Below are 44438 nucleotides of genomic sequence, written 5' to 3' on the forward strand. Positions count from 1 at the left end.
CCCGGGATGACCCCCACGCTGACCTCGGGAAGCCCCACGAGCGCACCTTCGCCCGCGATGACCACGTCACACGAGAGCGCGAGCTCGAACCCTCCACCCAGGGCGAAGCCGTCGACCGCCGCGACCGCAGGCACGGGCAGGTCGAGAACGCCGGTGTATGCCGCCCGGGCGAGCGGGCGCTGCGCCAGCAGCTCCGCGTCGGTGAAGGAGTTGCGCTCCTTGAGGTCGGCCCCGACGCAGAAGGCCCGGTCGTGGCTCGACGACAGCACGACGCACCGCACGGTCGGGTCCTGCGCAACTCTGGTGGTGGCCGACTCGATCGCGCGGGCCATATCGGTGGAGACGGCGTTCATCGCCTCGGGGCGGTCGAGGACGATCTCGGCAACGTGCTCGAGCGCGGCGTCCGCGAAGCGCTCGACGCGCACCAGCGCCCGCGGATGACCCGGCCCGTTCGGATCTGAGGTGATGGGCGGCATACGTCGTCTCCTTTGGCGTGCGGGTGGTGCGCCGGCCGCTCAGGCGGCCGGGTCGGTACTGGGTTCAGTGCCCGGTTCAGTGCCCGGTTCAGTGCCCGGTTCAGTGCCCGGTTCACTGCCTGGCTCAGTGCCTGGCTCAGTGCCAGGATCGGCGGGCCAGATGGGCTCGAGTGGCTCCGGGGGCTGGACGGGCTGGCGCGGCGCCGGGGGCTCACCGGCCGGGCGCCGGCCGGATGCCGTGGCGCGCCGCAGCATCGACGGAGTCACCGGGCCCACACCCCGCAAGATGCGTCGCCGCTGGCCCGTCAGCTCGAAGCCGGAGAGGCTCGCGAGCTCGCGCGCCATCGTGCCGTCGACGAGGACACTGCCCGCCTGAGCTACGGCGGTCAGCCGCGAGGCGCGGTTCACGGTCGTCCCGAAGACGTCGCCGAGGCGGGAGATGATCGGCCCGCGGGCCATCCCGCAGCGCACGTCGGGCAGCACGTCGTCCTGGGTCATCGTCTCGATGAGGTCGAGCGCGATAGCGGCCGCCGGAGCCACCCCGACGGTCGTGAAGAGCACCTCGTCGCCGACGGTCTTGATGAGGCGGCCGCCGTGGGCGGTGATGACGTCGGCCGACAGCGCCTCGAACCGCGACACCAGCCGAGCCAGGTCGCGCTCGGACATCCTGCGCACGAGCGCGGTGAAGTTGACGAGGTCGGCGAAGCCGACCGAGCGCATCTTCGTCATGCCGTACGCCTCGGGGTCGGCGTCGGCGAGCATGCGCGACACGGTCGCCGACAGGTGCCGGCGCCAGGCGTAGACGAGCAGCGGTTCGAGCCGGTCGGTCAGGGTGGCCAGACGCCGCGCGGTCTCCGCAGCGGTCTCGATGTCCGGCACCGAGCGGGTGGCGTCGTCGTCGGTCTCCCGGTCCTCGGCCAGGGCGGCGGTCATGTGCTCCTCGACCGCCTCGGCGATGAGCTGGGACTGCCATCCGGCGAGACGGTCCGTCGAGCGGGCGAACGCCCGCGTCATCGCGAGCGCCGTCGGCTCGTCGAGCAGGCCGTCGCGCACGATGCCGGCCACGGCGGCAAGAGCGCGCTGGTCGGCCTCGGTGAACAGCTCGTCGTCGGTGTCTACGACCGGGAACCCGAGGGCGTGCCAGAACTTGCGCGCGGACAGCAGGGACACCTCGGCGCCGCGGCTCACGTCGCGACGACGCAGCTCGAGGGGGCGTCCGAGCAGCTGTTCGGTGTAGTCCTCGCTCGCCCGCCTCTGCGGCTCGGCGCCGGGCTCGGTCATGGGCCGATCATGCCAGTCAGCCCGTCGGCCGCCGGACTCGCCCGACCTACCGAAGCCGTTCGGGCCGGCGAGGGCCGCCGGGGCGGCGACCGGTCACGACCGCCGCACGTGCACGACGTCGCCCGCGGCGAAGCTGTGCCTGCCCTCGGGGGTGGCGACGACCAGAGCACCGTCGTCGTCGACGGTCAGTGCCTCGCCCTCGACCGCAGCGCCCGTCGGCAGGTGGACGCGCACGCGCTGGCCGATCGTCCAGCACTCCTGCCGGTATGCCGTCGCAGCCTCCTCGGGCCGCACGCTCCGGACCAGCGCGGCCAGCTCGCGCAGATACGTCACGACGAGGGTCTCCCGGCCGACGCGCACGCCCGCGAGGGCGAGCGACGTCGCGGTCTCGACCGGGAGCTCCTCACGCGTCTGGTCGACGTTGACACCCGTCCCCACGACGACGGCATACGAGAGTCGGCCGTCACCCGCCGGTGCGCTCGGCAGCGTGACGAGCTCGCAGAGGATCCCGCTCACCTTGCGGTCGTCGTCGTCGGCGAGCAGGACGTCGTTCGGCCACTTGAGCCGTGGGGTCAGCTCGTAACCGGCGTCCCTGGAAACCTCGCGCAGGGCGCGGGCCAGTGCCAGGCCGGCCACGAGGGGCAGCCACCCCGCCCGCTCGGGACCGCTCACCGGAACCGCCGCCGAAACTGCGACCGACGCCCGGTCCGGCACCTCCCACACGCGGCCGAGACGGCCTCGCCCGCCGGTCTGGTGGTCGGTCAGCACCACCCACCACAGGGATGCGGGCCCGTCGCCCGACGCGGGGACGGACCGCTCGTCGTCGGGAGCGCCGCCGGTCAGCAGCTCTCGCAGGCGAGTGTTCGTCGATCCGATGGCGGGGTGGAACTCGACGCCGCGCCAGGGCTGGTCAGACGTGACCAACCCCGCACTGATGATCTCCGGGACGAGCGGGCTACGCACGGTTCCAAGGCTAGAGTGCGGCCATGGCTACCGATCACGCCCTGGCCGAGCCGCCGGCGCCCGCGCCGTCCGACCCTGCGCCATCCGGGTCCGAACTCGACCTCACCACCACGGCTGGCAAGCTGGCAGACCTCAAACGACGTGTCGCCGAGGTCGCCCACGCCGGGTCCGAGCGGGCGGTCGAGAAGCAGCACGCACGCGGCAAGAAGACGGCGCGCGAGCGGATCGAGATGCTCCTGGACGAGGGCACGTTCATCGAGATGGACAAGTACGCCCGGCACCGGTCCACCCAGTTCGGCCAGGAGCAGAACCGGCCTTACGGCGACGGCGTCGTCACGGGCTACGGCACCATCGACGGGCGCCAGGTGGCGATCTTCGCCCAGGACTTCACCGTCTTCGGCGGGTCGCTCGGCGAGGTCTTCGGCGAGAAGATCGTCAAGGTCATGGACTTCGCGATGAAGATCGGGTGTCCGGTCATCGGCCTGAACGACTCCGGTGGCGCCCGGATCCAGGAGGGCGTGGTCTCCCTGGGGCTCTACGGCGAGATCTTCTACCGCAACGTCCGCGCCTCCGGGGTCATCCCGCAGATCAGCCTCATCATGGGCCCGTGCGCAGGCGGCGCGGTCTACTCCCCCGCGATCACCGACTTCACCGTGATGGTCGACCAGACCTCGCACATGTTCATCACGGGCCCGGATGTCATCAAGACCGTGACCGGCGAGGACGTCGGCTTCGAGGAGCTCGGCGGCGCACTCACGCACAACTCCAAGTCGGGTGTCGCGCACTACATGGGCACCGACGAGCAGGATGCCATCGACTACGTCAAGGCCCTGCTGTCCTACCTGCCGAGCAACAACCTCGAGACCCCGCCGTCGTACGCCGAGGGTGAGGCCGACCTCGCGGTCACCGACGAGGACCGGTGGCTCGACACGTGCATCCCGGACTCGCCGAACGTGCCGTACGACATGAAGCAGGTCATCGAGCACGTCGTCGACGACGGAGAGTTCCTCGAGGTGCAGCCGCTCTTCGCGCCCAACATCATCACCGGGTTCGCCCGCGTCGACGGCATGTCGGTCGGGATCGTGGCCAACCAGCCCATGCAGTTCGCCGGCTGCCTCGACATCCACGCCTCCGAGAAGGCGGCCCGGTTCGTGCGCACGTGCGACTGCTTCAACGTGCCCGTGCTGACGTTCGTCGACGTGCCCGGCTTCCTGCCCGGCACGTCTCAGGAGTGGGAAGGCATCATCCGCCGGGGTGCCAAGCTCATCTACGCGTATGCCGAGGCCACCGTCCCCAAGATCACCGTTATCACCCGCAAGGCCTACGGCGGTGCGTACGATGTCATGGGGTCCAAGCACCTCGGCGCCGACATCAACCTGTCCTGGCCGACCGGGCAGATCGCGGTCATGGGCGCCCAGGGCGCGGTCAACATCCTCTACCGCAAGGAGCTCGCCGCCGCCCAGGCCGCCGGCAGCGACGTCGAGGGCCGCCGCGCGGAGCTCGTCAGCCACTACGAGGAGACCCTGGCCAACCCCTACATCGCGGCCGAGCGGGGCTACATCGACACGGTCATCAGCCCCTCCAACACCCGCATGAACGTCACCCGGGCGTTGCGGGCCCTGAAGAACAAGCGCGAGACCCTGCCGCCCAAGAAGCACGGGAACATCCCGCTGTGAGCACTCCTGGCACTGAGAGCACCGCCCGGCCCGCCCCCGGCGCGTCGGGCGAGACGTCCGCGCCCGGCGCGGAGCTACCGGTCATCCGCGTCGAGTCGGGCAGCCCGACGCCCGAGGAGATCGCGGTGCTCGTCGCGGTTCTCGCGAGCGCAGGCGGAGACGACGAGCCGACGGCGTCGCGTCGGCGCTCGGCCTGGTCCGACCCGTCCTGGCGTCTCATCGGCCCGGAAGCCCGTGCCGGCGGCTGGCGGGCCAGCGGCCTGCCGCACTGACATCGCTCGAGGACTGGGCATCACGCTGATGTCTCGGAGGTCATCGGCGCGGTCAGTGCTTTGATGGGACTCATGAGCGATCGCCATGAGAGTGGCGCGCCACGCGTCGCGCGCGCCAGCCGCGAGATCGCGGCCGATTCCACTCGGATCTTCGATCTCATCGCTGATCCGGCCGAACAGCCGCGATGGGATGGCAACGACAACCTGTCCCATGCCGCGACCGGTCAGAGAGTCCACGCGGTCGGCGACGTCTTCACGATGACCACCACGAAGGGCAACCTCAGAGAGAACCACGTGGTCGAGTTCGTCGAAGGCCGGCGAATCGCCTGGACCCCCGCCGAGCCGGGTCAGGAGCCGCCCGGCCACCTGTGGCGCTGGGAGCTGGAACCGATCAGCCCGTCGCTCACGCGGGTAACCCACACCTACGACTGGACCCGCTTGGCCGATGACGACCGAAGGATCCCGCGCGCCAGGGCGACCACTCCCGACCGGCTGCAGGCATCCATCGACCGGCTCGCGGCTCTCGTCGAGCGCCCTGACCGCTGAACGCTCCCGCGCTGTGCCCTGTTCGTCGCGCGATCCTCTACGGGACCCAGCCCGGGCGGGACTTTCGTAGGCGAATTCGCTGAATGGCCTACAGGATCCACCCGCGACCCGATCCTGTAGGCGGCGACGGCTTCGCAGGTGCCACTCAGCCCAGGAAGTCGCGGGCTCCGAGGATCTCGCGGTGGGCGGCCAGGTACCAGTTGCGCAGCTCGACATCGATCCGAGCCGACTCGGCCGGGTCGACCGACACCGTGCCCGGAACCGAAGGGAGCCCCTCGAGCAGTGCCGCTCGAGAACCGTCGGGAGGATGCGTGACCCACAGGTCGACCATTCGCCGGGATGCCTGGCGCCGCACCTCCAGTTCGTCCTGCAGCTGAGCATGGCGGCGGTCGGCGAGCGTCCCCCAGTCCTCCGAGCGCTTGGTCACGACGTCGTGCACGAGTCCGTCGACCAGGTCGCCCAGCACCGTGAGCCGGTCGACCGTGGCGATCGCGGCCCGCGAGCCGACGGCTTCCCGTGACGCGAGGTCGGCGGCATACTCCGCCCTGCGATGGTCGGACATCGCGATCGCGTCGATCGCCAGCTGGATCGTCGCGAAGACCGTGTTCAGCATGGCGAGGAGCAGCCGGAACAGCATCGTCACGAACGAGTCGTCCTCGGCTCGGTCGAGGCGATCGCCCATCCGGCGCCAGGGGTTGTGGCCGCCGGTCCACTCGACGGCACTCGCGAAGATCGCCGTTGCGGGACGAGTGAGTGTGCCGCGCAGAGGATCCCGGTTGCTCAGGTGCCCGAGCTCGTGTGCGAGCACCGCGACCCGCATCTCGGGAGTGAGCAGAAGCCACATCGGGATGCCGATGAACAGCACCGACCGACCGCGCACGCCTACTCGAGTCACAGCCATGTTGACCTCGTCTGCTAGCAGCACGAGGACGTCGGGTTCCTTTGCGCCCACCGCCCCAGCCACCTGTCGGATGAGGCCTCTAAGGGCTGGTGCCTGGTCGGCGGGGATCTTGGTCAGGCTCCGCGGGAGGCGACCGAACCGCGGTCTCGTCCAGACACCCAGAAGAACGAGACCAACCGATGCGAAGAACTTCGCCGGCGGCAACCAGTCGCTCTGGAACCACACGACGACGGCGCCGACGAAACAGGTGAGGGATACGAGCGTGATGATCGCGGACACGGTCAGCAGCGCGACCTCGCCCCGGCTCCGGATGGCAGCCGCAGCCGGGTCGGCGATGATCTGGGCGCGCAGGTCGTCGTCGAGGGCGAAGGCCCGGTGAAAGCCCCACCGACTCAGCCATCGGGTGCCGCGCCACGGCGCCGCCGACGGGTCGTAAGGCTCGGCCTGGTGCGGCGACTCAAATCGTTATGTCCTGTTCGCAGCCGTGTCAGGGCGTGCGCCCTCCACAAGCGACCAACTGGCCATGCGTTGTGGTCGCGACGGCGGTTGGGCGACGACAAGTGTCCAGCTGGTCGAATGTGGTGGTCAGCGGTCGCGCTCGACCATGTAGGGGACGAGGTCCCGCAGGAACGTCCGCGCGGACGACGGCGGGACGTCGGCGAACGCGTCGTCGAACGCGACGAGCGCCGACCGTGCGATGCCGCGCGCGAACTCCTCGGCGAAGGCCACGCTCCCGTGTCTCTCCATCAGGTCGAGGATCTCCTCCCTGACCCCGTTCGACCGCTGAGCCGGATCGAGGGCCAGGTACTGCTCCACGAGCACCCGACGTGGTCCCGTCGCCGCCGCAAGCAGATGGATGAGCATCAGGGTGCGTTTTCCCTCTCGCAGGTCGCCCAGTCGCTCCTTCCCGTAGCGGCTCTCCGATCCCGTGAGGTTGAGGATGTCGTCGCGGATCTGGAACGCGGCGCCGAGGAAGAAGCCGAAACGCAGCATGAGCCGGAGGTCCACGTCCTTTCTGGACCCGATCAGCGCGCCGACCCGGAGCGGCAGCAGGGTCGTGTACCAGCACGTCTTCTTCATGATCAGGTCGAGGTAGTCGTCAGGCGTGAGGTCGACGCGGCCGTCGCGCAGCCACCCCAGCTCCCGCGCCTGGCCGTCGACGGTCTGTCGGGCCATGAAGTCGAACTCGGACCAGATCCGGGCGGCGAGGGCCCGCCCCAGGCGGCGCTCGTTCTGGCGAAGGGAGCCCAGTGCGAGGACTGCGAGGCCGTCCCCCGCGTTGATGGCGAGCGCCGAGCCGTAGGTGACGTGCAGCGTCGGCTTGCCCCGGCGGAGCTCGCTGTCGTCCTCGACGTCGTCGTGGACCAGGAATGCCGTGTGGAGCAGCTCGAGGGCCGCGGCCGAGGGCAGCGCGTCCTCCACGTTGCCACCGAAGGCGCTGCACGTGGCCAGGCAGAGGGCTGGGCGCAGCCCCTTTCCGCCGCGCTCGAGGTACTCGCTCGCGGGGCCGCCGAGGTAGGGCGACAGCCCGTCCGCGAGGAGGTGGGACTGGGCCGCCCGCCTCGCCATCACGGCATACGCGTCGAGCTGGTCGAGGAGCTCAGGCGCCGTGCTGCTCATCGGGGATCGGCCCCGTGGACGCGCACCGACAGGGTCAGGCCGATCGGGCGTGAGCCGTCGACCGAGCTGAGCACGAGGGCCTGGTACTCACCGGCGGGCTGGTCCGCGGGCACCGTCACGCGGAGGCGCGACTCCCCGACGGTCGCGGGGTCCACGACGGCCAGCACCTCGGGCGAGAAGGCCACCGCCTCGGCTGGCATGACGCCCGTCGAGGCCACCAGGCTCGTGGCTCGCAGCCGGACGTGCGCGACCGGCGACGTGGTCGGGTTGTGCACCCAGACGGACACCTCCGAGCAGGAGCCCGGCGCAGCCGGCGGCAGGACCAGGTGGTCAGGACCCGGAGTGCGGCCGGGCGTCACCGTTCTGGCCAGGACCGAGGTGAGCTCCTCGAGGAGGGCCAGTCCTGCATCGGCGGCGCGACCCGCGCCGTCGAGCAGGGCCGCGGCGGGGTCCCCGGATGACGATCCGGAGATGTCCGGCTCGTGGTGGATCGCCCGGTCAACGACCGCGATGTACCGGTCGACGACTGCCGCCGCGGAGAACAGCCCGAACCGCTGGACGTCGCCGGCGAGATCGGCCGCCGTCGGCCGCGACCTGCCGCTCGTCACGACGCAGCCTTGTCGGTGGCCTGCGGGGACAGGGCCCCCGACAGGATGGCCCGCGCCGCCTGGACCCCGGAGCGGGTCGCCGCCTCGACACATCCAGCGTCGAGCCCACAGGCCGTCCAGTCACCGGCGATCGCGAGGTTGGCGAACCCGGACCCGTCGGGCGGGAGCCGGTGCCTGCCGGAGCCCGGTAGGGACTGGACGTACCGGTCGGACGGGTCGAGGTTGGCGCGGTAGTACTGCCCGTCGAGCCGGTCCCTGCCGGTGCGGCCGGAGCCGTCCCACAGCAGGTCCCAGCGAAAGCCCGCCGCCGTCGCCGCGCCGGGCCACAGGTCCCCCGCCTCGTCGTCCAGGAAGCGGACCAGCTGATGCCGGACCAGCGAACGTCCGGCGGCCGGGGGCACGTCAGGCATCGCACCGCACAGGTAGGCGAGGCTCGTCGGGCCGGCGGCCGGCCACCCTTCGCGCGGAAGCAGGTGCGACATCGACGCCCAGGTGTCGAACGTGTCGCCGAAGCCGGTGAGGGTCACTCCTGCCGGGCCCTGCCAGCCGAGGTCGCGCTCGCTCGCGCCGAACCACAGCTGGGCGGCGTGGGTGGCAACGGTGGCGACGCCGTCGACCATCGCACGCCAGCGTGAGTCGGCCGCGACGAGGTCGGCAGCGACGTGGGGCACCATCCCCAGGGAGACGGCCAGCACGGCCACGTCGAAGTCGGCCCCTACGGTCAGGGTCTCGGTGCCCGTCCCTTCTGCGGGGCCCCAGTGCGACTCCAGCCCGTGACCGGGCTCGTCGCACGCATCACCCGGCACGCCGTCAAGCTGGTCGAGCAGCGGCCCGGCCGGCCAGCACTGCAGGCCACCGATACGGACGAGCGGCTCGTACCGCTCCAGCCCCGGCCTCAGGTCCGCCTGACGGGTCAGCGTGACCGAGCCGACCGTGTGGTCCGGGCCGAGGGTCAGCCGGTCCAGCCGCCGGAAGAAGCGGAACTCCACGCCCCGGCGGCGCAGGGCTTCGTACATCGGCGCGAAGACGACCTCCCCCATACCCGCCTGCATGTGCCAGAAGATCGACCCCTTGTAGTCGAAGAGCATCCGGCCGGCGAGCTGGAGACCGAGACCGGCCGCGAACCTCGGCCGCTTCCGGTCGCCGCCCTCGTAGGCGAAGGTCAGGTCGTACATGCCGCGAACGATGGCCGAGTCGAGCGTCTCTGGCGCGGCGCCGTGCCGGGCCAGCCACTCGCGGTAGTCGAGGTGGTCGATGGCGTCGTACCCGGTACCGGACAGCAGTCCGTCGGCGACCATGCCCTGCAGGTTGGTCACGACCAGGTCCACGAGCTGCCAGGTTCGCCGCAGGGCCGGGTCGGCGAGCACGGTCCTGCGTATGCCGTCCCTCCAGTCGTGCAGCAGCCTGGTCAGCCGCTCGACGGCCACCGACCCCAGCCCGACTCCCTGGGTGACCCTCGAGGCCCGTTCGAGGCCGGTGAGGATCGCGGCGACGGCCGTCAGCGCGGCGCCGCGGACGAGAGCCTCGGCGTCGGTGCTGGACGGTGGTGGCACCGGGCTGGCGCTGAGGAAGACCTCCGGGCGGGCCGGAGGCCCCGCGACACCGCGGTGGAAGTCCGCCAGCAGCTGCAGCGCTCGGGAGGCCAGGTCGAAGGGACGAAGCGGCCGGTCCTCCGCCCCGGGCTCCCCCGGGAGCGCGGAGTTCTGGGAGAACGAGGTGACGTAGTGGCTCCACCCCAGGCCGTCGTGGTCCGCGAGTCCGACGTCGCCCGTCGGAGCGACCGCTTCGCGCCACGTGCGGATCGGGCTCGCCGGGTCCGTGGCCGGCCGGTCCAGCTCTGCGTAGACCTCGCGCAGCACCCGGAACGTCGCGTCGTAGTACCCGAGCAGCACGTGGAGCCCGTGCTCCTCGATCCGGTCGTTCGGTCCGCGGCTGCTGGCTCCTTTGCCGCCGAGCCGCCACCCGCGCTGGTACACCGTGATCGACTCGACGCGGGTGCGCCAGTCGCCGCTGCTCAGCTCCCAGGCAGCGGACAGACCGGCCATGCCGCCGCCGAGGATCACGACCCGCGGCCCGCCCACGTCAGCCTTCGAGCAGCGCGTCGGCGGCTGCGGTCGCCCCGTTCACCAGACCGGCAGGCAGGCACCCCCGGGCCTCAACCAGCACTCGCCGCCAGGACGCGGGTCGAGCGCCGTCCTGGAGCCCCGCCAGGTCGACCGCAGCCCGGAGCCTGGCGACGTGGGCGCCCTGCTCGGACGCACAGCGCACCGCTTCGGTGAGGTCGGCCGCGGCGTCAGCGGTGTCGCCGCCCGTCGCGATCGTGTATGCCGCCCGCTGCCGCAGGAGCTCTGGCAGGTGGACGTACTCCCCGGACTTCTGTACGACGAGGAGCGCATCACCCACGAGCTCCTGGGCGCGGTCGAGCTCGCCCGCCGCGGCGTGGAGCTCGGCCAGATGGCCCAGCGCGAAGGGCTTGAACGCCTCCTGCCCCATGAGGTGCAGCGTGTCGAAGGTCTGCTGCAACGCCTGCCGGTGTGCGGCGCTGCCGGGAGCCTCGGCGGTCGCGTAGGCCATCCCCATCACCGACCAGAACGCATACCCGTGCTCCTGCCCGATGGCCACGATCTCGGCGCCCAGCCTCTGCGCGTCCTCGTGGTCGCCGTTGAACCGACGGATCCAGGCGGCATACAGCTTGACGAAGGCGAGAGTGAACGGGCCGCGGGGGAACCCGATCTCCTCGGCGCGGCGGATCGCCCGGTTCTCCCACTCCAGCGCGCCGGGCTCCCCCCGCAACGTCATGAGGCACGCAGTGCCGATGAGGCAGACGGAGAACGGGTCGGTGGGCAGGGGCCAGAACGGAGTGATGAGCGCCTCCGCCGGACGGGCCGAGAACCCGGCGAAGGACCGCTCCTGGTGGGCCATGGCGAGGTCCAGATGCCCCTCGAAGAACTCCTGGAAGCCGACGCACTGCTCCACCTCGGGCGCGAACGACGCGAAATCCACATCGCTGACCATCGCGCTGAGCCGGTCGATGACGCGGCGCGACGTCGGCGTGTCGCCGGCGGCGAGCCAGTAGGACCAGATCGCGACCAGCGAGGGCACCACCTGGACCGCGTTGCCCAGCCGCGTGGCCAGCACCTCGGCCCTGCGGTGGTCCGCCTGGACGGCCGGGGCGGCATACCCCTGCATGGAGCTCACACTGAGGGCACGGAGCAGCCGGGCAGTCAGCTCGCTCACGTCGCGCTCTGCCGACTCGGGCAGCGTCTCGACGAGCTCGAGGACGCGCGTCAGCAGCTTGGTCGCCACGGTGTGCGCGCCGCGCGCCTGCTCGCCCTGCACGGCCGCGAGGTATAGGCCGATCGCCTGCGCCGCCTCGCCGGCGAGATCCAGGTGCTGGGCGACGAGCGCCGGCTCCGCGCCGCGGGCGCCGAGCACCTCGGCCACCTTGGCGTGCGTGTGTCGCCGGACGTCGAGGACCTGTGTCTCGTATGCCGCGTCCCGCATGAGGGCGTGGCGGAACCGGTAGCTGCCTGCGGCCGCGTCGCCGCGCTCGATGATGCCCGCTCGCGTCAGGGCGACCATCTGGTCGCTCACCCGCTGGTCGTCCTCGAGGACACCTGCCACCGTCGCAGCATCGAAGGCCGGGCCGACCGTCGCCGCCACCTGGACGACCCGCAGGTCGACACCGGGAGCCTTGAAGCGCCAGGTGAACAGCTCCTGCAGCCGCAGCGGGACCGGCTCGACACGCGTCCCACCCAGGTAGGAGCGCGTGAGCTCCTCGATGAAAAGGGGCACCCCGTCGGTCTGCTCCACGATCGAGGCTCGGGCGGCCTCCGTCAGACCCTCACCGCCCAGGTTCTCCACGAGCTGCGCCGCAGCCGCCGCGTCGAGGCGCTCGAGCTGGAGGACTCGAACATCGCCGACCCAGCTCAGCGACGGCGCCTGCCGGGTCGTGGCCACGGTGAGCACGCGAGACCCGTCAGTGCCCGGGTGCGGAGCGGCGGGATGCCCGACCAGGCGTCCGAGCAGGGTGTTGGTAGACGGGTCCGCCCAGTGGAGGTCCTCGACCACGAACAGGAGGGGCGCCTGCTGCGCCAGCGCCCGGAGCCAGTCGAGGAGGCAGTTGATCGTCTCGTCCAGGAAGGCAGCCGGGTCCAGCTCAGGCGCCGGGTAACGAGCCGGGTCGGCGACCCCGACGAGGGAGCCGAGGAACGGCACCGACCGCGAGAGTTCGAGCCCGAGGCCGGACAGGTGGCGCTCGAGCGACCCCAGCCGGTCCGCGGCGTCAAGGTCGAGGACCCGCTCGAGCATCCGGGCGACCGGCCACAAGGACACGCTGGCGTAGTAGGGCAGGCAGCCGATCCCGACGACCTTGCCCCCCGTCGCCTCGACCCGGTCCAGGAGCGCGGCGACCAGCCGCGACTTGCCGATGCCGGCCTCGCCGACGAGCAGGAAGGACCGCTCCCCCGGGGGCTCACGGTGCTCGCGGACCGACTGCCAGGCCTCGAGCAGCTCGCTGCTCGGCCCGGCTCGGCCGACGAGTCCCGCGCGGTGGTATCGCTCCGCCTCGAAGCGCGCTGCGGCATAACGCGGGCGCTGCACGGCGAAGATCTCCACCGCGCGGCTGATCCCCTTGAGCTGCTGCTCGCCCAGCGACTCGAGGTAGAAGTCGGTGTCGACGAGCTGGCGGGTGACGTCGCTGATGACGACGGAGTCGGGTTCGGCTGCGTTCTGCACGCGCGAGGCCAGGTTCGGGGTGACGCCGACGATCGAGTCACGCTCGGCGACCGACTCGGCGCTCAGGTCCGTCACCACCACCAGGCCGGTGTGGATGCCGACGCGCACCTCGGCGGTCAGTCCAAGACGGTGTTCGAGGTCGCTCCGGGCGTCGCGCATCGCCACGACGAGGTCGAGGCCCGCGAGCACGGCGCGGCGGGCGTCGTCCTCGTGCGGCTCCGGGTAGCCGAATCCCGCGAGGATGCCATCGCCGGAGAACTGGATCAGCGAGCCGCCGTAGCGGCCGACCGCATCGCGGGCGGCGTTGCGGTAGAAGGAGAACAGGTCACGCAGCTGCTCAGGCTCGACGCGCTCGGACAGCATCGTCGAGCCGACGAGGTCCGAGAACAGCAGTGTCATCAGAGCACGTTCGCCGGACGGGCCGAGCTGCCGGGCTTCGAGCCGCTGGACGAGGCGGTCGGCGCGCGGGTTGTCCGGGTCGACGGCCCGCACCTCCTCGGCCATGGCCCTGGCCGACTCGGCGTCACCCGTGGCGAGCGCGTTCTCGGCTGCGGTCAGGAGTCGTTCGATGAGTCGGGCGAGCGGTGACTCGACCCGTGGGACGGGGCCGGCCATTCGCTCACGCCGGCCCGGATGCGCGCGCGATGTACAGCTGCACCGGAGCGACGGCCGAGCCGTCGGGCCTGGTGAGCTGTCCGAGGTACAGGCCCGGGGCGACGACGGCATCGGTGGCCACCACCTCCGCGCCGTAGGTCCCGTCGTCGAGGGCCGTCACCGTGACCTGGACCGCGTCCGCCGGGACGACCGCCCCGCCTGCCTCGATCGAGGTCAGGGCCGAGATGACCAGCGCGTCGTTCGGTCGCAGACCCTGCACCGGCACGATCGTCGACTCCGGCGCGGTCGTGGTGGGCCGGGCATCGATCGGGCCGCCCGGGCCGGTCCCGGATGGACCGCCTCCAGGTGGCGTCGTGTCGGGAGGCGCTGCTGCGCGAGCTCCCGGCCCAGCGGGTGCAGCGGCGCCGAAGACCGTGCCCGCCCCTCCCGGCATGACCATCCCGAACGTCCGCGCGGCTCCATCGGCCATCGCGGCGGAACCCGACGCCAGAGCCCGAAGCGACCCGCGCGCCTGCTCCCGTGGCGTGCCGGGCGGCGTGAGACCGGCATCGAGCCCGTGGCCCGAGATCTCGCCCATCGTGTCCATCCCGTAGTTCCACGCCGCCGTCCAGTCGGCGGCGAGCTGGGCCCAGACCTTGGTCCCGTCCGCCATACCGTCCTGGAGGTTGTAGCTGCCGGTCGCCACGCGCGACGTCACGTCGTCGAAGAGGCCGGCATAGGTGCGCGCCGACTCGCCGAAGTACTTCACCCACTGGTCGTAGAGCTGCCCGTTCGGCACCTTCGACCCCGCATCACCGGACGGCACCTTGGTCGGCGACTTCGGTGAGGAGTGGCTTCCGCTGCGCACCGCTGAGCGCATCCAGTCGGTCCAGAAAGGCCGCACGAACATGGCGAAGTCGTCCCACCCGGGCTGGGTGAACCCGACGATCTTCAGCGCCCTCACCCGGCGCACGGAGCCGAAGTCGCTCACGATGAGGAAGCCGCGGTCGACGCCGATCTGCCGGTCGAGGCTGACATCGAGCTCGTAGGTCATCCCAGAGGCCTGCTTGCGGTCCGTCCAGAAGTCACAGTGCAGCAGCGTGTTGAGCGGCCAGACGATCTGGACCTCCTCGTGGAAGACGGCGTGCCAGTGGTCGTCGCCCGGGTCGCTCAGTGGCACCGGTCCCTCCGAGGCCACGACGTCCATCCGCTTGAAGAAGGTCTGACCCCAGTCCGTCCAGTTGCGCGGGTCGAGCCACTTGGTGATCCCCTCGAGCGGCGCGTCGGTCTCGAACTCGGAGAAGATCCACGTCGCCTTGAGGCCGCCGACCTCGACCGCCCTCGTGTTGCAGATGTCCTGGCCCAGGAAGGCAGTGACGTGGTGCGGCAGACCCTGGCCGCTCGGTGTCGACTCGAACGGCACGCCGTCGGTGGCCGCGGCCTTGAGGTCGGTGAGCAGCTGGTCGCCGCGGCCCGCGCCCACCACCGACTCGGCCAGCCGGCGGTACGCATCGCCTGCGTCGTCGTAGGCCGGAAGCCGGGCCGCGGTCAGCTGGTAGAGGACGTCCAGCCGCGCCGAGGCAGAGATCTGCTCCTCGGGGGCGTCGGCGACGAGCTGCAGTGCCGTGGCGGGAGGGGCCGACTGGAACCCGGACACGTCGCCGAGGTCGATGCCGCCCAGCTGGTTCGCGAGGGAGTACAGCCCGAGCAGGGCGTGGTAACGCTTCTGGCGGTCCGCGGCCTCCTGGTCCGCGTCACCCTTCCACGTCGGGGGCCGATCGAACATGACGCACCTGCCTGAAATCTCGCCGAGGGGGACGGTGTCGAGGCTTGAAACGTAAACAGCACGCTGGTACGGAGTCTAAGGACCAGATCACGCACCTGTCTGTCGTTCACACAGAGCCGGCATGCACAAAGCGCCGACGCCATTCGCCGCTGGGGCCTTCGGTCGCCTACTCTCTTACCTCGTGTCCGTCGACCGTTTCGCTGCCACTCGCCTCGCCGAGCGTTACTCCCTGATCGAGCGCATCGCCGCAGGCGGGATGGGCGAGGGGCACCTTGCCCTCGACGAGCGTCTGCAGCGACAGGTCGCCGTCAAGGTGCTCGCTCGCGCCTTCTCCGACTCTCCCGACTTCATCGAGCGGTTCCGCCGGGAGGCACTCACCGCCGCGGGGCTCGTCCACCCCAACATCGCGCAGGTGTACGACTACGGCATCGACGGCGACTCTCACTTCATCGTCATGGAGTACGTCCCGGGCACCGATCTGGCGCGCCTGCTGCGCGACCACGGCCGGATCGCCCCGGCGGCGGCCGTGGACATCGCCGAGCAGGTGTGCGCCGCACTCGCGGCCGCCCACCAGGCGGGCGTCGTGCACCGTGACATCAAGCCGAGCAACGTCATCGTGTCTGACGACGGCCGCGTCAAGGTGACCGACTTCGGCATCGCCCGCTCGCGCGGCGAGGTGACGCTGACCGAGGCGGGCACCGTGATGGGCACGGCGGCATACATCCCGCCGGAGCAGGCCCAGGGCCGCTCCGCGACGCCGGCATCCGACATCTACTCGCTCGGCATCCTGCTCTTCCAGATGCTGACCGGCGAGCTGCCGTTCTCCGGGGACACCCCGATCGCGATCGCGCTGCGCCATCTCGACGAGCCGGTGCCGCCGCCGAGCTCGAAGGTGAGGGGTCTGCCCGCCGCGCTCGACGAGGTCGTGTTCCGCGCCACCGCCAAGGCGCCCGAGGACCGCTACCGCGACGCCGATGCCATGGCCCGCGCGCTGGGCCGCCGGGAGGCGGCCGCGGTGGACGCGACCCGCGCGCTGGCTGTGGGCGCCCAGGCGACGTCGGTGCTCGACGTGCGCGGGCAGCAGCACACGACCGCCCTGCCGGCGACGCCGGAGACGTCGTATGCCGCAGCTCCGCATGCCCAGGAGGCACCTCCAGTCCGGCGGCAGCCGACGCGTCGGCGGGTCAACCCGCTGCCATGGGTGCTTCTGGCGTGCGGCATCGTCCTCGTCCTCGCGCTCGTCGCGATGCTGACCCCCGGCAACGACACGCCGACGGCCAACGCCAACCGACCGTCTGCGACCAAGGCCTCGCAGTCCACTCCCACGACGTCGGACGCGACGACCACGGCGCGCCCTGACGGTCGCACGGTGCCCGACGGCATCGTCGGCATGCAGCGCGACGCCGCGGTCGACCAGCTCATCGGCCTCGGGGTCAACGTGCGCTGGGTCCTCGTGAGGTCCTCCCAGCCCGAGGGCGCGGTCCTGGGCACGGTGCCGGCGCAGGGCGAGCCGATGAAGCGCGGCCAGACCGTCGCGCTCGTCGTGAGCCGCGGCAAGGCGCCCGACCACGTCAACTCGACCTGGGTCGTGCCGGGCGACCTGATCGGCATGAGCGGCAAGGACGCCGAGGACCGCCTCGGCCACGAGGACGTGCGGGTCACCCGCGTGACCATCCCCACTGGCGGCGACGGCGGCCAGGTGGTGGCGACGTGGCCCGCAGCCGGACAGCCGACGACCGAGGGCGTCGTGGTGCTCGTGGTCTCCGGTGACACCGGGGGCAAGAGCGACAACAAGGGCACCGGCAGCAGCGGGAGCGGCACCGGCGGCGACGGCAACAGCAGCGACTGACGGGGCGCAAATCCGGGCGCCCGACGTCACAGGCGTGGGATACGTTCGGCGGGTGACTGACACGACCGCGCAGACCGCGCGACCCCAGACCGATGTCGACCGCATCGCCGAGAGATACTTCGACGCCGCTGTCGACCTGAGCCCGATCAACGCCACCTACCTCGGCGTCCCTGGTCGTGACGAGGACCTCGACGACCTGTCCCCCGCGGGCAACGCCGCGCACGCCACGCTGCGCGAGGCCACGCTCGCCGAGCTCGCCACCGCGACGCCCGCCGACGACGTCGACCGAGTCACCGTCGCGGCGATGACCGAGCGCCTCCAGCTGGCCCAGCAGCGGTATGCCGCGGGCCTCGACGAGATGTCGCTCAACGTGATCGCCTCCCCCCTCCAGGGCGTCCGAGACGTCTTCGACCTGATGCCGCAGGACTCGGAGGAGCACTGGCGCACCTTCGCCGTCCGGATGGCCAAGATCCCGGAGGCGCTCGAGGGCTACAAGGAGTCGCTGCTGCTTGCACGGGAGCGCGGCCAGGTCACGCCCCGGCGTCAGGTCACGGCGTGCGCCGACCAGTCACGCGACCTCGTGGCCGACGACGGCTACTTCGCCAAGGTGGTCGAGGACGCCAAGGCCGGCGACGACCCGCTCGATGGTGAGGTCAAGGGCCAGCTCGCCGAGGCCGCCCGAGCGGCCGCGGCGGCATACTCCGACATCGCTGACTGGCTCGAGCGGGAGCTGCTCCCCCATGCGCCGGAGGCCGACGCGTGCGGTGTCGAGCGCTACGCCTTGGAGTCCCGCTACTTCCTCGGCGCCGCGGTCGACCTCGAGGAGACCTACCGCTGGGGCCAGCAGCAGGTGGCCGACCTGCACGCGCAGATGACGCGGATCGCCGAGGGGCTCGAGGAGGGCGCCTCGGTCGAGCGGGGCGTGGAGATCCTCGACGCCGACGAGCAGTACCAGCTGGACGGCACCGACGCGCTCAAGGCGTGGATGCAGGAGCGTGCCGACGAGGTCATCACGAACCTCAAGGACGTCCACTTCGACATCCCGGGCCCCGTCCAGAAGATCGAGTGCATGATCGCCCCGACCCAGACCGGCGGGATCTACTACACCGGCCCTTCTGACGACTTCAGCCGGCCCGGCCGCATGTGGTGGTCGGTGCCCAAGGGCAACACCGAGTTCAAGACGTGGAACGAGCTGACGACCGTCTACCACGAGGGTGTCCCGGGCCACCACCTGCAGGTCGCCCAGACCGTCTACCGGTCCAAGCTGCTCAACAAGTGGCGCCGCCTCGAGGCCTGGACCTCCGGCCACGGCGAGGGCTGGGCACTGTACGCCGAGCGCCTCATGGCCGAGCTCGGCTACATGGACGACCCGGGCAACCGGATGGGCTGGCTCGCCGGTCAGTCACTTCGGGCTGCGCGCGTGGTGATCGACATCGGCGTGCACTGTGGTTTCGAGGCACCCGACGAGGTCGGCGGCGGGGCGTGGGACTACGACAAGGCGTGGACGTACATCACGCGCTATGGCTTCATGGACGAGAAGGTCCTTCGCTTCGAGCTCAACCGGTACCTCGGCTGGCCCGGGCAGGCCCCGTCCTACAAGATCGGCGAGCGGCTGTGGCTCCAGCTGCGCGACGAGGTCAAGCAGCGCGAGGGCGACGCGTTCGACCTCAAGGCGTTCCACCGCCGCGCCCTCGACATCGGCGGCGTCGGGCTCGACACGCTGCGCTCCGCGGTGCTCGGGGAGATCTGAGGCCTTCTCCCGTCGAGTGGCCTCGTCGTCACACCAGTCCCACGGCAAGCGCGACCTTCGCCGGAAGAAGTGTGACGACGGGGCCACTCGACGAGCCTTATCATTCCGGAATGCCGTCCACCCCTCCCACTGGCGCGCCGGCCGTCACCCTCGTGCTCGCATCCGCCTCTCCCGCCCGGCAGAAGACGCTCCTCGCGGCGGGCATCGAGCCCGTCGTCGTCGTCAGCGAGGTCGACGAGGACCTCGCCGTCGCGGAGGCAACCGAGCGCTATGGGCCGCTCGAGCCGGCGGACATCGCCCTGCTCCTCGCACGGGCCAAGGCAGAGGACGTCGCCAGCCGCAACGAGCTCGAGGCGGTGGTGATCGGCTGCGACTCGGTCCTCGAGCTCGATGGCGAGATGCACGGCAAGCCGGCCGACGCCCGCGAGGCGACGGCCCGCTGGAGGCGGATGCGGGGCCGCTCGGGGGTCCTGCACACGGGCCACTGGCTGGTGGACGAGCGAGGCACCGCCGGCGCGACCCTTGGTGCGACCGCCTCGACGACGGTGCACTTCGCGCGACTCAGCGACGCCGAGATCGACGCGTACGTCGCCACGGGTGAGCCGCTCACCGTCGCGGGCGCGTTCACGATCGACGGGCTGGGCGGTGCGTTCGTGACGGCCGTCGAGGGCGACCACCACAACGTCGTGGGTCTGTCCCTGCCGCTGCTGCGCGACCTGCTCGGCGACGCCGGCATCGAGTGGTTCGATGTGGTCGGCCGCGCGACCGCGGAGGCGGGGCAGGCCGCGGAGGCGGGGCCGGTCACGGCGGAGGCGACGCCTCAGGGATAGAGGTCGTCGGTGAGGTTCTCGATGATGAGGTAGTGCTCGGTCCACCACCACATCTGCAGGGCACCCGCAAGGACCACGACCCCGAGCAGCCAGTAGCGGTAGCGCCGCCACCAGCGCAGCTTGAGGAACCAGGCGATGATCAGCGCCATCGGGAACGCCAGCAGGCCGTAGCGGATCCGGCTGGGCGTCGTGCTGGTCACCAGGACGATGTATGCCGGGTAGGCGCCCGCCCAGCCCCAGATCTCCGGGCCCCAGCGCCAGGAGTTCTTCGACAGCATGAACCACGTGAAGCCGGCGATCGCGAGCACGCCGAGCACCTGTCCGAGCACGCCCCAGTAGTCGTAGAGCAGGTTCCACCACATGTAGAGCTTGACCTTGGTCTGGATGTTCCAGGCCAGCATCGTGTCGTTGTAGGCGTTGGGGGTGTCCGTCGCGATGGTGACGATGGTCGGCCAGAGCCAGGTCAGGACGGCGGCGTATGCCGCGAGCGCCCCCATGGCGACCCGGAACCGCACCGGGTGCGGGCCTTCGTCGTTGTGCCACCACCGCACGACGGCGTGCGCCACGATCACGGGGACCATCGCGATGACGACGTTCCGGGTCAGGGCGAGCACGAGCAGCGCGAGCACGACCCACCAGTACTTGCGCTTGCGGAGCAGCCACAGGACGGTGACGACGAGCAGCAGCCCGGTCGACTCGGTGTAGGAGGCCGAGAAGGCCGGCGAGGCGATGTAGAAGGAGGTGGCGACGACCGCGACGATGGCCTCCCACCGGCCGACGGCCTGGTCGACGAGCTTGAAGAGCAGGTACATCGCGACGAAGCCGATGAGCGTCGACAACAGCGGCGCGACGACCTCGAAGGGCAGCCCGGTGACTCGCATGATGCCGCCGACGGTCATCGGGAACACCGGGAAGAAGGCCCAGGGGTTCATGTCGACCCCGCCCCAGGGGGCGCGCGGGAGCACGGCTGGGTACCCGTGCTCGGCGATGACGCGGTACCACTGGCCGTCCCAGTTCGTCATGGCGGTGAGGTACCCGGGGGCGGCCGGGGACGGGTAGAAGATGCGGATGTTCTGCGTCCCGATGGGCAGCGCGATCTGGTACTTGGCCAGGTAGCTGGCTGAGATCAGCACGAAGATCCGAGAGACCCCGAACACCGCGAGGGGGAACCAGACGGCGAACCTGCGGTAGAACGGCGTGCGGGCCTCGACCTCGCGGTCGGGGTGCTCGAGGCGGTGACCGAGACGCGACTCAGACCGGCGGGACGGAGCGTCGGCGGTCGCTGAAGTGACGGTCACGCCGGGAAGCATAGGCCAGACGCCTGACGAGGTCAGATCGCAGCTCATCGGCCTCGACGACGGAGTCGAGGACGAGGTCTGCGGCGAGGCGCTCGATGTCGACGTCCTCCTCGTACTCCCGGCGGCGGTCGGCGACGAACTGGGCCTGTTCCACGGGGTCCTCGATCTCGGCGATCTTGTTGGCGTAGACCGCGTTGACCGCGGCTTCGGGACCCATCACGGCGATCCGGGCCGTCGGCAGCGCAATCGTGGCGTCGGGGCCGAAGCCCGGCCCGCCCATGGCGTAGAGCCCGGCGCCGTAGGCCTTGCGCACGACGACGCAGACCTGGGGCACCGTTGCTGACGCGACGGCGCTCACCATCTTGGCGCCGTGCCGGATGATGCCGCCGCGCTCGACCTCCGAGCCGATCATGAAGCCGGGGACGTCGGCGAGATAGACCAGCGGGATGTTGAACGCGTCGCAGAGCCAGATGAAGCGGGCCGCCTTGTCGGCGCTGTCGGTGAACAGCACGCCGCCCTTGACGATCGAGTTGTTGGCGACGATCCCGATGCTCTCGCCGTTGAGCCGGCCGAAGCCGATCACGAGCTCTCCGGCCCAGAGCGGCTTCAGCTCGAAGAACGAGTCGTCGTCGACGAGGCCGTCGATGACGGCGTGGATGTCGAAGGGGACCGACTCGCGCTCGGGCACGCTCGCGCGGGTGAGCGGCTCGGCGGGCTCCTCGGCGGCATACGTCGGGGGGTGGTCCCGCCAGCTGCCGGGGACGTAGGAGAAGTAGAGCTTGGCGAGCTCGATCGCCTCGGTGTCGTCGTGGGCCAGCAGGTCCCCGACGCCTGAGACGGTGCAGTGCATCCGGGCGCCGCCCATCTCCTCGAGCGACACCTTCTCGCCGACGACCATCTCCGCCATCCGCGGGCTGCCGAGGTACATCGAGGCGTTGCCTTCGACCATGATGATGAGGTCGCAGAAGCTGGGGATGTACGCGCCGCCGGCAGCGCTCGGGCCGAAGAGGCAGCAGATCTGGGGGACCTTGCCGGACAGCGCGACCTGGTTGTGGAAGATCCGCCCCGCGCCACGCCGTCCGGGGAACATCTCGACCTGGTCGGTGATGCGGGCGCCCGCCGAGTCGACGAACCAGAAGACGGGCAGCTCCTCGCGCAGCGCCATCTCGGTCGCCCGGACGATCTTCTCGACGGTGCGCGCGCCCCAGCTGCCGGCTTTGACGGTCGGGTCGTTGGCGATGACGATGGCGGGCCGACCATCGACCGTGCCGCGCCCGGTGACGACACCGTCGGCGGGCAGCCCGGGCGCGAGGGCGTTGGCGTAGCGGCCGTCCTCGACGAAGGAGCCCTCGTCGAAGAGCAGGGCGATGCGGTCGCGGACGTAGATCTTGCCCTGGGCGTCCAGCTTCGCCTGCGCCTTGTCGGGCGCACTGTCCGAGGCGAGGTATGCCGCCCGGAGTCGTTCGCGGACGTCGGCGACGCGCGGGTCGCCGGCCGGGTCGACGTCGGTCATGACGGGAGGCCGAGCCCTCGGGCGATGAGCATCCGCTGCACCTCGGAGGTGCCCTCGCCGATCTCGAGGATCTTCGCGTCGCGGTAGAAGCGGGCCACCGGGAACTCCTCCATGAAGCCGTTGCCGCCGAAGACCTGGGTGGCGATGCGGGTCGAGGTGACGGCCGCCTCGGTGGCGTAGAGCTTGGCGATGGCCGCGGCGTGCTTGACCTCCTTGACCGACCTGCGGCCCTCGTGCAGCTCGTCCTTGAGCCAAGCGGCCTTGTATGTCAGCAGGCGAGCGCCCTCGACCATCACGGCGAGGTCGGCGAGCTGGAACGAGATCCCCTGGTTGGCGCCGATCGGCCTGCCGAAGGCTGTGCGGGTCTTGGCGTAGTCCGTGGCCAGCTCGAGGCAGGCCTGGGCGCACCCGACGGCGAGCGCGGAGATCGCGATGCGGCCGTCGTCGAGGGTCTTGAGGAACTGCTTGAAGCCCTCCCCCTGCTGGCCGACGAGGTTCTCGACCGGCACGCGACAGTCGGCGAAGGTGAGGCCGTGGGTGTCCGAGGCGTGCCAGCCGAGCTTGTGGTACGCGGGCTCGACGACGAATCCGGGGGTGCCGGCGGGGACGAGGATCGCCGAGATCTGGGCCGAGCCGTCGTCGTTCGTGCCGGTGCGGGCGGTGACGGTGACCACGGAGGTGATGTCGGTGCCCGAGTTGGTGATGAAGGCCTTGGCGCCGTTGATGACCCACTCGTCACCGTCGCGCGTGGCCCTGGTCCGGGTCGCTGCGGCGTCGGAGCCCGCCTCGGGCTCGGTCAGGCCGAAGCCGGCGAGCGCCCGCCCGGAGACGAGGTCCGGCAGGAACCGCTGCTTCTGCTCGTCGTTGCCGTAGGTGAGGATCGGGTTGATGCCGAGGCCGACGCCCGCGGACAGCGTGATACCGATCGACTGGTCGACGCGGCCGAGCTCCTCGATCGCGACGCAGAGGCTGGTGAAGTCGCCGCCCTCGCCCGCACTGCCGCCGTACTCCGTGGGCACGACGAGGCCGAACAGGCCGAGGTCGCCCATCTTGGGGATGAGGTCCACCGGGAAGTGGGAGGCGGCGTCCCACTTGGCGATGTTGGGCGCGACCTCCTTCTCGGCGAAGTCGCGGACCACCTTGCGGAAGTCCTCGTGGTCTTGGCTGAGCTCGAACATCGATGTCCCCTTGCACACGGGCCGTCCTCACGACCGGCTCGTGAGACGTACTTGACGTTGACGTAAACGTAAAGCACTATCGTCGACATGACAAGTGCGGCCACGACAGAGCAGACGTGGACCATCGCCCAGGTCGCCGAGGAGTTCGGCGTGACCCATCGCACGGTGCGCCACTACGAGGACCTCGGGCTCATCTCCCCCGAGCGGCGCGGCACCCAGCGGGTCTATCACCGGCGCGACCGCACCCGCCTCAACCTCATCCTGCGCGGCAAGCGTCTCGGCTTCCCGCTCGACGAGATCCGCACGATCATCGACCTGTTCGACGCGCCGAGGGGACGGCGGACCCAGCTCGAGTACGTGCTGGGCCAGATCGACGAGCGTCGCGCGGACCTCGAGCAGCGCCTGCGCGACGTCGAGGACGCGATCGCCGAGCTCGGCGACTTCGAGCACCGGTGCCGGCAGGACCTGGCCCGTCTCGACGGACCGGCCTGAGCAGCTGGCTCGAGCTGGGCCAAACAGAGCGTTATGGACTCCCCTAGCGATGCTGACCTCTGAGCGTGAAACGATGGGGTCATGACCGCTGACGACACCAAGATCGCCGAGTACACCCACCCCGAGCGGCTGGTGACCACCGAGTGGCTGGCCGAGCAGATCGCCGCCGGCCGGCTCGGCGGCCCTGACGGCATCGTCCTGCTCGAGTCCGACGAGGACGTCCTGCTCTACGACACCGGGCACATCCCGGGCGCGATCAAGGTCGACTGGCATCTCGACCTCAACGACCCGCTGACGCGCGACTACGTGGACGGCGCCGGCTTCGCCAAGGTCATGGGCTCGCGCGGCATCGGCCGCGACACGACCGTCGTGATCTACGGCGACAAGAGCAACTGGTGGGCGGCCTATGCCCTGTGGGTGTTCAGCCTGTTCGGTCACGCGGACGTCCGGCTGCTTGACGGCGGCCGGGCCAAGTGGATCGCCGAAGGCCGGGAGCTGACGCGCGAGGTGCCGACTCCGATGTCCGTGGACTACCCGGTGGCCGAGCGCGACGACGCCCCGATCCGGGCATTCCGCGACGAGGTGCTGGCCCATATCGGCAAGCCGATGGTCGACGTCCGCTCGCCCGGCGAGTTCTCGGGCGAGCTGCTGCACATGCCCGACTACCCGCAGGAGGGCGCGATGCGCGGCGGCCACATCCCCGGCGCGAAGTCCGTGCCGTGGGCCCGGGCCGCAAACGAGGACGGCTCGTTCAAGTCGCGCGACGACCTCGAGGCGATCTACCTCACCGAGCAGGGGCTCGCCCCGACCGACGACGTCGTGGCGTACTGCCGCATCGGCGAGCGGTCGTCGCACACCTGGTTCGTGCTGACCCACCTGCTCGGCTTCAACAGCGTGCGCAACTACGACGGCTCCTGGACCGAGTGGGGCAACGCCGTGCGCATGCCGATCGAGAAGTGACCCGGGAGGCCGGATGACGGACGTGACATTGCCGCCCTCGCTCGCCGAGATCGCCGAGGACTTCCAGTCGGCGACGAACGAGCTCAAGCTTCAGCTGCTGCTGGAGTTCAGCGACGAGCTGCCCGCGCTACCGGAGCGGTACGTCGGTCACCTCGACCAGCTCGAGCGGGTTGACGAGTGCCAGTCGCCGCTGTTCCTCGTGGTCGAGGTGAGCCCGGGTGACTCGCTGGACGACCGGATGGTGAACATCTACTTCGACGCACCGCCCGAGGCACCCACGACGCGGGGGTTCGCGGGCATCCTGCACGAGGGTCTCGATGGGCTGAGCGCGTCGGACGTGCTTGCGGTGCCCGACGACGCCCCGATGCGGTTCGGCCTGTCCGAAGCGGTCTCCCCGTTGCGGATGCGCGGCATGGTCGCGATGCTCGGCCGGATCAAGCGCCAGGTCCGCGAGAAGACCGCCGCCTGACGAAGACCCCGCCTGGCGGAGAACGCTCCTCACGCGGACCCCGAGGGCTCGCCCCTAGTGCTGGACGAGGACGGCTCGGGCTTCTCGGACGGTGATGGTGGTGGTGGGTCCGGGGACGGTGACGGTCTGTGGGATGGGGTTCCAGGTGGTGCCGTCGAGGCTGTAGTCGGCGCCGAAGGTGGTGGTGACCCGGGTCTGGTAGGTGCCCTTGGCGCGGTAGGCATGGCGGATGTCGCCGTCGGGGTAGGTGCCGCCGGTGGAGGTGGTGGGCCCGTGGGTGGTGCCGTCGCCGAAGTCGTAGCGCAAGGCGACCAGGGTGGGGCGGATCCGGACCGGGATGCCGCGCAGCAGGGCCTGGTCGGTCTCGCCGGGCTGGTAGCCGGTGGTGCTCCAGTGGACCTGGTAGTAGGTGGGCAGGTTGACCAGGGTGAGGTTTCCGGCGGGTTGGGTCTCGACGTGGGGTTGGGCCCAGGGGGTGCGCATGAGCTGGGCGGTGATGTCGGCCATGGTCAGGGTGGGGCGGGCTCCTGGCGCGACGTCTGCGGCGCAGGTGATGCCGCGAGGGCGCCACTGCTCGAGGAGGCGACCGGCCTGCGTCGTGCGTCGCCAGATCCGCAGCAGCGGGCCAGCCTCTCCCGCTGGACAGTCACGCAGCGCGTGGGCGCACGAGACCTGCTCGGTGACCGTGTCGGGCCGCGCTTCGGGACAGTCGTTGAGCGACAGGTACTCGTAGACCGGTGCGTTCCCAGCCCGGTCCATCACGGCAGCCCCCTTGTCCCCCGGGAACTTCTCCAGAGCCAGCACCTCGTCGCCCGACATGACGTTCACATAGGCGGCGTCCTGAGTCGTACCGCAGTAGTCAAGCTGTCTGCAGCCGCCTTCAGCGCTCGCAAGGGAGCCATTGGCCAGAACAAGGGAGGCCAGAACCATGGCCGATACAGCCGAGCGCGGCTTCACGAAGAAGCCCGCTGCAGCCTCGCAACGACCCAGTGCTCGCGAAACTCAAGCGTCATCACGAGCAGAAGGCGCGCCGCTCGGGTCGTCTCGATATGTCGCCCCGAGGCACCGAGCACCTCCACGCGCTTCTGGTCTGCCCAGACAGTGACTCGGCGGTTGTTGTCGGTGAACTCAGACGCAGAGGCGTACCGAACTTTGACGAGATCGTCTGCGTAGTGTTGGCGCGAAGCGCGAACCTCGTCGATACCGTTCGCGAGCGCCGTGCACATCTGGCAGGTGGCAGACGACAGCTCACGGAAATGCCGGGACTCACCGGACCGGAAACCTTCGTTCAGCCGGGCGAAGTAGAACTTCGCGAAGGCCGTGGCACCGTCCATGGTCTCGGCGCGGGCTGCCGGTGGGATGCGAGCCAGGACCGGATCGGCAGGTGGTGCCGGCCGGTGAGTCGTCGGCGTCTGGGCGGCTGTCGTGGCTGCCAGCAATCCCGTGGTTGTGGCGACTGGAGGCGTCGTCACACCCGCGGCGCCCGGACGCGCCGCACGGTCTGCCCCGGCACTGGCGCAGGCCGTAACCAGCCACAGCGCGACAAGTGCCACGAGCCAGGCGGCATACGAGATCGGCGGTCGGCGAGGCTGTCGCGCGTGTGGCTGCATCGATGTCCCCTGACTGGTTCACGAACGGGAAACCGCACTCACCCACGGATGGCGCGGTTTGCCTACGACTGATGCCGTCTCACTATCGTGGCCTATCCACGCTTCAGAGTGCGCGCGTTGTCCACAGCCCTCACGTCTCCGGAGGCGACGCCGTGCGATCAGGCTCGGTGATCCCGAAGCACGGCCTGCCACAAGGGCACGTCGAGCGCGACCAGCTCGTCCAGCTCGAGCGTGCCGGCCGCGACAGAGTGCAGCGTCCCGCGCCCCAGCGCGAACGGCGGGCCGGTCACGGCGTCTGAGTCGCTCTCGCTGCGCAGGGCGACCACGAATAGCGTCCCGCCCGGCGCTACCAGGCTCCTGACGGCCGGAACCGCACTCGCCCGTGGCGGGTCCGGCAACGCCTGCAGCGTGAAGATCTCGACGACGAGGTCGAAAGCGCCGACCAGCTCTTCAGGCAGGTCGAGCAGGTCCGCCTGCCGGTAGTCGACTCTAGAGCCCGGGTTGCGTTGTGCCGCAAGGCGCACCGCCGTCGGCGACACGTCGAACGCCGTGACCGCGAAGCCCAGCGAGGCGAGGTACTCGGCGTCGGCGCCGAGGCCGCACCCGACCACCACCGCACGCCGGCCGTCTCCGGAGAGGTCCTGGGACCGAGCCCACTGCTCCAGAACCGGGTTCGGAGTCCGGCGGTCCCAGGGCATAGACACCTCGCCGCGCTCGCCTTCGCCATACAGCCGGTCGAACCACGAGGTCGGCTCGCCGGACTCGATCGCGACCGAGGCGAGCTCGTCCGCCCGCTCGTCCCAGGCGCGCGCCATGGTCAGCTGCCGATCCGGGTGCGGACCTCGTAGAGCTCCGGAAAGAAGGTCAGGTCGAGCGCGCGTCGCAGGAAGTCGACGCCGGTCGAGCCGCCTGTGCCGGTCTTCTGCCCGATGGTGCGCTGCACGACCTGCAGGTGACGGAAACGCCACTGCTGGAAGTTGTCCTCGACGTCGACGAGCTCCTCGCACGTCTCGTAGACGCCCCAGTGGTCGTGGGGCGCGGCATACACCTTGGCGAAGACGTCGACGAGCCCCTCGTGGTGCCGGTATGGCTGCGACCAGTCACGGTCGAGCAGCTCCTGCGGGACGGCATACCCACGCCGGGACAGAAAGGCGAGGAACTCGTCGTAGAGGCTCGGCTCGCGCAACAGCGCGTCGAGCTCGGCTCGCGCCTTCTCGTCGTGGGAGAACACCGCGACCATGTCGGCGTTCTTGTTGCCGAGCAGGAACTCGACCTCGCGGTACTGCGCGGACTGGAAGCCCGAGCTGGTGGCCAGGAACGGCCGGATCTCGGCGTACTCGCTCGGTGTGAGCGTCGCCAGCACCGACCACTGGTCGGTGAGCGTGTGCTGGATGTGCTTGACCCGAGCCATGCGCTTGAGGGCCGGGGCAAGGTCGTCCTCGCGCAGCAGCCTTCTGGCAGAATGAAGCTCGTGGATGAGCAGCTTGAGCCACAGCTCAGAGGTCTGATGCTGGATGATGAAGAGCAGCTCGTCATGCTGCGGTGGCTCGCTCAGTGGCCGCTGGGCACTGAGCAGGACGTCTAGGCAGAGGTAGTCGCCGTACGACATCTTGCGCGTGAAGTCGCGCTCGATCCCGTGCTCCAGCTCCCGCTTGCTCCGCGACTCGGTCCCTCCGCCAACGACACTGTCCATGCTGGCGATCCTAGGCTTCCCGTCAGCGCGGCCGCGGGCGCATGCCGACCAGGTGCGCGACGACGCCCGGAATCCACCCCGTCTCACCGCGCATCCATCGGGCCCCGACGAGGTTGTGCGGGACGATCACCGTCTCGGCGCGCGCAGCCACGAGCCCGAGGTCGGTCCCGAAGACGTCCGTCACGACGGCCCACTCCCGGGCACTGTGCCGGGCCAGGTGCTCCCCGATCGCCATCGCGAACGTGTCCACGAGAACATCCGGACCCGCCGAGCCGGACTCCTTCGCGACGAAGGCGCGGTAGGCCTCGTCGTAGTGCGCGCCGATCGACTCGAGGTCGTCGATGTCGACGCCTGCGGCTGCCGCCCGGTCCAGGGCTGCCGTGATCCGCCGCCGGTCATCCTCGCTGACTGGGCTCGACACGGGTCGGCCGGTGAAGTCGCTGGCGAGCACGTCGCCGGGGTCTGGCAGGTCGCCCGACGTGTCAGTCTCCTCGACGGGCGATTCCTTGCTCTTGCGGGAGAACAGGCCCATGTCTCGCAAATCTAGTCAGTGATGCGCCTCAGCGGGACAGCCTCAGCCGAGCCGGTCCGGGTCCGGGCCCGTGCGGTGCCCCCGGTCGAGCCCGGCGACGGTCGCCAGGTCGTCGTCGTCGAGCGAGAAGCCGAACAGGTCGAAGTTCTCCTCGATCCGCGCCGGCGTGACCGACCGCGTCAGCACGACGTTGCCGATCTGCACCTGCCAGCGCAGGGCGACTTGTGCCGTCGAGACGGAGTGCTTCGAGGCGAGGGACACCATCGCCGGGTCGTCGAGCAGGCCGGCGCGCGCAGCGAGCGGGCTCCACGCCTCGGTGACGATGCCGTGCTCGGCGTGGAACGCGCGCAGCTCGCCCTGTTGCAGGTATGGGCTCAGCTCGACCTGGTTCACCGAGGGCAGCACGCCGGTCTCGTCGAGGAGCCGCTGAAGGTGCGGCACCTGGAAGTTGCAGACACCGACGGACCGCACGCGACCGTCGCGCTGGAGCTCGAGCATCGCCTGCCACGCCTCGACGTAGGCGTTCTGCCTCGGCGCCGGCCAGTGGATGAGGTACAGGTCGAGCACGTCGATGCCGAGGCGGCGCATCGACGCGTCGAAGGCCGCCGGCACCCGCCGGTGGTCGTCGTTCCACACCTTCGAGGTCACGAAGATGTCGTCGCGCGGGATGTCCGTGGCGGCCAGGACCCGGCCGACGCCCTCTTCGTTGCCGTAGAGGCGCGCCGTGTCGATGTGGCGGTACCCGATGTCCAGCGCGTGCCCGAAGGCGGTGTCGACCTCGCTGTCGGGCACCTCCCACACGCCGAAGCCGACCTGCGGGATGGCTTGGCCCGGGACGGAGGCGTGGCCGAGGGACAGGGTGGCAGCTCGCTCGTGACTGGACATGGTCCCCACGCTATGCCCGGGCCCATCGCGGATGTGCCGGACCTCACTCCGGGAGGGCCCCGAACAAACCTCACAGCCCCGAGTTGACGCCACGTCAGCCCGATAGAGTCCGATCCATGGCATCCATCAGCAAGGTCCTGATCGCAAACCGTGGTGAGATCGCAGTACGCATCGCGCGCGCGTGCAAGGACAGCGGCATCGGCTCGGTCGCGGTGTACGCAGAGCCGGACCGGGATGCCTTGCACGTCAAGGTCGCCGACGAGGCGTATGCCCTCGGTGGCTCGACCCCCGGCGACAGCTACCTGCTCCAGGACAAGCTGCTGGAGGTGGCCAAGCAGGCCGGCGCCGACGCGGTCCACCCTGGCTACGGCTTCCTCGCCGAGAACGCCGGCTTCGCCCAGGCCGTCATCGACGCCGGCCTCACCTGGATCGGCCCCGGCCCTGAGGCCATCGACTCCCTCGGCGACAAGGTCAAGGCACGCCACATCGCCACCAAGGCCGGTGCGCCGCTGGTGCCGGGCACGAAGGACCCGGTCGCCGGCGCCGACGAGGTGGTCGCCTTCGCGAAGGAGCACGGCCTCCCGGTGGCGATCAAGGCGGCATACGGCGGCGGCGGTCGTGGCCTCAAGGTGGCGCGCACGATCGAGGAGATCCCTCACCTCTACGAGTCCGCGGTGCGAGAGGCCGTCACGGCCTTCGGACGCGGCGAGTGCTTCGTCGAGCGGTTCCTGGACCGCCCACGCCATGTCGAGACCCAGTGCCTGGCCGACCAGCACGGCAACGTCGTGGTCGTCTCGACGCGTGACTGCTCCCTCCAGCGCCGCAACCAGAAGCTCGTCGAGGAGGCACCCGCGCCGTTCCTCACCGACGAGCAGCACGCGGAGCTGCTGCGCGCGAGCAAGGCGATCCTCAAGGAGGCCGGCTACGTCGGCGCGGGCACGTGCGAGTTCCTCGTCGGTCCCGACGGCGACATCAGCTTCCTCGAGGTGAACACCCGCCTGCAGGTCGAGCACCCCGTCACCGAGGAGGTGACCGGCATCGACCTCGTGCGCGAGCAGTTCCGCATCGCCAACGGCGAGACGCTCGACTACCCCGACCCGGAGCCGCACGCCCACTCGATCGAGTTCCGGATCAACGGCGAGGACGCCGGCCGCAACTTCCTGCCCGCACCCGGCACCGTCGCCGTCTACCGCACCCCGTCCGGTCCGGGCGTCCGCGTCGACTCCGGCGTCGTCGAGGGCGACGTCATCGGTGGCGCCTTCGACTCCATGCTCGCCAAGCTCATCATCACCGGGCGCACGCGCCAGCAGGCCCTCGAGCGCTCCCGCCGGGCGCTAGCCGAGTTCGAGGTCGACGGGATGCCGACCGTCCTGCCCTTCCACCGTGCGGTCGTCGCCGACGCGGCGTTCGCCCCGGAGGGCGATGCGCCGTTCCGCATCCACACCCGCTGGATCGAGACGGAATGGGACAACACGATCCCGCCGTATGCCGGTGGGCCGGCTGCCGACGGCGCCGAGCCCGACGAGCGCCAGACGGTCGTCGTCGAGGTCGGCGGCAAGCGCATCGAGGTGTCCCTGCCGGGTGGGCTCGCCCTGGGTGGCGGATCCGCGGCCACGACGCGCAAGAAGGCGCCGAAGCGGTCCGGCGGGGGCAAGGCCGGTGCGGCGACGTCGGGCGACTCGCTCACTGCGCCCATGCAGGGCACGATCGTCAAGCTCGCCGTCGCCGACGGCGCCACGGTAGCGGCCGGTGACCTCGTCATCGTGCTCGAGGCGATGAAGATGGAGCAGCCGATCAACGCCCACAAGGCTGGCGTCGTCACGGGACTGTCCGCGAAGGTCGGCGAGACCGTGACCTCGGGTGCGGTCCTGGCCGAGATCAAGGACGCCTGAGCCTCTGGCACACTGCATGGGTGTTTGCGAACCTGGCCACAGCGACCGGCACCACGACGACGTTCACGTGGGCCAACATCATCATCCTGCTGGCGGCTGTAGCGATCCTGTACCCGCTGCAGAAGTGGCTGCGTGGGACCGTCTCCACGCGTCGCAAGGCTCGGTGGGCCGAGGAGGATCGGCAGGCGCAGGAGCGGATGCGCCTCCAGGAAGAGCAGCAGGCTCAGCAAGGGCGGCGACGTGACCAGCCGGGGTGGCAGCCCACCGGGCAGCCCACCGGGCAGCCCACCGGGCAGCAGGACACCGGGCAGCCTGCCGAACAGCAGGACACGGGCTCGTCCATTGACCCGGGCAGCGGACAGACGACCCAGCCCGAGGACCGCCCGGACGACCGCTCCTGAGCCCGCCGCGCGGGGCGGCACCCGCGAAGAGGACGCCTCAGTCGGCCTGGTGCAGCTGCCGGGCCGCCTCGGCGATCGAGCCGGACAGCGACGGGTACACCGTGATGGTCGAGGAGACCTGGTCGACGCTGAGCCGGTTCTGCACTGCCAGGGCCACCGGGTAGACGAGCTCAGAAGCCTTGGGCGCCACGACCACGCCACCGAGGACGGTCCCATAGCCCTTGCGGCAGAAGAGCTTGACGAAGCCGTCGGTGATGCCCTGCATCTTCGCGCGCGGGTTGCGGGCCAGCGGCAGCATGACCGACTCGACGTCGGCGGACTCGTCGGCGGCCCGCTGGGAGATGCCGACCGTGGCGATCTCGGGCTCCGTGAAGATGTTCGCCGCCACACCGATGACATTGAGCGGGGTCACCGCGTCGCCGAGCGCGTGCCACATGGCGATCCGGCCCTGCATCGCGGCGACCGACGCCAGGGGCAGCACACCCGTGCAGTCGCCGGCCGCATACACACCGCCGATGTTGGTGCGCGACACGCGGTCGACCTGGATGTGCCCCGCGGGCCCGAGCTCGACCCCGAGCTCCTCGAGCCCTAGGCGCTGAGTCTGCGGCACCGAACCGACGGCAAGCAGGGCGTGGCTGCCCTCGACCGTGCGACCGTCTTCAAGCGTCACGACGACGCCGTGCTCGGACCGGGTGACGCTCGCAGCGCGTGACTTGTTGAGCACCTCCATCCCGCGCTTGCGGAAGACGTCCTCGATGACCGAGGCCGCATCGGCGTCTTCGCCAGGCAGCACGCGGTCGCGAGACGAGACGAGGACGACCTGCGAGCCGAGACCGAGGTACGCCTGCGCGAGCTCGGCGCCCGTGACGCCGGAGCCGATGACGATGATCCGCTCGGGCAGCTCGTCGAGCGAGTAGATCTGCTGCCAGGTGAGGATCCGCTCGCCGTCGGGCTGGGCCGAAGGCATGACCCTCGGCGTCGCCCCGGTGGCGACCAGGATCACGTCGGCGGACAGCTCGGCAGTCCTGCCGTCGGCAAGGTCGGCGATCACGAGCTCCGGTGTCGCGATCCGTGCCCGCCCCCGCAGCACGGTCACGCCGACCTGCTCGAGACTGGTCTGGATGTCGGCGCTCTGGGCGGCTGCGAGCGCGAGGATGCGCCCGTTGACCGTCTGGGCCTCGACGACCGCATCGGACACCTGATCGCCCTCGTCGTCCTGAAGCCGCACCCCGAGGCCGGAGGCCACCTCGAAGTCGGACATGTAGTCGGCCGTGGCGATCAGCGCCTTGCTCGGGACGCAGTCGGTGAGCACCGCCGCTCCCCCGAGCCCGTCCTTCTCGACGATCGTGACCTGCGCCCCGAGCTGGGCGGCCACGAGCGCCGCCTCATAGCCGCCCGGGCCGCCGCCGATGATGACAACGGATGTCTCACGCGTGATCACGGAGACCATCCAACCATCCCCGCGATGCCTGCTCCGGGCGGTAGTACGGCGGCTAGAGTCCATGTCCGTGACCAGTTCTGCGGCTGACCTCCGCGACCCTGCCACCGACCCCTTCGACGTTGCGGCCCAGGCTGCCGCCGTCATCGCCGAACGCACCGGCGTCCAGCGACATGACGTCGCCCTCGTGCTGGGCTCCGGGTGGGGCCAGACCGCCGACCTCATCGGCGAGACTCTCGCGACCGTCGACAACGCGGACGTGCCCGGCTTTCACAAGGCCGCGGTCGCCGGCCACGCCGGCAGCATGCGCTCGGTAGCCATCGGGGACACGGGGAGGCGAGCGCTGGTCTTCGGGACCCGGACGCACTTCTACGAGGGGCGCGGCGTCCGGTCGGTCGTGCACGGGGTGCGCACCGCCAAGGCCGCGGGCTGCTCCACGATCGTCCTCACGAACGGCTGCGGAGGCCTCAACCCGGCCTGGGGCCCCGGCACACCCGTCCTGATCCGCGACCACATCAACCTGACCGCACACTCCCCCATCGAGGGCGCGAACTTCGTCGACCTCACGGACCTCTACACCCCTCGCCTTCGGGCGCTGGCGCGGGAGGTCGACCCGGGGCTCGACGAAGGCGTGTACGTCCAGTTCCGGGGGCCGCACTACGAGACACCCGCGGAGGTGCAGATGGCCAAGGTCATCGGGGGCGACCTCGTCGGGATGTCGACGACGCTCGAGGCGATCGCGGCCCGGCAGTCGGGCCTCGACGTGCTCGGCATCTCCCTCGTCACCAACCTGGCCGCCGGGATCTCTGAGACGCCCCTGTCGCACGAGGAGGTCCTCGAGGCCGGTCAGGCTGCAGCCGAGCGGTGCGGGCAGCTCCTGGCCGCTGTGGTGGGGCGGATCTGATGACCGCCGTCGACTCCACCGAGACCCTGTATGCCGCGGCCCGAGCCTGGCGCGACGACGACCCCGACTCCACGACGCGAGAGGAGCTGGACGCCCTCCTGACCTCGGCCGTCGACGGCGACGAGTCCGCGCGCGCCGACCTCGCCGACCGCTTCTCCGGGATGCTGGAGTTCGGCACCGCCGGACTCCGCGGCGCCCTGGGTGCCGGACCCAACCGGATGAACCGCAGTGTCGTGATCCGAGCGGCTGCTGGCCTGACGGCATACCTCAAGGCTGAAGGGGACGTCGGCGACAGTCCTTGTGTCGTCATCGGTTTCGACGCTCGCTACAACTCCGACGTGTTCGCGCGCGACACCGCGGCGGTCGTGGTCGGCGCCGGAGGGCGTGCGCTGCTGCTGCCTCAGCCGCTGCCCACGCCCGTCCTGGCATTCGCGATCCGCCACCTCGGCGCCGACGCGGGTGTCATGGTGACCGCGAGCCACAACCCGCCCCAGGACAACGGCTACAAGGTGTACCTCGGCGACGGCAGCCAGATCGTCCCGCCGGCCGATGCGGACATCGCCGCACACATCGCCCACGTCGACCGGGTTGCCGACGTGCCACGCGCTGTCGATGGCTGGGAGGTCCTCGGCGACCGGCTCTTCGAGGACTACATCGACGCGGTTGTCACCGTCGTCGATCCCGCATCGCCGCGCGACCTCGACTGCGTGCACACCAGCCTGCACGGCGTAGGTCATGGCACGGTGCACGCCGCGTTCGTCAGAGCCGGCTTCCCGGCGCCGACGCCGGTCGACGCCCAGGCCGTGCCCGACCCCGACTTCCCGACCGTCGCGTTCCCCAACCCGGAGGAGAAGGGCGCGATCGACCTGGCGCTCGGCCAGGCGAGGTCGATGGGGTGCGACATCGTCATCGCCAACGACCCCGACGCCGACCGGTGTGCCGCGGCGGTCCGTGACCCCGCCTTCGGCGACTGGCGGATGCTGCGCGGCGACGAGGTCGGAGCGCTGCTCGGGGCGCACATCGTGCGGCGCGGCATCAGGCCCGACGACGTCTTCGCCTGTTCGATCGTGTCGTCGCGGCTGCTCGCGTCCATCGCCCGCGCGGCCGGGATCGCCCACGTGGAGACGCTCACCGGCTTCAAGTGGATCTCCCGTGTGCCGGGGCTGCGTTTCGGCTACGAGGAGGCCCTGGGCTACTGCGTCGCGCCGCACCTGGTGCGCGACAAGGACGGCGTCAGCGCGGCCCTGCTGCTCGCGGAGCTGACCGCGACCCTGAAGGCGGAGGGCCGCCTGCTCACCGACCTGCTCGACGACCTCGCCGTCGAGCATGGCGTCCACGCCACCGACTCCTTCTCGGTGCGGGTCTCCGACCTCGCCCAGATCGACCCCCTGATGGCCCGGCTGCGTGCGGAAGTGCCGGCACAGGTCGCGGGAGTCGCCGTCGACCGGGTCGACGACCTGGCTCTCGGCGAGGGCGGGCTGCCGCCGACCGACGGTCTGCGCTACCACCTCGCCGACGACTCACGGGTCATCGTCCGGCCGAGTGGCACCGAGCCCAAGGTCAAGATCTATCTCGAGGTCATCGAGCCGGTCCCGGACGCGTCGGGCCTCGCGGCGTCGCGCGCGGCGGCGCAGGCCCGGCTGGACGGCATACGCACCGACTTCGAGCGGCTCACCGCGCTCTGACGGCCAGGTCGAGCTCGGGCGCCCTGTCAGACGACGAAGGTGCCGATGACGAAGAAGGCGACTGCCGCCAGGAGGAGGCCCACCGCGATCGGGTCCCAGTGCTGGACCGCGATCCGGGGAGTGCGCCCATCCTTGCGCCGGCGGTCGGCTGCCATCCGCTCCTCGACCTCCGCAGCAACCAGCTGTGCGTCCAGCTTCGGCTTCTTGGGCTCGTCGTCGGCGGCGGACTTCTGCTTGAGGCGGTTGGTCGGGATCGTGAGCAGCTGCCTGCCGTGCCGCGGGCGGCCCGGGTCGGCGGGCACGCCCCACGCGGTGTAGCGCTTCCCGTCGGAGAAGAGCTCCAGCGTCCAGCGGGACCGCACCTCGGAGATCGCGGGCCAGGTGAGGTCGACGACACGCATCGGGTTGACGAGACGAATCCCCTCCGCGTGGATGACCGCGCACGGGCGGTAGACGAAGAGCCACAGCAGGACGAGCCCGAGCACGATGGAGGAGATCAGCGTCCAGCTGCGCTGCGACGTGGCGACGGCAGGGACCAGCAGGGCGAGCCCGACGATGCCGCCCGCAACGCTGATCCCGACGGCCGAGCCGGGCCGCAACGTCCGGGCGTCGCGCAGGTCGCGTCGGCGGCCGAGCCCCGAGGCGAGCCCCGAGCTCGGGGCTCCGGCTGTGTTCCGGGCATCCGCAGTGTTCCGGGCATCCGCTGTGTTCCGGGCATCCGCTGTGCTCGCGGCATCCGCTGCCTTGGCGGCGTTCCTGGCGTCGTCGGACGGCTGGTCGGTGGCGTCCTGGCTCACTGTGCGGGTCCTCCTGCTGCGTCGGGTCGCCGTGCGCGACGCCGCACCTCGACTCTCTCACGGCGCCTGCGTGAAGACACCGCCGGGCGGCCAGCGTATGCCGGTCGGCGCCCGTGCGGGGGGCGCTTGGAGCCGCCACGGACCGTCTCATTCCGTGGATAGACTCGGCGGGTGACAGTAAGCACCACGACGCGCACGGCGCAGGAACTGACCGCCCACGCGCGCGACGTCCTGGGTGTGTCGCGGCTGACGAACCACGCGCTCACCGCATGGGTCCATGGGCTGCCGGGAGTCGACCAGGTCGGCTGCGAGGCCCGCGCCGCGTCCCTTGGCACCCGCTCGATCAAGACGACGAGCAAGGCATGGGCGATCGACACCGCCATCGGGATGATCGACCTCACGACGCTCGAGGGCGCCGACACTCCTGGCAAGGTGCGCTCGCTGTGCGCCAAGGCGCTCGTGCCCGACCCGCTCGACGCGACGACTCCGAGACCCGCTGCGGTCTGTGTCTACGGCGACATGGTCGCCACCGCGAAGGAAGCCTTGGGCGACAGTGGGATTCACGTCGCCGCGGTCGCGACGGCGTTCCCGTCGGGACGCGCGAGCATGCCGGTGAAGATCGCGGACACGCGCGACGCCGTAGGTGCAGGAGCCGACGAGATCGACATGGTCATCGACCGCGGAGCCTTTCTCGCCGGCGACTACCTGACGGTCTTCAACCAGATCGCCGAGGTCAAGCAGGCGTGCGGCGACGTTCACCTCAAGGTGATCATGGAGACGGGCGAGCTCGTCACGTACGACAACGTCCGCCGTGCGTCCTACCTGTCGATGCTCGCGGGCGGTGACTTCATCAAGACCTCCACGGGCAAGGTGCAGCCGGCCGCGACACTCCCGGTCACCCTGGTCATGCTCGAGGCGGTCCGCGACTGGCGCGAGCTCACGGGCGTGCAGGTCGGCGTGAAGCCCGCCGGAGGCATCCGCACCGCGAAGGATGCGATCAAGTACCTCGTCATGGTCAGCGAGATCGCAGGCGACGACTGGATGTCGCCGGACTGGTTCCGCTTCGGCGCATCGAGCCTGCTCAACGACCTTCTCCTGCAACGGCAGAAGCTCGCGACGGGCGCCTACTCCGGTGCCGACTACGTGACGATCGACTGACCGCGAAGGAGCATCATGCCCACGTTCGAGTACGCCCCTGCCCCCGAGTCGCGCGCCATCGTCACCATCGAGAAGTCGTACGGCCTCTTCGTCGACGGTGCCTTCACCCGCCCCAAGGCGACGTTCGCGACGGTCAACCCCGCCGACGAGACGGTCCTGGCCGAGGTCAGCCAGGCCGGTCCCAAGGACGTCGACCGGGCGGTCTCTGCCGCGCGCCGCGCCTACGAAGGTGTCTGGGGGAAGATGAGCGGCGCCGAGCGCGGAAAGTACCTCTTCCGCATCGCTCGAATCCTGCAGGAGCGCTCGCGCGAGTTCGCGGTCCTCGAGACCCTCGACAACGGCAAGCCGATCAAGGAGACGCGCGACGTCGACGTCCCGATCGCCGCGGCGCACTTCTTCTACCACGCGGGCTGGGCCGACAAGCTGGAGTATGCCGGCCTGTCGCCTTCCGGGGCCGAGGCGCCCCGCCCGCACGGTGTGGTCGCACAGGTCATCCCCTGGAACTTCCCGCTGCTGATGCTGGCCTGGAAGATCGCCCCGGCATTGGCGACCGGAAACACAGTGGTGCTCAAGCCTGCCGAGACGACGCCGCTGTCAGCGCTGCTCTTCGCCGAGGTGTGTCAGCAGGCCGACCTGCCGCCGGGCGTGGTCAACATCGTCACTGGCGACGGCCGGACCGGCCAGGCCCTCGTGGAGCACCCCGACGTCGACAAGATCGCGTTCACCGGCTCGACCGAGGTCGGCAAGCTCATCGCCCGTTCGATCGCGGGCACGAGGAAGAAGGCGACGCTCGAGCTCGGCGGCAAAGCGGCGAACATCATCTTCGACGACGCCCCGGTGGACCAGGCGGTCGAGGGCATCGTCAACGGCATCTTCTTCAACCAGGGCCAGGTCTGCTGCGCAGGGTCGCGCCTGCTCGTGCAGGAGAGCGTCCATGACGACGTCGTCGCCCGCCTGAAGCGCCGACTGGGCACCCTGCGGGTCGGCGACCCGATGGACAAGAACAGCGACCTCGGCGCGATCAACAGCAAGTCGCAGCTCGAGCGCATCACCTCTCTCGTCGAGGCCGGCGTGGCCGAGGGGGCGGACCGCTGGAGCCCGGAGTGCACCCTGCCCGCGAAGGGCTACTGGTTCCCGCCGACCGTCCTGACCGGGGTGTCGCAGACCCACCGCGTCGCGACGGAGGAGATCTTCGGGCCGGTCCTGTCGGTCCTGACCTTCCGCACGCCTCAGGAGGCGGTCGCGAAGGCCAACAACACGGCATACGGCCTCTCGGCAGGCGTGTGGACGGAGAAGGGCTCCCGCATCCTCTGGATGGCCGACCAGCTGCGTGCCGGCGTGGTCTGGGCCAACACCTTCAACCGGTTCGACCCGACGTCGCCGTTCGGCGGCTACAAGGAGTCCGGCTACGGCCGCGAAGGCGGCCGGCATGGCCTCGATGCCTATGTCACCACCAGCCCCGCGAGCCTGACTGGAGCCACCCGATGACGCGCCTCGACGTCCGCAAGACGTACAAGCTCTACATCGGGGGCAAGTTCCCTCGGAGCGAGTCCGGGCGGTCCTACGAGGTGGTGTCCGCCAAGGGCGAGTTCCTCGCCAACGCCTCCCTCGGCTCCCGCAAGGACATCCGGGACGCCGTCGTCGCAGCACGCTCCGCCCTGGCCGGCTGGTCCGGTGCGACGCCGTACAACCGCGGCCAGGTGCTCTACCGAGCCGCCGAGGTGCTGGAGGGCCGCCGGGCCCAGTTCGTCGACGAGGTGAGCGCCGGCGAGGGCCTCACGGCCCGCGCTGCCTCCGCGGTCGTCGACGCGACCGTCGACCGGCTGGTCTGGTATGCCGGATGGACCGACAAGATCGCCCAGGTCCTCGGCAACCTCAACCCGGTGGCCGGCCCCTTCTTCAACGTGTCCGCTCCGGAGCCCACCGGCGTCGTGGGCGTCCTTGCCCCGCAGGCGAGCTCGCTGCTCGGGCTGGTGTCCGTCGTCGCCCCGGTGATCGCGTCGGGTAACACCGCCGTGGTCGTCTCGTCGGCCGACCGTCCCCTGCCGGCGGTGACGTTCGGCGAGGTGCTCGCGACGTCCGACGTGCCGGGCGGCGTGGTCAACATCGTGACGGCGCGCACGGCCGAGGTCGCGTCGTGGCTGGCCGCACACCGGGACGTCAACGCCATCGACCTCACCGGTGTCGCCGGCGCCCAAGGCGTCGACTGGGCCGGTCTCGAGGCCGACGCGGCCGGCAACCTCAAGCGGGTCTACCGCCCGGCCCTGGCCGACGGCACCCCGGTCGAGCCGGACTGGACCGCCGACCCGGGCCTCGGCCGGATCCGTGCCTTCGTCGAGACGAAGACGGTCTGGCACCCCAAGGGCCTCTGAGCAGCGGGCACGGGCTCGACCGTTGGGCTCCGCCGACACCACCCCACCGGGCACCCGCCCGCTCGGCCGTCCGGCACCCCACGGACGCCACCGCGTTATCCTCGTCACCGGTCCCAGCGGGGCCGGCAAGAGCCGGCTGTCGGCGCGGCTGAGCACTGCGCACGGTTGGCCGGTGGTCCGGCTGGACGACTTCTACCGGGAGGTCGACGACCCGCGACTGCCGCGGTCGCCGCTGGGCATCCCCGACTGGGACCACGTCGACTCCTGGAACGCCGACGCGGCGGTGGCCGCGCTCCGGGAGCTCGTCGACCACGGGCTGGTCGAGCTGCCCGTCTACGACATCAGCACGTCGTCGGTCACCGGCCGCCACGTCGTCGAGGCGCAGGAGGGCGACTTCATCCTGGCCGAGGGGCTCTTCGCCGGTCGGCTCGTCGCGCCGCTGACCTCCGAGGGCCTGCTCGCCGACGCGCTCTGCGTGCGCCAGAACCGCACGGCCACGGCAGTGCGCCGCTTCTTGCGGGACCTGGCCGAGCGCCGCAAACCACCACACATCCTGGTCCGACGCGGGCTGGTGCTGTGGCGCGACGAGCCACGCGTCGTCGCCGAGGCCCAGGCGCACGGCGCGCGGTGCATCGCTCCCCGCGCGGCCGAGTCCGAGCTCAGCCGGCTGGCAGCACCAGGAGCAGCGACATGAGACTCATCGGCATGCTCGGCGGGATGAGCTGGGAGTCGACCGCGGAGTACTACCGGCTCGCCAACGAGCTCGTGCGCGACCGGCTCGGCGGCCTCGCCTCGGCCCGGCTGCTCGTGCACTCGGTCGACTTCGCCGACGTGGAGCGCATGCAAGCCGATGGCGAGTGGGAGGCCGCGGGTCGGCTGCTCGCGTCGGCCGCTGCGGGCCTCGAGGCCGGTGGAGCCGAGCTGCTCGTGCTCTGCACGAACACGATGCACAAGGTCGCCGGGCCGATCGAGGCCGCGGTGACCATCCCGTTCCTGCACATCGGAGACGTCACCGCCGAGGCCGTCCGCAGCGCCGGCGTCTCGCGAGTGGGACTGCTCGCGACGGCATACACGATGGAGCAGGCCTTCATGCGCGACCGGCTCGCCGCGCACGGCCTCACGGTGATCGTTCCGCCTGCCGGCGACCGCGCCGTGGTGCATCGCGTCATCTACGACGAGCTCTGCCTCGGCGTGGTCACCGAGCCGTCGCGACAGGCGTACCGCGAGATCATCGCCCGTCTCGTCGACGCCGGGGCCGAAGGCATCATCCTCGGATGCACCGAGATCGAGCTGCTCGTCGGGCCCGCCGACTCCCCTGTCCCGGTCTTTCCGACCACGCGCCTGCACGTCGAGGCCGCAGTGACCGCCGCTCTCCGGGCGCACGGCGAGTCCGATGGAGAGCGCGGCGGTGACGGCGACGGCGACTAGCCGGTTCGGCGACCGCGACGAGCTAGGCGGTCGGCTGGATGGGGGGCGACGCCTCGATACCGAGCACGGCATACCCCGGCTTGATGACGTCGTCGATGAAGGCGAGGCGCTCGTCGAAGGGGATGAACGCCGACTTCATCGCGTTGATCGTGACCCAGCGCAGGTCGGCGAGGTCCCAGCCGGCAGAGTCCTGAAGGAGCAGGAACTCCTTGCTCATCGACGTGTCGCTCATGAGCCGGTTGTCGGTGTTGAGCGTCACGCGGAACCGCAGGCGCTTGAGAAGCGTGATCGGGTGCAGGGAGATCGACAAGGCGGCTGAGGTCTGCAGGTTGCTGCTCGGGCACATCTCGAGCGGGATCCGCATGTCCCGGACGTATGCCGCCAGGCGCCCCAGGCGCACGCGATCCAGCTCCAGCTGCGTGAGGGCGTGTGGGTTCTCCCTGTTGCCCTCGAGCCACTCCCCGAACGGCGAGCCGTCGATGGTGATGTCATCGACGATGCGCACGCCGTGGCCGAGGCGGTCGGCGCCGCACCACTGGATCGCCTCCCAGATCGACGGGAGCCCGAACGCCTCGCCGGCGTGGATCGTGAAGTGGGCGTTCTCCCGGCGCAGGTACTCGAACGCGTCGAGGTGCCGGGTCGGTGGGTATCCGGCCTCGGCGCCCGCGATGTCGAAACCGGAGACGCCGTCGTCGCGGTAGCGGATCGACAGCTCGGCGATCTCGGTGGACTTCGCCGCGTGGCGCATCGCGGTGAGCAGCGAGGTCACCCGGATCGGGGTGCCGGCCGCCGCGGCCTTCGCCTCCCCGTCCCGGAGTCCGGCGCTGACGGCCTCGACCACACCCTCGAGGGTCAGTCCGCGGGTGAGGTGCTGCTCGGGGGCATACCGGCTCTCGGCGTAGGCGACACCGTCGGCAGCGAGGTCCTGGGCGCACTCGCTGGCCACCCGGAACAGGCCCTCCCGGGTCTGCATGACGGCCAGTGTGTGATCGAAGGTCTCGAGGTACCGCGGCAGCGAACCCGAGTCGGCACTCTCCCGGAACCATGCTCCGAGGCTGTTGGCGTCGTGGGCCGGGAGTGCGTCGTACCCACACTCGTCGGCGAGCTCGATGATCGTCTGGGGGCGCAGGCCGCCGTCCAGATGGTCGTGGAGCAGAACCTTGGGCGCCTGGCGGATCTCGTCGGGGGTCATCACTCGTCGCCCTCGCGGTGCACTGACTCGGGCGTGAACGCGGGCAGGCACACGGCGACGTACTCGGCACCGTCGGGGCCGCACGAGTAACGGATCCGCTCGCCACCGCGGGTGATGACGGACTGGCCCTGGGCCACTTCGAGCGTCCCGCCGTCGTGGTCGATGACGACGGTTCCCTTGAGCACGAGGGTGATCTCGTCGAAGTCGGGCGTCTGGAACGGCTCGGTCCAGCCGCCGGGCGCCACCATGTGCGCCACGGAGACGGAGGACTGCAGGCCGGCATCCGGGGTTGTCACGGCACCGACGTGCTCGTTGATGACCTTGCCGCCAGGGACGGGGATTCGCGTCGGGGTGGGGATGAGTTCGGGCACGAGGCAACCCTACGCCCTGTCACCCCAGAGGTATTCGAGTCAAGGTATTCGGGTCGAGGTGCCTTGCGTTCGAGGTATTAGATCGGCCTATTCGGCGACCTTTCACCTCGACCCGAGTACCCCGAACGACGTCCGGGCATGCAGAAGACCCCGCCCGGTCACCCGGGCGGGGTCTTCTTGAAAGTATGTCCGGCTGCGTCCTACTCTCCCACACCGTCACCAGTGCAGTACCATCGGCGCTGAAGGGCTTAGCTTCCGGGTTCGGAATGGAGCCGGGCGTT

General features: G+C 70.6%; 40 protein-coding genes and 1 rRNA gene (1 of these 41 only partly in view). 18 read left to right on the plus strand and 23 right to left on the minus strand.

The features are described 5' to 3' along the window. The 3 genes from ACWEOW_RS13690 to ACWEOW_RS13700 form a co-directional block, all read right to left on the minus strand. Positions 1 to 476: the 5' portion of an enoyl-CoA hydratase/isomerase family protein gene (locus ACWEOW_RS13690; RefSeq protein WP_452269755.1), read on the minus strand. The gene continues 358 nt to the left of window position 1, outside the view; the window shows 476 of its 834 coding nt (coding positions 1–476); the start codon lies at positions 474 to 476; the stop codon falls past the left edge of the window. 39 nt (positions 477 to 515) lie between these two features. Continuing rightward, positions 516 to 1757, minus strand: a complete 1242-nt coding sequence (locus ACWEOW_RS13695) for an adenylate/guanylate cyclase domain-containing protein (RefSeq protein ID WP_452269756.1) — start codon at positions 1755 to 1757, stop codon at positions 516 to 518. A gap of 93 nt (positions 1758 to 1850) precedes the next feature. Then, a complete protein-coding gene (locus ACWEOW_RS13700; protein WP_452269757.1) occupies positions 1851 to 2720 on the minus strand; it encodes a biotin--[acetyl-CoA-carboxylase] ligase in 870 nt (289 codons plus the stop codon). Between the two features lie 23 nt (positions 2721 to 2743). Here ACWEOW_RS13700 and ACWEOW_RS13705 point away from each other — a divergent pair, with 23 nt between their 5' ends. From ACWEOW_RS13705 to ACWEOW_RS13715, 3 genes are all read left to right on the plus strand, one after another. Then, entirely contained in the window at positions 2744 to 4396 is a 1653-nt protein-coding gene (locus tag ACWEOW_RS13705; protein ID WP_452269758.1) for an acyl-CoA carboxylase subunit beta, read from the plus strand. Next, positions 4393 to 4668, plus strand: a complete 276-nt coding sequence (locus ACWEOW_RS13710) for an acyl-CoA carboxylase subunit epsilon (protein WP_452269759.1) — start codon at positions 4393 to 4395, stop codon at positions 4666 to 4668. The genes ACWEOW_RS13705 and ACWEOW_RS13710 overlap by 4 nt, the downstream gene beginning before the upstream one ends. Positions 4669 to 4740: 72 nt before the next feature. Further along, positions 4741 to 5214, plus strand: a complete 474-nt coding sequence (locus tag ACWEOW_RS13715; RefSeq protein ID WP_452269760.1) for an SRPBCC family protein — start codon at positions 4741 to 4743, stop codon at positions 5212 to 5214. Positions 5215 to 5359: 145 nt separating this feature from the next. Here ACWEOW_RS13715 and ACWEOW_RS13720 read toward each other — a convergent pair whose 3' ends face one another. The 6 genes from ACWEOW_RS13720 to ACWEOW_RS13745 all read right to left on the minus strand — a co-directional run bounded on the left by ACWEOW_RS13720 (position 5360) and on the right by ACWEOW_RS13745 (position 15460). After that, a complete protein-coding gene (locus ACWEOW_RS13720; protein WP_452269761.1) occupies positions 5360 to 6394 on the minus strand; it encodes a M48 family metalloprotease in 1035 nt (344 codons plus the stop codon). Positions 6395 to 6700: 306 nt separating this feature from the next. Then, positions 6701 to 7735 carry a polyprenyl synthetase family protein gene (locus ACWEOW_RS13725; RefSeq protein WP_452269762.1) on the minus strand — a complete coding sequence of 345 codons (1035 nt, stop codon included), beginning with the start codon at positions 7733 to 7735 and terminating at the stop codon, positions 6701 to 6703. Next, positions 7732 to 8343 (minus strand): hypothetical protein, encoded by a 612-nt coding sequence (locus ACWEOW_RS13730; protein WP_452269763.1) that lies wholly within the window; start codon positions 8341 to 8343, stop codon positions 7732 to 7734. Before ACWEOW_RS13730 ends, ACWEOW_RS13725 begins: the two co-directional genes overlap by 4 nt. Further along, positions 8340 to 10424, minus strand: coding sequence for an FAD-dependent oxidoreductase (locus ACWEOW_RS13735; RefSeq protein WP_452269764.1), 2085 nt, complete (start codon positions 10422 to 10424; stop codon positions 8340 to 8342). The genes ACWEOW_RS13730 and ACWEOW_RS13735 overlap by 4 nt, the downstream gene beginning before the upstream one ends. A 1-nt stretch (position 10425) precedes the next feature. Next, positions 10426 to 13695 carry an ATP-binding protein gene (locus ACWEOW_RS13740; protein ID WP_452269765.1) on the minus strand — a complete coding sequence of 1090 codons (3270 nt, stop codon included), beginning with the start codon at positions 13693 to 13695 and terminating at the stop codon, positions 10426 to 10428. A gap of 4 nt (positions 13696 to 13699) precedes the next feature. After that, positions 13700 to 15460, minus strand: coding sequence for a hypothetical protein (locus ACWEOW_RS13745; RefSeq protein WP_452269766.1), 1761 nt, complete (start codon positions 15458 to 15460; stop codon positions 13700 to 13702). Between the two features lie 181 nt (positions 15461 to 15641). Here ACWEOW_RS13745 and ACWEOW_RS13750 point away from each other — a divergent pair, with 181 nt between their 5' ends. The 3 genes from ACWEOW_RS13750 (at position 15642) to ACWEOW_RS13760 (ending at position 19889) form a co-directional block, all read left to right on the plus strand. After that, positions 15642 to 17309 carry a protein kinase domain-containing protein gene (locus tag ACWEOW_RS13750; protein WP_452269767.1) on the plus strand — a complete coding sequence of 556 codons (1668 nt, stop codon included), beginning with the start codon at positions 15642 to 15644 and terminating at the stop codon, positions 17307 to 17309. 52 nt (positions 17310 to 17361) lie between these two features. After that, the gene (locus tag ACWEOW_RS13755) at positions 17362 to 19059 is read left to right on the plus strand and encodes a DUF885 domain-containing protein (RefSeq protein WP_452269768.1); all 1698 of its coding nucleotides are present in this window, start codon (positions 17362 to 17364) and stop codon (positions 19057 to 19059) included. A 110-nt stretch (positions 19060 to 19169) separates the two neighbouring features. Next, on the plus strand, positions 19170 to 19889 hold the full coding sequence (locus ACWEOW_RS13760; RefSeq protein ID WP_452269769.1) for a Maf family protein: 720 nt from the start codon (positions 19170 to 19172) through the stop codon (positions 19887 to 19889). Here ACWEOW_RS13760 and ACWEOW_RS13765 read toward each other — a convergent pair. From ACWEOW_RS13765 to ACWEOW_RS13775, 3 genes are read right to left on the minus strand one after another with little or no spacing between them, the layout of a single operon-like run. Then, a complete protein-coding gene (locus tag ACWEOW_RS13765) occupies positions 19880 to 21187 on the minus strand; it encodes a hypothetical protein (RefSeq protein WP_452269770.1) in 1308 nt (435 codons plus the stop codon). The two genes, ACWEOW_RS13760 and ACWEOW_RS13765, sit on opposite strands and share 10 nt — an antisense overlap. Next, positions 21141 to 22700, minus strand: a complete 1560-nt coding sequence (locus ACWEOW_RS13770; RefSeq protein ID WP_452269771.1) for an acyl-CoA carboxylase subunit beta — start codon at positions 22698 to 22700, stop codon at positions 21141 to 21143. Before ACWEOW_RS13770 ends, ACWEOW_RS13765 begins: the two co-directional genes overlap by 47 nt. Then, entirely contained in the window at positions 22697 to 23878 is a 1182-nt protein-coding gene (locus ACWEOW_RS13775; RefSeq protein ID WP_452269772.1) for an acyl-CoA dehydrogenase family protein, read from the minus strand. The genes ACWEOW_RS13770 and ACWEOW_RS13775 overlap by 4 nt, the downstream gene beginning before the upstream one ends. Before the next feature lie 87 nt (positions 23879 to 23965). Here ACWEOW_RS13775 and ACWEOW_RS13780 point away from each other — a divergent pair, with 87 nt between their 5' ends. The 3 genes from ACWEOW_RS13780 (at position 23966) to ACWEOW_RS13790 (ending at position 25799) form a co-directional block, all read left to right on the plus strand. Continuing rightward, positions 23966 to 24370: a MerR family transcriptional regulator gene (locus ACWEOW_RS13780; RefSeq protein ID WP_452269773.1), complete on the plus strand. Its 405-nt coding sequence runs from the start codon at positions 23966 to 23968 to the stop codon at positions 24368 to 24370. A gap of 81 nt (positions 24371 to 24451) precedes the next feature. Beyond that, positions 24452 to 25330: a sulfurtransferase gene (locus ACWEOW_RS13785; protein WP_452269774.1), complete on the plus strand. Its 879-nt coding sequence runs from the start codon at positions 24452 to 24454 to the stop codon at positions 25328 to 25330. A gap of 13 nt (positions 25331 to 25343) precedes the next feature. Then, complete coding sequence (locus ACWEOW_RS13790; protein ID WP_452269775.1) at positions 25344 to 25799, plus strand: SufE family protein; 456 nt, start codon at positions 25344 to 25346, stop codon at positions 25797 to 25799. A 54-nt stretch (positions 25800 to 25853) separates the two neighbouring features. Here the strand turns inward: ACWEOW_RS13790 and ACWEOW_RS13795 are convergent, their stop codons facing one another. The 6 genes from ACWEOW_RS13795 to ACWEOW_RS13820 all read right to left on the minus strand — a co-directional run bounded on the left by ACWEOW_RS13795 (position 25854) and on the right by ACWEOW_RS13820 (position 30519). Then, on the minus strand, positions 25854 to 26618 hold the full coding sequence (locus ACWEOW_RS13795) for a hypothetical protein (RefSeq protein WP_452269776.1): 765 nt from the start codon (positions 26616 to 26618) through the stop codon (positions 25854 to 25856). 134 nt (positions 26619 to 26752) lie between these two features. Next, positions 26753 to 27352 (minus strand): DUF6318 family protein, encoded by a 600-nt coding sequence (locus ACWEOW_RS13800; RefSeq protein ID WP_452269777.1) that lies wholly within the window; start codon positions 27350 to 27352, stop codon positions 26753 to 26755. Between the two features lie 215 nt (positions 27353 to 27567). Then, the gene (locus tag ACWEOW_RS13805) at positions 27568 to 28224 is read right to left on the minus strand and encodes a class I SAM-dependent methyltransferase (RefSeq protein ID WP_452269778.1); all 657 of its coding nucleotides are present in this window, start codon (positions 28222 to 28224) and stop codon (positions 27568 to 27570) included. Positions 28225 to 28226: 2 nt separating this feature from the next. After that, positions 28227 to 29102: a tryptophan 2,3-dioxygenase gene (kynA, locus tag ACWEOW_RS13810; RefSeq protein ID WP_452269779.1), complete on the minus strand. Its 876-nt coding sequence runs from the start codon at positions 29100 to 29102 to the stop codon at positions 28227 to 28229. A gap of 22 nt (positions 29103 to 29124) precedes the next feature. Further along, complete coding sequence (locus ACWEOW_RS13815) at positions 29125 to 29634, minus strand: DUF3806 domain-containing protein (protein ID WP_452269780.1); 510 nt, start codon at positions 29632 to 29634, stop codon at positions 29125 to 29127. Between the two features lie 42 nt (positions 29635 to 29676). Further along, positions 29677 to 30519 carry an aldo/keto reductase gene (locus ACWEOW_RS13820; protein WP_452269781.1) on the minus strand — a complete coding sequence of 281 codons (843 nt, stop codon included), beginning with the start codon at positions 30517 to 30519 and terminating at the stop codon, positions 29677 to 29679. 116 nt (positions 30520 to 30635) lie between these two features. On the opposite strand from ACWEOW_RS13820, the gene ACWEOW_RS13825 reads away from it, so the two are divergent. Continuing rightward, a complete protein-coding gene (locus tag ACWEOW_RS13825; protein ID WP_452269782.1) occupies positions 30636 to 32411 on the plus strand; it encodes an acetyl/propionyl/methylcrotonyl-CoA carboxylase subunit alpha in 1776 nt (591 codons plus the stop codon). A gap of 20 nt (positions 32412 to 32431) precedes the next feature. Beyond that, positions 32432 to 32812: a hypothetical protein gene (locus tag ACWEOW_RS13830; RefSeq protein ID WP_452269783.1), complete on the plus strand. Its 381-nt coding sequence runs from the start codon at positions 32432 to 32434 to the stop codon at positions 32810 to 32812. A gap of 37 nt (positions 32813 to 32849) precedes the next feature. On the opposite strand, the gene ACWEOW_RS13835 is transcribed toward ACWEOW_RS13830, so the two are convergent. After that, the gene (locus tag ACWEOW_RS13835) at positions 32850 to 34262 is read right to left on the minus strand and encodes an NAD(P)H-quinone dehydrogenase (RefSeq protein WP_452269784.1); all 1413 of its coding nucleotides are present in this window, start codon (positions 34260 to 34262) and stop codon (positions 32850 to 32852) included. A gap of 52 nt (positions 34263 to 34314) precedes the next feature. Between ACWEOW_RS13835 and ACWEOW_RS13840 the strand changes: the two genes are divergently transcribed. Both ACWEOW_RS13840 and ACWEOW_RS13845 read left to right on the plus strand, forming a co-directional pair. After that, positions 34315 to 35154: a purine-nucleoside phosphorylase gene (locus tag ACWEOW_RS13840; RefSeq protein ID WP_452269785.1), complete on the plus strand. Its 840-nt coding sequence runs from the start codon at positions 34315 to 34317 to the stop codon at positions 35152 to 35154. Continuing rightward, complete coding sequence (locus ACWEOW_RS13845; protein ID WP_452269786.1) at positions 35154 to 36839, plus strand: phospho-sugar mutase; 1686 nt, start codon at positions 35154 to 35156, stop codon at positions 36837 to 36839. The genes ACWEOW_RS13840 and ACWEOW_RS13845 overlap by 1 nt, the downstream gene beginning before the upstream one ends. 26 nt (positions 36840 to 36865) lie before the next feature. On the opposite strand, the gene ACWEOW_RS13850 is transcribed toward ACWEOW_RS13845, so the two are convergent. After that, positions 36866 to 37636, minus strand: a complete 771-nt coding sequence (locus ACWEOW_RS13850) for a PH domain-containing protein (RefSeq protein WP_452269787.1) — start codon at positions 37634 to 37636, stop codon at positions 36866 to 36868. A 171-nt stretch (positions 37637 to 37807) separates the two neighbouring features. Here ACWEOW_RS13850 and deoC point away from each other — a divergent pair, with 171 nt between their 5' ends. From deoC to ACWEOW_RS13875, 5 genes are all read left to right on the plus strand, one after another. Next, positions 37808 to 38794 (plus strand): deoxyribose-phosphate aldolase, encoded by a 987-nt coding sequence (gene deoC, locus ACWEOW_RS13855; protein ID WP_452269788.1) that lies wholly within the window; start codon positions 37808 to 37810, stop codon positions 38792 to 38794. A 15-nt stretch (positions 38795 to 38809) separates the two neighbouring features. Beyond that, a complete protein-coding gene (locus ACWEOW_RS13860; RefSeq protein ID WP_452269789.1) occupies positions 38810 to 40282 on the plus strand; it encodes an aldehyde dehydrogenase family protein in 1473 nt (490 codons plus the stop codon). Further along, a complete protein-coding gene (locus tag ACWEOW_RS13865) occupies positions 40279 to 41166 on the plus strand; it encodes an aldehyde dehydrogenase family protein (RefSeq protein WP_452269790.1) in 888 nt (295 codons plus the stop codon). Before ACWEOW_RS13860 ends, ACWEOW_RS13865 begins: the two co-directional genes overlap by 4 nt. A gap of 172 nt (positions 41167 to 41338) precedes the next feature. Further along, entirely contained in the window at positions 41339 to 41860 is a 522-nt protein-coding gene (locus tag ACWEOW_RS13870) for a uridine kinase family protein (protein ID WP_452269791.1), read from the plus strand. Continuing rightward, entirely contained in the window at positions 41857 to 42594 is a 738-nt protein-coding gene (locus tag ACWEOW_RS13875) for an aspartate/glutamate racemase family protein (RefSeq protein ID WP_452269792.1), read from the plus strand. The genes ACWEOW_RS13870 and ACWEOW_RS13875 overlap by 4 nt, the downstream gene beginning before the upstream one ends. 22 nt (positions 42595 to 42616) lie before the next feature. On the opposite strand, the gene ACWEOW_RS13880 is transcribed toward ACWEOW_RS13875, so the two are convergent. The 3 genes from ACWEOW_RS13880 to rrf form a co-directional block, all read right to left on the minus strand. Then, on the minus strand, positions 42617 to 43786 hold the full coding sequence (locus ACWEOW_RS13880; protein WP_452269793.1) for an adenosine deaminase: 1170 nt from the start codon (positions 43784 to 43786) through the stop codon (positions 42617 to 42619). Next, the gene (locus ACWEOW_RS13885) at positions 43786 to 44157 is read right to left on the minus strand and encodes a cupin domain-containing protein (RefSeq protein WP_452269794.1); all 372 of its coding nucleotides are present in this window, start codon (positions 44155 to 44157) and stop codon (positions 43786 to 43788) included. Before ACWEOW_RS13885 ends, ACWEOW_RS13880 begins: the two co-directional genes overlap by 1 nt. Positions 44158 to 44344: 187 nt before the next feature. Continuing rightward, a 5S ribosomal RNA gene (gene rrf, locus ACWEOW_RS13890) occupies positions 44345 to 44438 on the minus strand; the annotation flags it as partial.

The sequence above is a fragment of the Monashia sp. NPDC004114 genome, assembly GCF_053603855.1.

Coding starts and splice junctions, on each gene's coding strand:
- ACWEOW_RS13695 (WP_452269756.1), bottom strand. CDS start 1,757: ATGACCGAGCCCGGCGCCGAGCCGCAGAGGCGGGCGAGCGAGGACTAC.
- ACWEOW_RS13705 (WP_452269758.1), top strand. CDS start 2,744: ATGGCTACCGATCACGCCCTGGCCGAGCCGCCGGCGCCCGCGCCGTCC.
- ACWEOW_RS13715 (WP_452269760.1), top strand. CDS start 4,741: ATGAGCGATCGCCATGAGAGTGGCGCGCCACGCGTCGCGCGCGCCAGC.
- ACWEOW_RS13725 (WP_452269762.1), bottom strand. CDS start 7,735: ATGAGCAGCACGGCGCCTGAGCTCCTCGACCAGCTCGACGCGTATGCC.
- ACWEOW_RS13740 (WP_452269765.1), bottom strand. CDS start 13,695: ATGGCCGGCCCCGTCCCACGGGTCGAGTCACCGCTCGCCCGACTCATC.
- ACWEOW_RS13745 (WP_452269766.1), bottom strand. CDS start 15,460: ATGTTCGATCGGCCCCCGACGTGGAAGGGTGACGCGGACCAGGAGGCC.
- ACWEOW_RS13760 (WP_452269769.1), top strand. CDS start 19,170: ATGCCGTCCACCCCTCCCACTGGCGCGCCGGCCGTCACCCTCGTGCTC.
- ACWEOW_RS13770 (WP_452269771.1), bottom strand. CDS start 22,700: ATGACCGACGTCGACCCGGCCGGCGACCCGCGCGTCGCCGACGTCCGC.
- ACWEOW_RS13775 (WP_452269772.1), bottom strand. CDS start 23,878: ATGTTCGAGCTCAGCCAAGACCACGAGGACTTCCGCAAGGTGGTCCGC.
- ACWEOW_RS13780 (WP_452269773.1), top strand. CDS start 23,966: ATGACAAGTGCGGCCACGACAGAGCAGACGTGGACCATCGCCCAGGTC.
- ACWEOW_RS13785 (WP_452269774.1), top strand. CDS start 24,452: ATGACCGCTGACGACACCAAGATCGCCGAGTACACCCACCCCGAGCGG.
- ACWEOW_RS13790 (WP_452269775.1), top strand. CDS start 25,344: ATGACGGACGTGACATTGCCGCCCTCGCTCGCCGAGATCGCCGAGGAC.
- ACWEOW_RS13795 (WP_452269776.1), bottom strand. CDS start 26,618: ATGTCGGGCGACGAGGTGCTGGCTCTGGAGAAGTTCCCGGGGGACAAG.
- ACWEOW_RS13805 (WP_452269778.1), bottom strand. CDS start 28,224: ATGGCGCGCGCCTGGGACGAGCGGGCGGACGAGCTCGCCTCGGTCGCG.
- kynA (WP_452269779.1), bottom strand. CDS start 29,102: ATGGACAGTGTCGTTGGCGGAGGGACCGAGTCGCGGAGCAAGCGGGAG.
- ACWEOW_RS13815 (WP_452269780.1), bottom strand. CDS start 29,634: ATGGGCCTGTTCTCCCGCAAGAGCAAGGAATCGCCCGTCGAGGAGACT.
- ACWEOW_RS13820 (WP_452269781.1), bottom strand. CDS start 30,519: ATGTCCAGTCACGAGCGAGCTGCCACCCTGTCCCTCGGCCACGCCTCC.
- ACWEOW_RS13825 (WP_452269782.1), top strand. CDS start 30,636: ATGGCATCCATCAGCAAGGTCCTGATCGCAAACCGTGGTGAGATCGCA.
- ACWEOW_RS13835 (WP_452269784.1), bottom strand. CDS start 34,262: ATGGTCTCCGTGATCACGCGTGAGACATCCGTTGTCATCATCGGCGGC.
- ACWEOW_RS13840 (WP_452269785.1), top strand. CDS start 34,315: ATGTCCGTGACCAGTTCTGCGGCTGACCTCCGCGACCCTGCCACCGAC.
- ACWEOW_RS13845 (WP_452269786.1), top strand. CDS start 35,154: ATGACCGCCGTCGACTCCACCGAGACCCTGTATGCCGCGGCCCGAGCC.
- ACWEOW_RS13860 (WP_452269789.1), top strand. CDS start 38,810: ATGCCCACGTTCGAGTACGCCCCTGCCCCCGAGTCGCGCGCCATCGTC.
- ACWEOW_RS13865 (WP_452269790.1), top strand. CDS start 40,279: ATGACGCGCCTCGACGTCCGCAAGACGTACAAGCTCTACATCGGGGGC.
- ACWEOW_RS13875 (WP_452269792.1), top strand. CDS start 41,857: ATGAGACTCATCGGCATGCTCGGCGGGATGAGCTGGGAGTCGACCGCG.
- ACWEOW_RS13880 (WP_452269793.1), bottom strand. CDS start 43,786: ATGACCCCCGACGAGATCCGCCAGGCGCCCAAGGTTCTGCTCCACGAC.